The sequence below is a fragment of the Streptomyces sp. NPDC001450 genome, from assembly GCF_053597295.1.
The window spans coordinates 1-57,164 of the sequence record NZ_JBSFHY010000024.1 but is presented as its reverse complement, the minus strand read 5'-3'; the positions used below and the strand labels follow the sequence as shown (position 1 = coordinate 57,164).

The window sequence follows — 57,164 nt, the reverse complement described above, 5'->3', positions numbered from 1 at the left end:
GTGTATCTGTGCCTGGTCCACCGCTCGGTGTCCTCCCCTTCTGCCGTGTCGACGACGAGCCGGGAAGTGCCGTGATGCGGGTAAGGACCTGGCCCCTTCCCGGCTGCCGCCTCATGATCGTCCGAGGGGTACCCTGGCGGGATAGGGCCGAACAGCCCCGGGCCGGCCGCCGGATGGGGTCCAACGGCCCCTCTTCCCGTCGCGCGGCGGGAGCCGACGTGGATCAGGATGCCCCGGGGCGGACGAGCACGTCGTCGCCGGAGCGACCGGCGAAGTAGTCCTCGATGTTGGCCACGGTGGTCTCCGCGATCTGGCCGACGGCGTCCCTGGTGAAGTACGCCTCATGCGAGGTGACCAGGACGTTGCTGAAGGTCATCAGCCGCGCGAGGCGTTCGTCGGTCATCACCTCCAGAGACTTGTCCAGGAAGAACACGCCGGCCTCCTCCTCGTACACGTCGAGACCGACACCGCTCAGCCGCCCCGCGCGCAGCGTCTCCAGCAGCGCGTCGGTGTCCACCAGGCCGCCACGGCTGGAGTTGACCAGGATCGCGTCGTCCTTCATCAGCGCCAGGGCCTCGGCGTCGACGAGGTGATGGGTCTGCGGCAGCAGCGGCACGTGCAGGCTGACCAGGTCCGCCTCGGCGAACAGGCGGTCGCGCGGGACGTACTCCATGCCGAGGGCGAGGCATTCGGGACTCTCGGCGACGTCCCAGCCCAGCAGCCGCATCCCGAACCCGTGGGCGATCCGGGCGAACGCCGCGCCGATCTTCCCGGTGCCCACCACGCCGGCCGTCCGGCCGCGCAGGTCGCGCCCCATCAGCCCGTCGAGCCGGAAATCGAACTCCCGGGTGCGGTGCGCGGCGCGGACGATCCGGCGGTTGACCGCCAGTGCCAGGGTCCAGGCGAACTCGGCGACCGAGTACGGCGAGTAGTACGAGACCCGGGCGACCGTGAGCCCGAGTTCTTCGGCGGCGGCCAGGTCGATGTTGTTGTAGCCGGTGGACCGCTGGGCGATCAGCCGGGTGCCGCCCTTGGCCAGTGAGCGCAGAACGTCGGCGTCCAGGGTGTCGTTGACGCTGCTGAGCACGACCTCGTGGCCCGCGGCGGTCGGGACGGTGTCCCCGTCCAGGAACAGCCCCAGACACCGCAGCTCGTGCAAGCCCGCGAACGCCTTGTCGAAAGCTTCCCTCAGCAGCGGCTCCTCATCCGCGAGGACGCCGTACGCGACGATCTCCACCTGCTCTCCTCCCGTCGGTCGGTGATCACCTCCACCGTAGGCCGGGATCGCGGGAGGGAAGAGGGCCGATCGGCTCCGGGGGCGGGCCCCGTCGTCCCGGGCACCGGGCCGCCGCGCGGACTGCCGGGAGGCCTCCTCTCCCACCGGAGGCTGGGGCGAGCCCAGGGACGCGCGACACCCGAGAGCCGGCCCCGAGGAGGCGAGCCGCGCTCCGGTACCGGGGGACGCCGACCGCCGGGCCGGACGCGACCGTCACCGGCTGTCGCTGGTCTCGGTGTCCGTGAGGGCTGCTCGTCCCGCCTCCAGCCGGGCTGCCGGGATACGGAAGGACGAGCAGGAGACGTAGTCGAGGCCGGCCCGGTGGAAGAAGTGGATGGACTCCGGGTCGCCGCCATGCTCGCCGCACACCCCGGTCTCCAGGCCGGGGTTGACGGCGCGGCCCGCCCCGACGGCCAGCTCCACCAGCCTGCCGACACCCTCCTGGTCGATCGTCTCGAAGGGGGACACGCTGAAGATGCTCTTCTCCAGGTACAGCGGGAAGAAGGAGGCCTCGGCGTCGTCGCGGGACAGGCCCCAGGTGGTCTGGGTGAGGTCGTTGGTGCCGAAGGAGAAGAAGTCGGCGGCTTCCGCGATGTGACCGGCGGTGAGGGCCGCGCGGGGCAGTTCGATCATTGTGCCGATCGGGAGGTGCAGCGGCATCCCTGTCTCGGCCGTGACTTCGGCGAGCACGCGCTCCGCCTCCGTCCGGGCCAGCCGCAGTTCCTCGACCGCTCCGACGAGCGGGATCATGATCTCGGCGTGCGGTCGGCCGCCCTCGCGCAGCCGGTGGACGACGGCCTCGGCGATCGCGCGGACCTGCATGGCCAGGAGACCGGGGACGGCCAGCCCGAGCCGGACGCCGCGCAGGCCCAGCATCGGGTTCTGCTCGTGCAGGCGCTCGACGGCATCGAGCAGTTCGCGATCGTGGACGTCCGGATCGGTGGTGCTCGCCAGGCGGACGGCCAGTTCCGTGCGGTCGGGCAGGAACTCGTGCAGCGGCGGGTCGATGAGCCGGATGGTCACCGGCAACCCGTCCATGGCCTTGAAGATGCCGCTGAAGTCCTCGCGCTGGAGCGGCAGCAGCGCCGCGAGAGCCTCCTCGCGAGCCATGTCGTCGCGGGCCAGGATCATCGCCTCGACCAGCGTCCTGCGCTCGCCGAGGAACATGTGCTCGGTGCGGCACAGGCCGATGCCCTGGGCGCCGAGGGCGCGGGCGCGTGCGGCGTCCTCGGGAGTGTCGGCGTTGGCCCGTACGTCCAGGCGGCGGACGGAGTCCGCGTGGGCGAGGGCTGCCAGGACCGCCTGGGTCAGCGGGCCGGTGCTCTCGCCGGTCTCCAGCGCGCGCCCGACGTCGGACGAGGTAAGCGGCAGGGCGCCGAGGTGCACGGTGCCCGCGGTGCCGTCGACGGAGACGGTGTCGCCCTCGTGTACGACGACTCCTGTGTCCGTGGTGAGCCGACGGGCGACCGGGTCGACGGTGAGCGACTCGGCGCCGCACACGCACACCTTGCCCATGCCGCGTGCGACGACGGCGGCGTGGCTGGTCTTGCCGCCCCGGCTGGTGAGGACGGCCAGAGCCGCGATCATTCCGGGCAGGTCGTCGGGGGTCGTTTCGCGTCGCACGAGGATGGTGTCCTGACCGGCAGCGGCTCGGCGCTGGGCCTCGGCGGAATCGAAGACGACGACGCCGACCGCCGCGCCCGGTGAGGCGGGCACACCGTGGGCGAGGGGGACGTCGGCGGGGGTGGTGTCGAAGCGGGGGAACATCAGCCGGGTCAACGCGGCGCCGTCCACACGGGCCAGCGCCTCGTCCGCGCCGATCGTCTTCTCCTCGCGCAGATCGTGGGCGATACGGAAGGCCGCCTCGGCGGTGCGCTTGCCGATCCGTGTCTGGAGGATCCACAGCCGGCCGCGCTCGACGGTGAACTCGACGTCGCACAGGTCCCGGTAGTGCTTCTCAAGCGTGCGCAGGTGGTCGCCGAGTTCGACGTACGAGCGGGGATCGAGGGTCTTCAGCTCGCTCAGGGGTACGGCGTCACGGACGCCGGAGACGACGTCCTCGCCCTGCGCGTCGGACAGGTAGTCGCCGTACATGCCGCGGGCGCCGGTGGCCGGATCTCGGGTGAAGGCGACGCCGGTGCCGGAGTCGGGGCCGAGGTTGCCGAACACCATCGCCTGGACGTTGACGGCGGTGCCGAGGTCGTCGGGGATGTGCTCACGTCGGCGGTAGACGCGAGCGCGTTCACCGTTCCAGGAGTCGAACACCGCACGGATGGCACGCTGGAGCTGCTCGACCGGTTCCTGGGGGAAGTCCTCCCCCGTCTCACGGCGGATGATCGCCTTGAACTCCTTGGTGAGGAGGGCGAGTTCCTCGGCGTCGAGGTCGTGGTCGTCGCGCGTCCCGCGCTGTGCCTTGTGCGTGGCGATGGCCTGTTCGAACAGGTCGCCGTCCACGCCCATCACCGTGCGGCCGAACATCTGCACAAGCCGCCGGTAGGAGTCCCAGGCGAACCGCTGCTGTCCGGAGGCCTTGGCGAGGCCGGCGACCGACTCGTCGTTGAGGCCGATGTCGAGGATGGTCTCCATCATGCCGGGCATCGAGAAGCGGGCGCCGGAGCGTACCGACACCAGGAGCGGATCGCCGGGCGCGCCGAGCGTGCGGCCCATGGCCCGCTCCAGGCCAGCCAGGGCGCGGGCCTCATCGATGCCGAGTTCGGGCGGCTCCTGGCCGGTCGCGAGGTAGACCTTGCAGGCTTCGGTGGTGACGGTGAAGCCCGGCGGCACCGGCAGCCCCAGCCGTGTCATCTCGGCCAGGCCGGCTCCCTTGCCGCCGAGCAGCTCGGCCATCTCCCGGCTGCCCTCGGCAAAGGCGTACACGTACTTCGTCGGTGTGCTCATCGCGCTCTGCGGCCTCTCACTCGTGGGGCACGACGGCAAGCGGGCAGCCGACGTGGTGGACTGCGGCATGGGTGACGGGGCCGATGCGCGCAAGCGTCGGCCGTTCGGACAGGCGGCGGCCGACGACGAGGAGGCTCGCCGCGGAGGCGGCCCGGACCAGCGCGGTGGAGGCCTTGCCCTCCACAACGGTCTCCAGGACCTCGGTCTCGGGGTACTTGTCGCGCCACACCTTCAGCACGGCGGACAAGAACCCCTGCCACTCCTCGGCTTGCGTGGGATCGTTGACCAGACCGATGTCGCCGGGGCCGAGGCTGATCGCGGAAGGCGGTTGCCAGGCGTACACGACACGCAGGCGGGCCTGCCGGAGCCGGGCTTCCTCGAACGCGAACTCGATCACCTCGTCGCAGGCGTCGGCGAGGTCGATGCCGAGAACCACATCGAGGTATCCGGTGTGGATGGACGGGCTGCCGTCGTCCGCCGGGAAGTGCTCGTCCTCGGCTTCCTCCCCCGTCCGTACGAGGACAACGGGACGGGTGGCCTTCGCGACCACCCCTTGGGCGACGGAGCCGACGAGGAGTCCGGTGAAGCCCGACAGGCCGCGCGAGCCCAGGACCAGCAGGTGGGCCTGTTCGGCGGCCTTCAGCAGGGCTGCGGTCGCCGGGCCTTCGACCTGCTCGTCGGTGAGGACCACGCCGGGTACGGCCCCGCGGATGTGCTCCTCCGCCTGGCGCAGGACGCGGCGCGCCAGATGCCGCTGCGCAGCGTTCACGGGCTCGCCTTCCACGTGACGTGGATGCCAGTTCCAGGCGTGTACCAGTCGCAGCGGTCGGTCACGACGAACCGCCTCGCGGGCGGCCCACTGGGCGGCGGCGAGGCTCTCGGCCGATCCGTCCACTCCGGCGATGACGGGCGACAGCATGGTGCGCACCTCCTGCGCTCGGTCTGCTTGTTACTGCCAGCGTCTTCCCGGGGTGACCCGGCCGGGTATGGGCCGCAAGGGCTCCCCCAGGTCCGTTCGGCCCCTGCGCCGGTCCTGGGGTGGTCGGCACGGTAGGAGGCGTGAGAGCGGGGCAACCGTGTGCCGCGGGGAGGCGGACCGTCGTGAGTCGAGTCATCATTGCCTGCGCCGACGGGCCAGGCCGTAGTCGCGTGGCCGTGGAGTGGGCGACCCACGAGGCGTCACTGCGCGGGCTGCCGCTCGAGGTGCGGTTCGGCTCACCGCCGAACGACCTGAGTACCGCTGCGATGCTCGTGCTCGGCCTGCCCGCGACGGAGGACGACACCACCGGCCCGGCAACGAGCCCGCCCGCGCTCGCCCTTACGGCCGGCTCCGCCTGCCCGGTGGTACTCGTACCGGACGCCCTCGTCCACGTGGCGGCCCTGGCAGGCCGCCCCTCACAGGTCACCCTCGGGATGGACGCCCGTCACCCGGCGGAGCAGGCCGTCGACTTCGCCTTCGGCTCCGCCCAGGTCCGGGGTTCACGGCTGCACGCCGTACACGCTTGGGAGCTTCCCTCCTGTGCCGCCGAGTTGCCCTTCGGCGTTCCCGAGGAGGACCGCGCCACTTGGGAGGACCACGAAGTGCAACTGCTGGCCGACGCGCTGCGGCCGTGGCGGGTGAAGTATCCACGGGTTCCGGTGCTCGAGGACGTCGTACTGCTCAACCCCGTCAATGCCTTGATCCACCATGCCGAGGGCGCCGCGCTCCTGGTCGTGGGACGCGGCCGCGGCGGGGACCCGGGTTTCGTGCAAGCCCTGTTGCGCGAAGCCCGGTGTCCGGTCGCCGTCGTGCCGTGAGACACGGGCGGGCCGAGGCGAGGAAGTAATGACCTAAGCAGCCGTCAGTTCCTCTGCCATCCGCTCCGTCCAGGCCTCGATCGCGGGGAAGCAGCGGAAGTCGCCGCCCTTGCCGCTGCGGAGGATCATCCGTGCGACTCTGCCCCTCGCGCCCTCCTGCAGGCAGCCGCCGAAGGTGATGTGCTCCCTGACGCCGAGTTGCTCCATGGCGCGCCTCACACCGGACACGGGCGGGATGTCCCGGTCCGAGGCCGAGGCGTCCAGCGGCCCGCTGCTGAAGAACCACAGGGGGCGTTCGGCCAGGGCCCGGCGGTGGCGGCGGATGAAGCGGCGTGCGTCCTTGTGCCAGCGCCCGGCGTACAGTGCGCCCCCGACGACCACGGCATCGTACGTCTCGATGCTCGCCACCGACGGTGCAGGCCGTGCCTCGGCCGTCAGCCCCTCCTTGCGCAGGACCTGGGCGACGGCCTCGGCTATCTGCGCGGTCGATCCGTTCCTCGTCCCGTACGCGACCAGGACCTTGCCGGTCATGGCTGTCCGCCTCCCCTCACAGCCTGCGCAGCCAGTCGTCCGCCACGCCGTGCAGGGCCGGCTGGTCGGGCCGGACGTGGCTGTCGTCCAGGCGGTGGTCGAGGTTGTCGACCACCGCGACCACGCCGTCGATCTGCCTGGTCATGGAGACGGCGATCTCCGTCTCACTCTTGCGCTCCATCTGGCCGGTGAGCGTGACCACACCCTCCACCACGGAGACGTCGACGCTCCGCGGCGGCAGCCACAGCGCGCGGACGAGGACTTCCTCGACCACCTCGTCGCGGATCTCCGGGTCCGGCCGAAGGAAGACCTGGAGCAGGTCCCGGCGGGTGACGATGCCGACGAGCCGATCCTCCTCGTCCACGACCGGCAGCCGCTCCACGCGCCGCTGGGCCATGGTCCGCGCGGCCTCGACGATGGTGTCCTCGGCGCGCACGGTGACGGGCGGTTCGGTCATCAGCCGGCCGGCGGTGCGGGCCGCCGCCTTGACGGCCCTTTGCCTGCCGCCGCGCGTCAACGCCACGATCCGCGAGCGACGCTTCGGCGCGTACGGGTCAGGCGTCTCGGCCTGGCGGGCCATCAAGTCGGTCTCGGAGACGACGCCGATGACCTTCTCGTCCTCGTCGACCACCGGCAGGCCGCTGATCCTGTGGCGAGCGAGCAGTCGTGCCACCTCCTTGAAGGGGGTGCCGTACGAGGCGCGGACTACGTCCGTGGTCATCACGGAGCCGACCTTGTTGTGCTTCATCTCTGGTTCCTCCTCAGCGGAGTCGGCGCAGATAGGGGTCCTGGGGCCTGCGCGGCACCAGCCGCACCCGTGCGTCGAGCACGGAGACATCGGCCGTGGTCGCGAGCACGGGGTTGAAGTCGACCTCGGCGAGCTGCGGCAGGTCGGCGGCCATGCGGGACAGGCGCAGGAGCAGCTGCTCCAGGCCTTCGAGATCGGCCGGCCCGCTGCCGCGGGCTCCGAACAGCAGCGGGGCGCAGCGCGGCGCGGTGATCAGGTCGTGGACGTCGTGGTCGGTGAGCGGGGCGAGACGGGCGGTGTGGTCGGCGAGGATTTCGGTGGCGGTGCCGCCGAGCCCGAACAGCACGAGCGGGCCGAAGACCTCGTCCTGGACGACGCCGGCGAACAGTTCGGTGCCGCGCGCCGCGAGCGGCTGCACGACCACACCGGTGAGCAGCCCCGCGAACCGGGTCTCGAAGTCCCTGAAGGCGGCCCGGACCTGGGCATCGCCTTGAAGGTCGAGATGCACGGCACGCTGCTCGCTCTTGTGCACCAGTCCCGGCCAGTGGGCCTTCATCACCACCCGGCCGTCCGGGCCGCGCAGCCGCCGGGCCGCGAGGACGGCCTCGTCCTCGGTCTCCGCCCACGACCACGGGATCTGCGGGATGCCGTAGCAGGCCAGGAGGTCGGCACACATGCGCGGGTCGAGCCAGCCGCCGTCCGGATGCGCGGCCAGGAAGGTCTCGGTGATCTCCTGGGCGCGGGTCGTGTCGATGCCGTCCAGGTCCGGAACGGTGCCCACGGGCCGGGCGAGCCAGGCCGCGCGGCGGGCGGCGTGGGCCAGAGCCCGTGCCGCCGCCTGGGGTTCGGCATACGAGGGGATCGTGCCGCCGTCGGCGGCGGGCAGCAGCTTGACCGGCAGGTCCTGTTCGAGACGGACGGCGGCCACTGGCTTGCCCCGGTGCGCGGGGGCGTCGGTGAGCGCCCGGACGAGGTCGTCGCCGGTCGCCGCGGCGACCGCCGTGGGCACGAGGGCCACCAGAACCGCGTCGACGCCGGGATGGCGCGTCAGCCGGTCCAGGCAGTCCGCGAGCTGGTCCTCGGTGACGGCGGCGGTGGCGTCGACGGGGTTGCCGACCGCGGCGCCCTGCGGGAGCACGGCGAGCAGGTCGTCGATCGCGTCCGCAGGGAGCGGCGGCAGGGCGAGTCCCGCCTCTGTGCAGGCGTCGGCGGCGAGGACTCCGGCACCGCCCGCGTTGGTGACGACCGCGACGCGGGTGCCCGCGGGGAGCGGCTGGGAGTGCATCAGGGCAGCGGTTTCCAGGAGTTCGCCGACCGAGCGGGTGGCGGTGATGCCCGCCTGGGTGAACAGTGCCTGCCGGGTCATGGTGCGGGTGGCGGCGGCCGCGGTGTGGGAGGCGGCGGCACGGCGGCCCGCCTCGGTGCGGCCCGCGTCCACGGTGAGCACCGGCATCCGGCGCGTGACACGGCGGGCCGTGCGGGAGAACGCCCGCGGGCTGCCGAAGGACTCCAGGTGCAGCAGGGCGAGTTCGGTGCGGCCGTCGCTCTCCCACCACTGGAGCATGTCGTTGCCACTGACGTCGTACTTGTCACCGAGCGACGCGAAGGACGAGACGCCGATGCCCAGCCGGGACAACCCGTCGAGGAGAGCGATACCCACCCCGCCGGACTGCACGGCGACGCCCGCGGTGCCGGGACGCGGGTGGTCGGCGGCGAACGTGGCGTCCAGGCGCAGGTCCGGATCGGTGTTGGAGATGCCGAGACAGTTGGGTCCGACCAGGCGTATGCCGTAGGTGCGGCAGGTGGCCAGCAGCGCCTGCGCCTGGTCGGTGTCGAGGCCGGCTGTGACGACGAGCAGCGCCCGGACGCCGGCCTTGCCGCACTCCTCGGCGGTGGCCGGGACCGCCGCGGCGGGGACGGCCACGACTGCCAGGTCGGGGGTCTTGGGCAGCACGCTGACGGACGGGTACGACGGCACGCCGAGGATGTGCGGAACGCTCGGGTTCACGGCGAACAGGCGGCGGGTGCAGCCGCCCGCCTTCAGGTGGTGCAGGATCGCCCGGCCCACGGAACCGGGTTTGCGTCCGGCACCGACGACGGCGACCACGTTCGGGCGCAGCAACGGCGCCAGGCTTGCGACATCGGCGGCACGGCCCCGGGCCTCCACAGCCGACAGGTAGGTGTCGTCCTCGTCCAGCCGTATGGTGCAGCGCACCTCGGGCCCTTCGAACCGGCGGGCCGTGCGCAGGCCGAGGTCGGCGAAGAGCCGGAGGATCTCGCGGTTCTCGCTGAGCGCGTCGGCGGTGAAGGTGGTGATGCCATCGGCGCGGGCGGCGGAGACCAGGTGCTCGACGAGCAGGGTGCCCACTCCGCGGTGGTGCAGGCCGTCGCAGACGGCGATGGAGATCTCGGCCTCGTCCTTCTCCCCCGCCGTGTCGTACTCGGCGAGCCCGATCACCTGACCGTGCGTCTCGGCCAGCAGGGCCCGGTAGCCGGGGTGCGCCGGAGCGCATGCCCGGTCGGCGGCGAGGGCGGCGGACCGAGGGCTCGCCGAGAAGAACCGGAGACGGAGATTCTCCGGGGACATCTCCTCATAGAGCCCCTGCAGCTGGTCGTGGTCGGCCGGCGTCACGGGCCGGATGCACACGGTGGTGCCGTCCGCGAGCAGGGCGTGAACCGGGGGTCGGTTGAGCACGGCGTCCGACATCAGGGATCTCCTCCAAGCCTCTCGATGGTTCGAGCATCCAGCGGATCGAAGGGCGTCCCCATGGGCTGTCCGGGGCCGGGCTCGGGGCCGGTCGGCCCTAACCTGCTGCGTTCACGGCGAGTTCGGCCGGCGAGACAGTGGCAGCCGGGCGCCGAGGGAGGCACGCGGACAGCGGTGCCGCTCCTTCGCCTCCCGTGGGCGACGTACGAGCGCCCCTGTGCCCGTACCACTCGGGACACAGGGGCGCTGTCGCCCTCGGCCGCGTTCTCAATCGTCGGCGACCAACGCGATGAGGTCGAGAAGCCGGTTCGTGTAGCCCCATTCGTTGTCGTACCAGCCGAAGACCTTGGCGAGGGTGCCGCCTGCCTGGGTGAGCGCGGCGTCGAGGACGCAGGAGGCCGGGTCGCCGATGACGTCGCGGGAGACGATGGGCGCCGTCGAGACGCGCAGGATGCCGTTCAGCGGGCCCTCGGCCGCCGCGGCGAAGGCGGCGTTGATCTCCTCGGCCGTGGCCTCGCGGTTCAGCACCACCGTGAGGTCGGTGAGCGAGCCGTCCTCCACGGGCACCCGGACGGCGATCCCGTCCAGCGCCCCGGCCAGCTCCGGCAGTACGAGGCCGACAGCGCGGGCAGCACCGGTGCTGGTCGGAATGATGCTCAGGGCCGCCGAGCGGGCGCGGCGCAGGTCCTTGTGCGGGCCGTCCAGCAGGGATTGGTCGTTGGTGTAGCCGTGGACGGTGGTCAGCAGGCCGCGGTCGATGCCGAAGTTCTCGTCGAGCACCTTGACCATCGGCGCGAGGCAGTTGGTGGTGCAGGAGGCGGCCGAGATGATCCGGTCACGGTGCCGGTCGTAGGTGTCGTCGTTGACGCCCATCACGATGGTGGCGTCCACGCCCTTGCCGGGCGCCGAGATCAGCACTGTGTGGGCGCCCGCCTTCAGGTGAAGGGCCGCGGAGTCGCGGTCGCGGAAGCGGCCGGTGGACTCGACGACGATGCCGGCTCCGTGGTCGGACCAGTGCAAGGCGGCCGGATCGCGCTCGGCGGTGACGGCGATACGCCGGCCGTCGACGGTGATCGAGCTGTCGTCGTGCGTGACCTCGCGCCCGATGTGCCCGAACGTCGAGTCGTACTCCAGGAGATGGGCGAGGGTGGCGGGCGGGGCGATGTCGTTGATCGCGACGACGTGGACGTCCTGGGTGCCCGCCTCCGCGCGGTCGAGGGCCGCGCGGAGAAGAGTGCGGCCGATGCGGCCGAAGCCGTTGATGCCGACACGTACGGTCATGACGTGAGCTCCTTTGCGGTCAGGGGCGCCGGGCCTGGTGCGGACGCGGGTACCGGCCGTCCCGTGGTCCTTGGCGGTGGCGCACCGTTCGTCGTTGGAAAGTACGGTGGTGTCCTGGCGCTCGAGCCTGGGCGTGAGTGACGTCGTGAGTCGTCGGACGGTGGAGGCGGCATGGCCGGTAAGAAGGCGGCGCAGCTGCCGCGCGAGGTGTACGAGAAGGAACTGCTGCGCCTGCAGACCGAGTTGGTGAAGGCGCAGGAGTGGGTGCGGGCGGAGGGTGCCCGGCTGGTCGTGATCTTCGAGGGGCGGGACGCGGCGGGCAAGGGCGGCACCATCAAGCGGGTCGCCGAGTACCTGAACCCGCGGGTGGCTCGGATCGCGGCGCTGCCGAAGCCGACCGAGCGCGAGCGCACGCAGTGGTACTTCCAGCGGTATGTGGAGCATCTGCCTGCCGCCGGGGAGATCGTGCTGTTCGACCGCTCCTGGTACAACCGGGCCGGGGTCGAGCACGTGATGGGCTTCTGTACGAAGGAGGAGCACCAGCTCTTCCTGCGGCAGTGCCCGATCTTCGAGCGGATGCTGGTGGAAGACGGGATCCTGCTGCGCAAGTACTGGTTCTCGGTGAGCGACACCGAGCAGCAGGAGCGGTTCCGGCGCCGTCTGGAGGATCCGCTGCGCCGCTGGAAGCTGACGCCCATGGACCTGGAGTCCATCACCCGCTGGGAGGCCTACTCCCGGGCCAAGGACGTGATGCTGGTCCACACCGACATCAGCGAGGCGCCCTGGTACATCGTGGAGAGCGACGACAAGCGGCGGGCGCGGCTCAACATGATCGCCCACCTGCTGGGCTCGGTGCCGTACCGCGAGGTGCAGCCACCGGTCCTGGAGCTTCCGCAGCGGCCGCCGTCGACCGGTTACGAGCGGCCGCCGCGCGATCTGCAGGTCTACGTCCCGGATCACGCGGCCGGCCTCTGAGCCAACCGGTCACCTGCTCACTCCCGCTGGGGTACGACCGCGACCGGGCAGGCGGAGTGATGGAGCACCGCGTGGGCGACGCGGCCGAGCTGGAGGCCGAAGTGGCCCTCGCGGCGCCGGGCTCCGACGACGAGCAGGTCGGCGTCGGCCGCGGCGCCGAGCAGCACCTGGTGGGCGTGGCCCTCGACGGTACGCCGGTGCACCTCGACGTCGTCCGGGATCTCCCGCAGAGCCGCTTCCAGTTCCTGCGCGGCCCGCTCCTCGTGCAGCCGGGCCGGTTCGCCGGCCGGCAGGGAGTGGCCGTGCGGCTCGTGCGCGGGGCAGCGCCAGGCTCGTACGGCCTCCAGTGGCACACCGCGGCGGCGCGCCTCCTCGGCGGCGAAGCGCACCGCGGCTGCGTCGGCCCGGTTCTCGCCGACGCCCAGGACGATGCGGCCGTGCCTGCCGGGTGTGGCCCGGTTGTCGTGGCTGCCGCGCAGCACGATGACCGGGCAGTGCGCGTGGCCGGCCACCGTCACACTGACGGAGCCGAGGAGCGCCTCGGCCAGGCTGCTCCGACCGCGCGAGCCGAGGACCACGGCGGAGGCGGTGCGGCTTTCCCGTACCAGCACGTACTCGGGTTCCTCGGGCAGCAGGTCGGTGGTGACCTTCACCTCGGGCCGGCGGCTGCGCGCCCTGCGCGCGGCGGCGTCGACCATGTCCTCGGCCATCACCTGTTCGGAGGGCTTGCCGAGATCCTGGGCGAGCGAAGTGCCCTCGTACCGTTCCCACAGCGAGGCGTACACCACGCGCAGCGGGAGTCCGCGCAGGGCGGCCTCGTCGGCCGCCCAGTCGACGGCGCGCAGGCTCGGCTCGGAACCGTCGACACCGACGACCAGGGGCGGTTCCATCGTCCTCACCTTCCCGCGCCCAGGTCGAAGACGATCCGGGCCTTGATCTCGCCGCGCAGCACCGCGTCGATGGACTCGTTCACGGAGGCGAGCGTTCGGGTCTCGTACATGACCTTCGTGCGGCCGGCCGCGTGCAGCTGGAAGACCTCGGCGAGGTCCTGCCGCGTACCGACGATCGAGCCGATCACCGAGGTGCCGTTCAGGACGGTGTCGAAGATCGGCACCTGGATCGTGCCGTGGGCGGGCAGCGCCACCATGACGAGCTTTCCGCCGCGCCGCAGACCGGAGTTGACGGCCTCGAAGGCGGCCGGGTTCACGGCGAGGGCGATCGCCGCGTGGGCGCCGCCGTGCTTCTTCAGCTCCTCGCCGACATCCTGCTTGCGAGCGTCGATGACGAGGTCGGCGCCGAGTTCCACGGCGAGTTCGAGCTTGTCGTCGGTGACGTCGATCGCGGCCACCGTCGCACCGGCGATCTTCGCGTACTGCACGGCGAGATGGCCGAGGCCGCCGATCCCGGAGACGGCGACCAGCTGGGTGGGCCGGACGTCCGCCACCTTGAGGGCCTTGTACGTGGTGACGCCCGCGCAGGTCAGCGGGGCGGCCTCGAAAGCGGAGACCCCGTCGGGCACCGGTTGGGCGAAGTCGGCCCAGGCCAGCATCTTCTCGGCGTATGCGCCGTCACAGCCGTAGCCGGTGTTGACCTGCTGCTCGCACAGCGTCTCCCAGCCGGACCGGCAGTGCTCGCACCGCCCGCACGCCTTGCCGAGCCACGGCACCGCGACCCGCTGCCCGACGGAAAGGTGGGTGACGCCCTCGCCGAGCTTCTCGACCAGGCCGACGCCCTCGTGCCCGGGCACGAACGGCAGGTCGGGCTTGACCGGCCAGTCGCCGTGGGCGGCATGGATGTCGGTGTGGCACAGCCCGGAGGCCTCCAGACGGATGCGGACCTGGCCGGGGCCGGGCTCGGGGTCGGGGCGTTCCTCGATGACCAGGGGCTCGCCGAAGGCTCGTACGACCGCTGCCTTCATGATCTGTTCTCTCCTCTGGAGGGTGTGTCAGTCGTGCGCGACGACGGCGACGGGGGCGGTGGAGTGGTGCAGGACGGCATGGGTGGCGGTGCCGATGTGGGCGCCGACGGAGGAGCGGCGGACGCGGCGGCCGACGACGACCAGGGAGGCCTCGCGGGAGGCGTCGATCAGGAGCAGCGAGGGGCTGCCGAACTGCGACTGCTCGACGACCTCGACGTCGGGGTACTTCTGCCGCCAAGGGCGCAGCACCTCGCTCAGGATGAGGACGTCGCCCTTCGCCATCTCCCGCTCGACCGCCGGTTCCAGGGCCATCCCGTAGGCGTAATAGGGCGGTGGGTTCCAGGCGTGGACGACTCGCAGGGGCACCGAGCGGCGCGCGGCGGCCTCGAAGGCGAACCCGAGCAGCGCCGCGTCGGGGCTGGCGACGTCGAGTCCGAGGACGACGGGACGGAACGCCGTGGCCGCGGAGGGGATGCCGGCCTCGTCCATCTCGTGCTCGTCCGCGGCCTGCTCGCCGGCGCGGACCAGGACGACGGGCCGCTCGGTGTGCGCCACGACCGCGAGCCCGACCGAGCCGACCAGGAAGCCGCCGATCCCGCTGAGGCCGCGTGAACCGAGGACGAGCATTTCGGCGTCCTTGGCCGCGTTGACCAGGGATTCGGCGGGTCGGCCGGTGAGTTGCTCGGTGGTCACCTCGACGCCCGGGTGACGCAGCCGCAGACCCTCGGCGGACTCTCGGGGGATCCTCTCGGTCCAGTGCTGGTGCGTTTCGGCACCGAGGAGCGGGGCTTGGGCCATGGGCTCCGGTACCGGCTCCCAGACGTGGACGAGCTTCACCGGCAGTCCGCGCAGTTGCGCCTCGCGGGCGGCCCATTCCGCGGCGGCGCGGCTTTCGGGCGAGCCGTCGAGACCCACGGTGATGGTGCGGGGCATGTTCTCCACCTCCTGAATCGGGGACCCGAGGGGACCCGATTCCAGCGTCGTGTTCGAGGGGTTGTGCGGGGCAGGGGCCGCTGGTCCTTCGGCGGGGACGATGGGCCCCGTACACGGGTCGGCGGGACGGCCCCGGGGCGAGGTTCGTCCCGCCGCGTGCGGGTCAGCGCAGCCAGGTGTGGTCGCGGACGATCGGCAGCCGTGCCCACAGCCGGCCCAGACCCCAGGTGGCGCCCGCGCCCGCTGCCGCTGCGGCGATCAGCGCGACCGCGTAGATCACGTGGTAGTCGGCGAACGGGTTCGTCGACATGCTCGGCGAGCCGTCCGAAAGGTGCTTGGCCGGCGGCCACTCGGCAATCCACATCAGCGCCATCATCGCCGTGCCCGCCACCGCGGCCGGCCGCAGCGCCACTCCGGTCATGACGGCCAGGCCGATGCCGAGCAGGCCCAGCATGAACAGCCAGTCCGCCCACGTGTCGCCGGCCCAGGAGTGGAAGGTCGACTCCATCGGCCCGGCGGCGACGGAACTGAGGAAGCCCTTCGTCGGCGACCCGCCGTCGATCCAGCCCTTGCCGGAGGCGGTCGCGTAACCCAGGCCGAAGGTCTTGTCCAGGAACGCCCAGAGGAAGACGAACCCGGTCAGGATGCGCAGGGAAGCGAGGGCGTAAGCCTGCGCGGTGTGCGTGCCGAGACGTGCCGACACGGCGGACTCGGGGCCGGACCCGGTCCGGTGCCGACGGAAGGCGGCCGACAGGTGGAAGCCTGGGCTCCGGTGAGGGTGCTCGTGCACGGCCATGATGGTGATCCCTTCGGGGATGTCTGAGTCGTCTTCTCCTTGACGTGTCTCACTCTCGTCCGATGCCCGACGTCACGCCGGATGCCGAAGGTCTCCGTCCGTTGGGCTGAACGTCCCTGCGTCCGAGGCCCGTTGGGTTGGCGGTTGACGAACCGGGCACGTGGAACACCGGGCGGGTGTCGCGGGTGATCGCGTGGCCATGGATGCTGGGCCCAGGCAGAGAGGGGCGGCACATGGCTGAGGACTCGGGCGAACGTTCTGTGCGGTGGCGTCGGCTGGTGCCGGGCCTCGGCGCCCTGGTCGGTTACCGGGGTTCGTGGCTGAAGGGCGACCTGCTGGCCGGCGTGACGGTGGCGGCGTACCTCGTGCCGCAGGTGATGGCGTACGCGGGTGTGGCCGGTCTGCCACCGGTCGCCGGGCTGTGGGCGATCCTGCCCGCCGTCGCCCTGTACGCGCTGTTCGGTTCCTCCCGGCTGCTGTCGGTGGGGCCCGAGTCGACGACCGCTCTGATGACGGCCACCGTGGTGGGCCCGCTCGCCGGCGGGGACGCGGGGCGCTACGCATCGTCGGCCGCGGCCCTCGCCGTTACGGTCGGCCTGCTGTGCCTGGTCGCGCGGGTGGTGCGGCTGGGCTTCCTCGCGGACCTGCTCTCCCGCCCCGTGCTGATCGGCTACCTGGCCGGGGTGGCCCTGATCATGATGGTGGACCAGCTGCCCAGGCTCACCGGCGTGCGGACCACCGGTTCGGAGTTCTTCCCCCAACTGCGGTCCTTCGCCGCACAGTTGCCTGGCGCCGATGTGAACACGGTCATCTTCTCGGCGGTCGCGCTGGTGTTCCTGTTCGTGGTGAAGCGGTACCTGCCGACGCTGCCGGGACCGCTGCTCGCGGTGGTTCTCGGCACGGCGGCCGTCACCGTCTTCGACCTCGACCACCGGCACGGCGTCAAAGTGATCGGTGAGGTCCCGTCGGGGCTGCCCTCACTCGCGCTGCCGGACCTGGGCGAGCTGCCGCACCTGGTGCTGCCGGCCCTGGGTGTCCTGATCGTCGCGTACACCGACTTCATCCTCACCGCGCGAGCCTTCTCCGGGCGAACGGACGACGAGCCCGGTCTGGACGCCAACCAGGAGTTCCTGGCGCTGGGGGCAGCGAACCTGGGCGCGGGCGCCCTGCACGGCTTCCCGGTCAGCAGCAGCGCCAGCCGCACCGCGCTCGCCGCCTCGACGGGCGCACGCAGCCCTGGCTACTCGCTGGTGGCCGGCGCGGCGGTCCTCGCCGTACTGCTGTTCCTGAGCCCCTTGCTGGGCCGGACGCCGTCGGCGGTGCTGGGGGCGCTCGTCGTGTACGCCGCCGTCCGCATGATCGACCTGGCCGGGTTCCGCCGCCTGGCGTCCTTCCGCCGCCGCGAACTGTTCCTCGCTCTGGGCTGCCTGGCCGGTGTGCTCGCTCTGGACATCCTGTACGGGGTGATCGTGGCGGTCGGTCTGTCGGTGGCCGAGCTGCTGACGCGGGTGGCGCGCCCGCACGACGCGGTCGAAGGGCTGGTGCCCGGCGTCGCGGGCATGCACGACGTGGACGACTACCCGCAGGCACGCACCATCCCCGGCCTGCTGGTCTACCGCTACGACTCGCCCCTGTTCTTCGCCAACGCGGAGAACTTCCGGCACCGGGCCATAGCCGCCGTCGACGAACAGACCGGCCCGGTGCGCTGGTTCGTGCTGAACACCGAGGCGAACGTCGAGGTCGACATCACGGCCCTCGACGCGGTCGACGAGCTGCGCCGCGAACTCGCCCACCGCGGCATCGTGTTCGCACTCGCCCGGGTCAAGCAGGACCTCCTGGACGCCCTGAAGGCCTACGGCCTGGTGGACTCTGTGGGCTCGGACCTCATCTTCCCCACGCTGCCCACCGCGGTGGCCGCCTACCGCGCGTGGTGCGGCGAGCGGTGGGGGCCGGTCCGGGAGGTGTGACGCGGAGTGGGGCCGACCCGCTGTCACCCGACCGTGAGGTCCGGTCGGATCAGCGTGCCCGACCTGCCGTGGACGATGTCGTAGGCCGCGTCCAGGGCGCCGATCGCGGCCAGAGCACCGGTGTGCTCGACGAACCGGGCGGCCGCCTCGGTCTTGGGGCCCATCGAGCCGGCCGGGAAACCGCCGTGCCGCAGTTCCCGGGGGGTGGCGTCGAGCAGAGGGTGCTGGTCGGGGGTGCCGTAGCCCTCGTAGACGTAGGGGACGTCGGTGAGTATGAGCAGGAAGTCCGCCTTGAGGTCCTCGGCGAGCAGAGCCGCAGTGAGGTCCTTGTCGATGACGGCCTCCACCCCGGACAGTGCGCCGGTGTCGTGGTCGGCGGTGACGGGGATCCCGCCCCCGCCGGCGCAGATCACCAGGGTCCCGCTGTTCAGCAGTTCGTGGATGGTGTCGGTCTCCAGGATGCGTTCGGGTGCGGGTGAGGCGACGACGCGCCGCCAGCCGGTGGTGTCCTGGGCGATGCGCCAGCCGCGTGTGCGGGCCAGCTTCTCGGCCAGCTGGCGGGAGTACACCTGGCCGACGAACTTCGTGGGCCGGGCGAGGGCCGGATCGTTGCCCCGCACGAGGGTGTGCGTGACAAGGGCGGCGATCCGGTGCCCGGGCAGAGCGTCGTGCATGGCACGGGCGAGCAGGGAGCCGATCATGCCCTCGGTCTCGGCCCCGAGCAGGTCCAACGGGTAGGGGGCGCTGAGCGCGGGGTCGGCCTCGCTCTCCATGGCGAGCAGGCCGATCTGCGGGCCGTTGCCATGGGTGATGACCAGCTCGTGCTCGTGGGCGAGGGCGGCCAGAGCGGTGGCGACCCGGTCGATGTTGGCCTGCTGGACGGCGGCGTCGGGGCGTTCGCCGCGGTGCAGCAGGGCGTTGCCGCCGAGGGCGACGACGATGCGCATGGTTCAGTCCTCCAGGGTGGCGACGAGCACGGCCTTGATGGTGTGCAGCCGGTTCTCGGCCTGGTCGAAGACGATCGAGGCGGGCGAGGAGAAGACCTCGTCCGTGACTTCCAGGCCGTTCAGGCCGTAGGCCTCGAACAGCTCCTGGCCCAGCCGGGTGCGGTGGTCGTGGAGGGACGGCAGGCAGTGCATGAACTTCACGTCCGGATTGCCGGTGAAAGCGAGCGTCTTGTCGTTGACCTGGTACGGAAGCAGCAGCTCGATCCGTTCCCGCCAGGTCTCGGCCGGTTCGCCCATGGAGACCCAGACGTCCGTGTGCAGGAAGTCGGCACCGCGCACGGCGGTCTCGACGTCCTCGGTGAGGGTGATGCGCGCCGCGCTTCGGTCGGCCACTTCACGGCACGTGGCGACCAGTGCGGGGTCCGGCCACAGAGCCTGGGGCGCGGCGATACGCACGTCCATGCCGAGCAGCGCGCCCATCGAGAGCAGCGAGTTGCCCATGTTGTTGCGGGCGTCGCCCAGGTAGCAGTAGCTGACGTCCGCGAGCGGCTTGGCGCTGTGCTCCCGCATGGTGAGCATGTCGCACAGGCTCTGGGTGGGGTGGGCGGTGTCGGTCAGTCCGTTGTAGACGGGGACGTGGGCGTGGGCGGCGAGTTCGGTGACGATCGACTGGGCGGAGCCCCGGTATTCGATGGCGTCGAACATGCGGCCGAGGACGCGGGCGGTGTCGGTGATGGACTCCTTGTGGCCGACGTGGGTGTCTCCGGGGCCGAGGTAGGTGGTGCGGGCGCCCTGGTCGGCGGCGGCGACCTCGAAGGCGCAGCGGGTGCGGGTGGAGGTCTTCTCGAAGATCAGGGCGATGTTCTTTCCGGTCAGCCGTGGCCGTTCGGTGCCGGCACGCTTGGACGCCTTCAGGTCGCCGGCGAGACTCAGCAGGTGGTGGATCTCGGTGGCGGTGAAGTCGAGTTCGCTCAGGTAGGAGCGGCCTCGCAGGTCGACGGTCATGATGGGGTCCTTTCGAGGGTCAGGCGGCCGGGTCGCGTTCGATGGGGCAGCTCATGCAGCGGGGTCCGCCCCGGCCGCGGCCGAGTTCGGCGCCGGCGATGGTGACGACCTCGATGCCCTGCTTGCGCAGGTAGGTGTTGGTGGTGACGTTGCGCTCGTAGCCGACGACGACGCCGGGGGCGAGGGCGAGGAAGTTGCTTCCGTCGTCCCACTGCTCGCGCTCGGCGTTGCGCATGTCCTGGGGTGCCGACAGCATCCGGACCTTGTCCAGGTCGAGGGCCTCGGCGAGCGCCGTCGCGAGATCGGAGTTCGCGGTGACGTCGAACCGGGTCTCGCGACCGTCGCTGGGCCGCAGCGTCCACGAGCGCAGGGAATCCGCGAGGCCGGGGTAGATGACGAACGCGTCGCGGTCGACCATGGTCAGCACGGTGTCCAGGTGCATGTACGCACGGACCGCGGGCAGTTGCACGGCGATCAGCTTGCTCGCCGTGCCGGCTGCGAAGAGCCGTGCGGCCAGGTTCTCCACGGCCTGGGGGGTGGTGCGCTCCCCCATGCCGACCATGACGGCGCCGTTGCCCAGCACGTGGACGTCCCCGCCTTCGAGGGTGCCGACGGGGCCGTCGAGCAGGGGTGCGGGTGCGACGCCCGCGAACATCGGGTGGAACCGGTAGACGGCCTCGGCGTGCAGGCTCTCGCGCCGCCGCGCGGGCTTGGCCATCGGGTTGACCGACACCTGGTCGTACACCCAGCAGGAGTTGTCGCGCGGGAAGAGGTGGTTGGGCAGCGGGGCGAGGGCGAAGTCGTCGGCGCCGAGCGCGTTCCACACCAGGCTGTGCGGGGTGGCGAGCGGCAGGTCGCTCTTGAGGAAGCCGCCGACGAGGTAGCCGGCGAGCGTCTCCCCGTCGAGGTCGGCGCACAGTTCGCGTACCGGGTCGACGAGGGCCGGGCCCACGGTGCCGGGAGTGACGACCCGGTCCAGCAGCCAGTCACGCGCCTTGGGGACTTCCAGTGTCTGCGCCAACAGGTCGGCGAAGTAGTGGACGCGGGCACCGTGGTCGCGCAGGACCTGGGCGAAGGCGTCGTGCTCCTCGCGGGCGCGCTTGGCCCACAGGATGTCGTCGAAGAGCAGCGCGTCGACGTTGCGCGGGGTGAGGCGGGACAACTCGAGGCCGGGGCGGTGCAGGATCACCTGGCGCAGCGGGCCGGCCTCGGAGTCGACGTGGAAGGTGTTCATCGCGGAGGTTCCTCTGTGCTTGGGGCGGTCAGTCGTGGTGGCGGAGGTCGTTCCGCTTCCGGGGTCCGCCGATGCGGCCGGTACGGAGCCCTCGGGAGAGCCGCTGGACCGGCGGGGGCGTCTCGGCCGGCCGTCCCGACCGGTCCACGGTCGCCGCACTCCTCGGCGCCGTGGCCTCGCCGAAGGTGTCCTGTCCCCGCTTCAGCCAGACGTAGACGGGGACCCCGAGCAGCAGGACGAACAGGCCGTAGTAGACGGTCTGGTAGCCGCTGCCCTGGATCGACCAGTACGAGAAGGCGAGGGCGAGCCCGGCGACGGTGACGTCACGGGCGAGCCTGCGGGGGCTGAGGCTGTCCCGTCCGCGGACCAACAGCCAGTACAGCTGGGCGGCAGCGGAGAAGAGGTAGGGGATCACGGCGGTCAGCACGCTGAGCAGCACGATCTTGGTGAAGACGTCGTCGAAGCGCGTGTAGCTGAACACGGTGATCAGCGAGGCCAGCACCGTCGAGGCGACGATACCGAAGGCCGGAACACCGCCCTCGCCGCGCAGCCGGGCGAAGGACTGCGGGAAGAGACCGTCGCGTGCGGCCGCGTACGGCATCTCCGCGCACAGCATGGTCCAGCCGTTCAGAGCGCCGATGCCCGAGATGATCGCGGCGACGGCGACGATGTCACCGGCCCAGCTGCCGCCGAAGATGCTGTTCGCCGCGTCGGTGAAGGGCGCCGTGGATCCGCCCAGCTTGCCGTGAGCGACGGTGCCGAAGACGGCGAGGGTGCCCAGGATGTAGATGACGGCGCAGACGAGCGTGCCGTAGACGGTGGCGCGGGGGACGTTGCGCTCCGGCTCGCGGACCCGGCCGGCGACGACGGAGGCCGCTTCCAGGCCCAGGTAGCTGAACAGGGCGATGGCGCCCGCGGCCGAGATCGCGCCCAGCGCCGACTGACCGCTGGCGTTGAACGGGCCGAAGTTGTGCGAGTCGACGAACAGCAGCCCGACAGTGGCCATGAAGATCAGCGGGACGAACTTCAGCACGGTCGTGATCACCTGGAACGCGCCCATGTTGCGGACGCCGGTGAGGTTGATCGCGGCCGGAATCCACAGCCCGACCAGCGCGAGAAGCACCGAGACCCACTTGTCGTGACCGGTGTTCACGAACACCTCGACGTAGCCGACCCAGGCCACGACGATGGCGGCGTTGCCGGCCCAGGCCGTGATCCAGTACGACCACGCGTTGAGGAACCCGGCGAACTCCCCGAAGGCCTCGCGAGCGTAGACGTACGGCCCGCCGCTCGCCGGAACGCGCTTCGACAGCGCACCGAAGGTCAGCGCCAGCGCGAGCGCGCCGAAGGTGACGGCGATGAACGCGACCAGGGCGATCGGCCCGTACGGGGCGAGGGCGGACGGCAGCGCGAAGACTCCGGTGCCGATGATGCTGCCGATGACGAGAGCGGAGGCGGCGGGAAGGCCGAGCGCCGCCGTGGGCGCCGTCCCCCTTGCGTCTCCTTTGGTTCTTGGCATGGCTGGGCTCCTTGTACAGGTCAATGGGGTGACTCGATCCGCGACTGATCCTTCTGCGCCTCGGTCGGCCGCGGTCAGCGGCCGCACGGCCCGCGGGCCACGCCGATGGTCCCGGTGCGCCAGGCCCGGCCGGCCCAACTCGCCCGCCCCGCACGGCCACTGACTCCAGGACAGGGGCCGTACGGCCCACGACATGGTCCGCTCAGCCCCATCGCCGGCACCGCCCCGGGCTCGACAATCGAAGGCAGGAGCCGCGACCGGGCCGTCAGGACTCGGTGTCAACCGGTCGCGGTACCACGTCCTTACGGCTCGTCCGAGATGGGGCGGTCTCCCACAAGCCCCCGGGAGCCGGGAGGACATCCGCGCGAGTCTCGTGTTGGGGAGGCACGATCCTCGCGCCACGGCCGTCGCCCTGTCGGCTCAGGGGCGGCGGCCGTCTTCGTCGCCGTTCCGCTCAGGGCCGGTTGGCCCCGCTCCGGACCGGACGGCCCCTCGCCTCGGCACGAGCCGACGCCACACCCTGAAGGCACCGGTTCACACCCCCGACCCGGAGGCAGGCATGAACACCCCGAGCATGCTGCGCACGCTGCCCACCGAGCATCGAGAGCGCCTCATGCGTCTTCCCCGGGAGGTGTCCTTCCCGCAGGGGACGCGCGTCTTCGACGAAGGTGCGCGCGCGGACCGGTTCTGGATCGTCCGTACCGGCTCGATCGAGCTGGACACGCACGTGCCCGGCCGGCGCCCCGTCACCATCGAGACGCTCGGCCACAACGAGCTCCTCGGCGTGAGCTGGCTGTTCGCGCCGCGTCTGTGGCATCTGGGCGCCACGGCCGCGACACCGGTGCGAGCCTACGAGTTCGACGCCACGGCCGTCCGTTCCCTGTGCCAGGACGACTCGGCCCTCGGCCAGGCGGTCACCCAGTGGGTCGGCGAGGTGCTCGCCCACCGCCTGCGCTCCACCAGGACCCGGCTGTTGGACCTCTACGCCCCGTACGGCGCCGCCGACGTCGCCTGAGCGGGCCGAGGCCAGGAAGGAGAAGTCACCGTGCACAGCACCCCGCACCTCGTCAGCGACGTCATGTCCCACACGGTCGCCGCCGTAGGCCGACGGGCCGCCTTCAAGGAGATCGTGCAGCTCATGCAGGACTGGAAGGTCAGTGCCCTGCCCGTCCTCGAGGGCGAGGGCCGCGTCGTCGGCGTCGTCTCCGAGGCCGACCTCCTGCCGAAGGAGGAGTTCCGCGACAGCGACCCCGACCGGGCCACACAGCTGCGCCGTCTCGGCGACCTGGCCAAGGCCGGCGGCCTCACCGCGGAGGACCTCATGACCTCCCCCGCCCTCACCGTCCACGGGAACGCGACACTCGCCCAGGCCGCCCGCACCATGGCGCACGCCAGGGTCAAGCGACTCCCCGTCGTCGACGAAGTGGGCATGCTGCAGGGCATCGTCAGCCGCGCTGACCTGCTGAAGGTCTTCCTGCGGGACGACGAGGAGATCGCCGAGGAGGTCCGGCGGGAGGTCGTGGCGCATCTCTTCCCTGCGCCGGTGTCAGCCGTGCGCGCGGAAGTACGGAACGGCGTCGTGAAGCTCATCGGCCACACCCGGGACACATCCCTGGTCCCGGTGGCCGCGCGCCTGGTCCGGGCCGTCGAGGGCGTCGTCGACGTGGAGTTCGAGCTGACGCGCTCCGAAGGCACGAGGGAGTCGACCGCTGCCCCCGCGAACGGCGGAGAAAACCTGTCTCCGGCCTGAGGGCAACTCCCTGCAGCCCAGCCGGGATCCTCGCCGGGCCGTACTAACCCTGTGCCACGGGCGCCCACCATGTCAGCGTGGTACCGCCGCCCGCCGGGCTGGTCCACTCCAGCCTTCCGCCCAGTTGCTCCGCTCGCTCAGCCATGTTGCGCAGGCCGCTGCGGCGACCGTCGGGCGGAATGCCCACGCCGTTGTCGGTGACCGTCAGCCGCACCTCCCGCCCGTCGGTCACGAGCCCGACTTCGGCACGGTCGGCGTGCGCGTGACGGGCGATGTTAGTCAGGGACTCGGACAGGACGGCCACCGCATGGTCGGCGATCTCCTTCGGTACCTCGGTGTCCAGCAGGCCCTCCATGCGCACACTCGGTGCGAAGCCCAGCACCGGGGCGGCCTCGCCGACCGCCCGTACCACACGCGCCCGCAGGCCGGCCCCGGCGGCGCCGTCGTCGCGCGACCGCAGACCGAAGATCGCCGACCTGATGATCTTGATGGTCTCGTCCAGGTCGTCCACCGCCCGCAGCACGCGCTCGGATGCCTCCGGGTGCTCTATGAAGCGGCCCGCGCTCTGCAGGGTCATGCCGGTGGCGAACAGCCGCTGAATGGCGAGGTCGTGCAGGTCCCTGGCGATCCGGTCACGGTCCTGGAGCACCGCGATCTGCTCGGCGTCCTTGCGGCGCTCCGCCAGCTCCATGGCCACCGCGGCCTGGGCCGCGAAACCCAGCAACGGCTCGGTCTCCTTCTCGGAGAACACGGTCTGGCCCACCGCACGGACCAGCAGCACGACGCCTCGTACGCCATCACCTGAGCCGATGGGAACGGCCACGGCCGGCCCGAGCCCGGTGAAGTGCGACGCGGCGTCCGAGACGTCCCCGGGGTCCTCGGACGGCAGGACCCCTGCCTTGCCGCGGGACACATCCGGGTCCATGACCGGCGAGGCGCTGGAGAAGGCCTTTCCTATCAGCGTGTCGTCCGCGGGCAGCACCAGCCCGCGGTGCGCCTCCGCCTCGTGTCCCAGGGCGAGTTCCACCGTGAGCGCGTCGGTGCCCGCCATCGGTACCGCGACCACCGCCAGTGCCGCAGAGGTGATCTCCCTTGCGCGGTCGGCGATCAGCCCGAGGACGTCGCCGCGGTCGCTGCCGGACATGAGGCTGTGGGTGATCTCCGCGCTCGCGCGCAGCCAGCGTTCCCGCAGCCGGGACTCCTCGTACAGGCGGGCGTTGTCAATGGCCACACCTGCCGCCACGGCCAGCGTCGACAGGACCGACTCGTCCTCCTCGTCGAACTGCGCCCCACCGCGCTTCTCTGTCAGATAGAGGTTGCCGAAGACCTGGTCACGCACCCGTATCGGGACGCCGAGGAAGGTGTTCATCGGCGGGTGGTGGGGCGGGAAGCTGTACGAAGCGGAATGCTCGGAGAGCTTGGCCAGGCGCAGGGGCTCAGGGTGCGAGATCAGCTCTCCAAGGATGCCGTGACCCTCCGGGTAGGGCCCGATCTGCGCGATCTGCGCCTCGCTGACGCCAACCGTGAGGAACTCCGACAGCCTCTTGCCGTCGGGGCCGATCACGCCCAGGGCCGCGTACTGGGCCTCCACCAGGACCGCCGCGGCCTCCACTATGCTGCGCAGCGCCTGTTCCAGATCCAGCTCCCGGCCGACCGAGAGCACCGCCTCCAGCAGGCTGTGCACCCGGTCGCGGGTGCCGCGGGCCGCGTCCAGCCGGGCCTGGAGCTCTTCCAGCAACTCGTCCAGCCGCAGCTGCGGCATCCGTACACGGGCGCCCTCCGAGCCTCCCACCAGTGATTCCTCCATGCCCCTCAGCCCACCGACGACCAGCCGTCCTTGTCCAGGCCACGCTATCGGCCGATGACGGGAAACGGTACGGGATCAGGCTCACTGGCCGGGGGCAGCAGGGCACCGGAGGACGTCGACAGCTCAAGCCGAAGGCCTGAGGCCCCGGGGTCTCAGTGCCCTTCCTGCCGCTGCCGGTCCTGGACCTGGGTGGCGATGACGGCGGCCTGGATACGGCGCTCCACCCCGAGCTTGGCCAGCAGGCGGGAGATGTGGTTCTTCACCGTCTTCTCGGCCAGGTAGAGGCGCTGGCCGATCTGCCGGTTGGTCAGCCCCTCGCCGATCAGGGCGAGGATCTCCCGCTCCCGCTCGGTCAGGCCCTGCAGTCCGTCCGGCTGCTGCTCCTCCTGCTGGCCGCCGCGAAGCCGGGCCATCAGCTTGGTGGTGGCACTGGCATCGAGCAGGGACTGGCCGCCGGCCACGGTGCGCACGGCGGACACCAGGTCCGAGCCCTGGATCTGCTTCAGGACGTACCCGGAGGCCCCCGCCATGATCGAGTCGAGCAGGGCCTCCTCGTCGTCGAAGGAGGTCAGCATGAGACAGGCCAACTCGGGCATGCGAGACCGGAGTTCCCGGCAGACGGTGACGCCGTCGCCGTCGGGCAGGCGGACGTCGAGCACCGCCACCTGCGGGCGCAGCGCCGGGACGCGCACCAGTGCCTGCTCCACCGTGCCGGCCTCGCCGATCACCTCGATGTCCGGTTCGTCGTTCAGCAGGTCGCGCACCCCGCGCCGTACCACCTCGTGGTCGTCCAGCAGGAAGACCCGGATCGGGTTGCCGGCGCCGGGCTGCTCGCTGTCGGCCATCAAACTGCTCCCTGGTTCCGTGTTCCGTACCGATGTCCGCTCGTGGGACGGAATCGGCCTTCCGTACCGAGATCCTTTCTCGTATCCGGGCCGAAGGGCCAGGGCCGATCGGCCCTGTTGTCCCCCCATAGTGTCCCGCGGCCATGAGCTGCCGCTGCCGCCGGGGTACGAAACGGCGCATCGGCCCCCTCAGCGGTCAGGCACCAAGGCCCTGACGCTCCGGGAAGCCGAACGGGCGCCGCACTGCCCGAACCGGATCACGCCGGGGTGAAGGTCCTATGGCCCCGCCGCTGGGGCCTGACAGCCCTGGGCCAGGACCGGTGCTCGCAGAAGTCTGGACCCGCTGCGAAACGATCTCAGAAGGAGCGGAGCACATGACTGCCAAGGACACCGGCACCCACGCCACCAGCACCGTCGCCGTAGAGGTGCGCGTGGAAGGCGATGTGGACGAGGAAGCCGTCGCCTACGTCCGGGAGAAGGTCGACGCGGTCCTCGGCCGGCCCGGGGTTCCAGCCGTGAGCGGTGCGGTGAAGGTCGCCAGGGCGGTGGCGCACCACGCCGAGCGGCCCTGGTCCGTCGGGGCCGAGCTCGTCGTCGGGAACACCCTCGTGGTCGTGCATGCCCAGGAGGCCACGGCACATGAACTGGCGGACCGGCTGCAGGACCGGCTGCGCAGCCAGGTGAACCGTGCCCTGCACCGCAAGGAGGAAGCTCGCAGGTCGGCCACTCCTCCTCCGTGGCGTGGCGGCCGTGCCGACGGCGGCCGGGACTGAGAACCCTTCAGGATCCTCCGCTGCCGGGCAGTCACTCCCCTTCGCCAACGTGTGATTTCCTGCGCCTCGGCGAGGGAACTGCCCGGCCGGGCCGGACCAGTGCCGGTCAGCAGCCGGCAGGGACCTTCGGCACCTGGGAGTGGGGACCAGGCAGGACGAGAGTGAAGGCGTGAGCGGCACCGATCCCCCGCGGTGCCGCTCCCGTCCGCACACCGTCGGCCACCGCCGACGGCTCTCATCAACGGAGGCGCTCCCCAATGACCCGTCATGAGGCCGGAATCCAGGCAACAGCAGCTGCCGACGCGCCGTCCGACATCACCATCGCCGTGGACCGGCTGGTCACGAACGGGCTCAAGGCGCTCGCCGACTACGACGCCCTCACCCAGGACCAGGTCGACCACATCGTCAAGAAGGCCTCGGTCGCCGCCCTGGACCAGCACACCGCGCTGGCCCGCCGTGCCGTGGAGGAGACCGGGCGCGGGGTCTTCGAGGACAAGGCCGCCAAGAACATGTTCGCGTGCGAGCACGTCACGCACAGCATGGGCCCGATGAAGACCGTCGGCGTCATCGCCCGCGACGACATAGAGGACATGATCGAGGTCGCCGAGCCGGTCGGCGTGGTCTGCGCGATCACACCGGTCACCAACCCGACCTCCACCACCGTCTTCAAGGCCCTGATGGCGCTGAAGACACGCAACCCGATTGTGTTCGCCTTCCACCCCTCGGCCCAGCGGTGCAGCACCGAGGCGGCCCGGATCGTACGGGACGCGGCCGTCGCCGCCGGCGCGCCGGAGAACTGCGTGCAGTGGATCGAGAACCCGTCCGTGGAAGCAACCGGCATCCTGATGCGCCACCCCGGCGTCTCGCTGATCCTCGCCACCGGCGGCAACGCCATGGTCAGGGCTGCCTACTCGGCGGGCAAGCCCGCCCTGGGAGTCGGCGCGGGCAACGTGCCGGCGTACGTGCACAAGAGCGCGAAGCTGCGCCGGGCCGTCAACGACCTGGTGTTGTCGAAGTCCTTCGACAACGGCATGATCTGCGCCTCGGAACAGGCCGTCATCCTGGACGACCAGATCCACGACGCGGCACTCGCCGAATTCCGCAGGCTGCACGCACACCTGGCGACCGCCGAGGAGAAGGCGAAGCTGGAAGCCTTCCTGTTCCCGGCCGGCGGGGCGAACGCGGGCTGCGAGCCGAAGGTCAACGCCAGGGCCGTCGGCCAGAGCCCGGCATGGATCGCCGAACAGGCCGGCTTCACCGTCCCGGACGACACCTCACTGATCCTGGTCGAGGCCGGCCGGGTGGGTCCGGACGAACCACTGACCCGTGAGAAGCTCTGCCCGGTGCTCGCCGTCCTGCGGGCCGGCTCCGAACAACAGGGCTTCGATCTCGCCGCCGACATGGTCGCCTTCCACGGCCAGGGCCACACCGCGGTCATCCACACCGAGGACCCGGCGCTCGCGGAGGCGTACGGCCGACGCATGAAGACCGTACGGATCATCGTCAACGCCCCGTCGTCGCAAGGCGCCATCGGCGGCATCTACAACAGCCTGCTGCCGTCGCTCACTCTGGGCTGCGGCTCGTGGGGCCACACCTCGGTGTCCAACAACGTCTCCGCCGCGCAGCTGCTGAACATCAAGCGGGTCAGCACGCGCCGCAACAACCTGCAGTGGTTCAAGGTCCCGCCGAAGATCTACTTCGAGCCGCAGTCCCTGCGCTACCTGGCCTCCATGCCGGACGTCCACCGGGTCACGATCGTCACCGACGCCACCATGACCCGCCTCGGCTTCGTCGACCGCGTCAGCCGCGTCCTGCAGCGGCGCCACGAGCCGGTCACCCTCCAGATCATCGACAACGTCGAGCCTGAGCCGAGCATCGACTCCGTCCAGCGCGGCGCCCAACTCATGCGCGACTTCCGGCCGGACACGATCATCGCGCTCGGCGGCGGCTCCCCGATGGACGCGGCCAAGGTGATGTGGCTGCTGTACGAGCACCCGGACATCGACTTCGCCGACATGCGGCAGAAGTTCTCCGACATCCGCAAGCGCGCCTTCCGCTTCCCTGTCCTCGGTGCCCGGGCCCGCCTGGTGTGCGTACCGACCACGTCCGGCACCGGCGCGGAGGTCACCCCCTTCGCGGTGATCTCGGACCCGGCCACCGGCAAGAAGTACCCGCTGGCCGACTACGCGCTGACCCCGAGCGTGGCCATCGTCGACCCGCTGCTCACCGCGGAGCTGCCCCCGGGCCTGGCCGCCGACAGCGGCTTCGACGCCCTCACCCACGCCATAGAGGCGTACGTGTCCGTCTACGCCAACGACTTCACCGACGGCCTGGCCCTGCACGCGATCCGGCTGATCTTCGAGAACATCGAGGCTGCGGTGAACGACCGTGCCGTGCGGTCGGACGCCCGGGAGAAGATGCACAACGCCGGCACGATCGCCGGCATGGCCTTCGGCAACGCCTTCCTCGGCATCGTCCACGCCATGTCGCACACGCTGGGCGCCACGTTCCACATCGCGCACGGCCGGACCAACGCCGTCCTGCTGCCGCACGTCATCCGGTACAACGGCACCGTCCCGGCGAAGCTCACGGGCTGGCCCAAGTACGAGAACTACCGTGCCCCGGAGCGCTTCCAGGACATCGCCCGCGTCCTCGGCCTGCCCGCCGCCACCCCGCAGGAGGGCGTGGAGTCGCTGGCCCGCGGGGTGGAACGGCTGCGCGACGCCGTGGGCATCGAGCCGTCGTTCCAGGCCCTCGGCATTGATGAGCGCACCTTCCTGGACGCCCTGCCGCAGCAGGCCCTGAACGCCTACGAGGACCAGTGCGCGCCGGCGAACCCGCGCATGCCGATGCTCGACGACATGCAGGAGATCATGCGCACGGCCTACTCCTGGGGTACGCGGGGCCGACCGGACACGGACAAGGGCCGAACGGCCCTGGCGTGAGGAGCTCCGGTGCCGTTCCAATGACCTGATCACGCCTGTCCGTGGCACCCAGCTGGGTGCCACGGACAGGCGACCAGCCACGTCTTGAAGGGACAACCGACATGCCGTACCGGCGCACCGGCCGGAACCACGGCGACCGGCCGTGCGGCCGCCTCGCCACCCCTGCCGAAGACACGCAGCAGTGAGCCACGAAACCGCACGGAAGCCCCCCATGACCATCGACACCGCTCAGTCCCTCCCCTCCGGGCCGCGCCGGAGCATCGAGATGGACAGCGACGAAGCCCTGCGACTGCTGGGCAGCGTGTCCTTCGGCAGGATCGTCTTCACTCGCCACGCGCTGCCGACCGTCCGCCCGGTCAACCACGTCCTGGACAACGGCGACATCGTCATCCGCACCCACGAGGGCGCGGCACTGACCGCGCGCGCCGGGCAGGCCGATGGCCAAGGCGTCGTGGTGGCGTACGAGGCCGACTCCATTGACCCCGACACGCATCTCGGCTGGAGCGTCGTGGTCACCGGGTACGCCCACCTGGTGACCGACCCGGAGGAACTGGCCCGCTATCAGGCGCTGCTCAGTCCCTGGGTGCACCGGGCCATGGACTACGCAGTGCGTATCCGCCCGGATCTGATAACCGGCGTCCGGCTCACCACCGACGACAGGTCCGACGGCGCCTGAATGATCTGGAGGCGACCTGTCAATCGTGCGGGACCACCGCGACCGGTGCGGTGGCGTGGTGCAGCACCGCGTGGGTGACTGGGCCGATCGCCGCGCCGATCCGCGTCCGGCGCCGACGGCGGCCGACCACGACCAGGGAAGCGTCGCGCGAGGCCTCCACGAGATGCGAGCCCGCCTTGCCGATCACGGCCTGTTCTGTCACCTCGACGCCGGGGAACTTGTCCCGCCAGGGCTCCAGCGCCTTGGACAGGGAACGGTGCATCTCTCCGGTGAGTTCGGCGTGCAGTTCGGCGTTGAGGTCGCCACCGTTGTCGTAGTAGGGCAGTTCCGGGCGCCAGCCGTGAACGACGCGCAGCCTCGCGGCGCGCTGAGAGGCGGCGACGAAGGCGAACCCCGTCACGGTGTCGTTCGGAGCGGCAGAGTCGAGGCCCAGAACGACATCGCGGAACGGTGTGGCCTCGGACCCCGAGGCGCCAGGCTGGTGTTCGTCCTCGGGGCGCAGGTCGCCCCGCACGAGGACGACAGGCCGTCGGCTGCCGGCCACGACCGCCTGGGCGACGGACCCGACCAGGAAGCCGGCCACGCCGCCCAGGCCGCGAGAGCCCAGCACCAACAGGTCGGCTTCCCCAGCCGCGCCGAGCAGGGCGTGCACGGGTTCTTCAGTGACAGGGTCGACGGTGATCCGCAGGCCCGGGTGACGCCGCGCGATCGTCGCTTCGGCCTCGCGAAGCATGCGGTCCGCCCAGCGACTCTGCGCGTCCGGGCTCAGGGACGGCTGGGGTTCCGCACCCGGGGCAGCGTACATGTACGGCTGCCGCCCAAGGGCATGGACCAGGCGCAGCGGGGCGTCGCGGAGCAGGGCTTCCCTGGCTGCCCAGCCGGCGGCGGTCAGGCTCTCCGGGGACCCGTCCAGGCCTGCGGTGATGGTGCGGGGCATCTCGACCTCCTTCAAAGTCACATTCAGTGTCGAGGCCGGGCACCTGGGACAGGAGAGGTCTCAGGTCCCTGTCCGGAGGCCGGGTGGCCCACACACGGGTGAACGCAGGACGGAGATCGTCCGGCTCACCACGCCTGCAGCCCGTGCTCCCGGAACTGCTCGCGCACGCGTTCCGTGAGCTCCGGACCGGGCACGGGCGTGTCGCGCAGTGGGAAGTCGATGCCGAGGGCGTCGTACTTGTGGGCACCGAGTTTGTGGAAGGGCAGGACGTCCACCCGGTCGACGTTGCCGAGCCCGGCCAGAAAGGCACCGAGGCCGGCAACGGCGGAGGGATCGTCGGTCCAGCCGGGGACGAGAACGTAGCGGATGTGCACGGGGACGCCCAGCCGGTCCAGACGGCCGGCGAAGCTGAGCGTGGGAGCCAGCCGGCCACCGGTGAGCTTGCGGTAGGTGGTGGCGTCGAAGGACTTGATGTCCAGCAGCACCAGGTCCGTGTCGGCGAGGAGCTCATCGGAGGCACGCGCGCCCAGGAAACCGGAGGTGTCCAGCGCCGTGTGCAGTCCGGCCTCCTTGCAGCGGTGCAGGAGGGAGCCGGTGAATGCCGGCTGGAGCAGCGGCTCCCCGCCGGTGACGGTCACCCCTCCCCCGGCCGTGGTCAGGAAGCCACGGTACTTCTCGATCTCCTCCATCACCTCGTCGACCGAGGTCTCCCGCCCGTCCCGCATGTGCCAGGTGTCCGGATTGGCGCAGTACAGGCAGCGCAGCGGGCAGCCGCTGACGAACAGGACGAACCGGGTCCCGGGACCGTCCACGCCGGTGGACAGGTCCCAGGAGTGCACCCGGCCCGTAAGCCGTCCCGCCGCCGGGACCGCCTGCCGTGCAGCTGGGATTGCCGCGCTGTTCACAGCGACCCGTGGAAGGTGCGGCTGATCACGTCGAGCTGCTGCTCGCGCGTGAGGCGGACGAAGTTGACGGCGTACCCGGAGACCCGGATCGTCAGCTCCGGGTACTTCTCAGGGTGCTCCATGGCGTCCTCGAGCGTCGCCCGGTTCAGCACGTTGACGTTCATGTGGAAACCACCGAAGGTCATGTACCCGTCGAGGATGCCGACCAGGTTGTCGGCACGCTCCGTGGGATTGTGGCCCAGTCCCTCGGGCGTGATGGTCGTGGTCAGCGAGATGCCGTCCCGGGCCTCCTCGTACGGCAGCTTCGCCACTGACAGGGCCGATGCGACGACCCCGTGCCGGTCCCGGCCGTTCATCGGGTTGGCGCCGGGTGCGAAGGGTTGCCCGGCCCGGCGGCCGTCGGGGGTGTTGCCGGTGTGCTTGCCGTAGACCACGTTCGAGGTGATCGTCAGGACCGACTGGGTGTGCTCGGCGTCCCGGTAGGTGGGGTGCTCGCGCACCTTGGCCATGAAGGATTCCACCAGGTCGACCGCAAGGCCGTCGGCGCGGTCGTCGTTGTTGCCGTACGCCGGGTACTCGCCCTCGACCTCGTAGTCCACGGCCAGCCCGGTGTCGTCCCGGATCACCCGCACGCGGGCGTACTTGACGGCTGACAGGCTGTCGACGGCCACGGAGAGCCCCGCGATGCCGCATGCCATGTAGCGGTGGACGGGGTGGTTGTGCAGGGCCATCTCGATGCGCTCGTAGGCGTACTTGTCGTGCATGTAGTGGATGACGTTGAGTGTGTCGACGTACGTCCCCGCCAGCCAGTCGAGCATCCGGTCGTACGCCGCCGACAGCTCCTCGTAGTCCAGGTACTCCCCGGTCAGCGCGCGCGCCTCGGGTGCGACCTGCTCACCGGTCATCTCGTCCCGGCCGCCGTTGATCGCGTACAGCAGCGCCTTGGCGAGGTTGACCCGCGCCCCGAAGAACTGCATCTGCCTGCCCACCGCCATCGCCGACACGCAGCAGGCGATCGCGGTGTCGTCGCCGGTGCGCGGGCGCATCAGGTCGTCGGACTCGTACTGGATGGAGCTCGTGTCGATCGAGACCTGGGCGCAGAACCGCTTGAAGCCCTCGGGCAGCTCCGGCGACCACAGCACCGTGAGGTTCGGCTCCGGCGCGGGCCCGAGGTTGTAGAGCGTCTGCAGGAAGCGGAAGGAGCTGCGGGTGACGAGGGTACGGCCGTCGGTGCCGATGCCGCCGATGGACTCCGTCACCCAGGTCGGGTCGCCGGAGAACAGCTGGTCGTACTCGGGTGTGCGCAGGAAGCGCACGATCCGCAGCTTGATGACGAAGTCGTCGATCAGCTCCTGCGCCCGGACCTCGTCGATACGGCCCTCGTCCAGGTCGCGCTGGAAGTAGACGTCCAGGAAGGTCGAGGTACGCCCCAGCGACATCGCGGCGCCGTTCTGCTCCTTCACCGCGGCCAGGAAGCCGAGGTAGAGCCACTGCACGGCCTCGTGGGCGGTGGACGCGGGGCGGGTGACGTCGCAGCCGTGGGCGGCGGCCATCCGCGCCAGCTCACCCAACGCCCTTATCTGCTCCGCGAGTTCCTCGCGGTCACGGATGACGTGCGGGGCGGAGGGCCGGCTGTCCAGCAGGGCCCGCTCGGCCTGCTTGGCCGCGATCAGCCGGTCGGTTCCGTACAGAGCGACGCGCCGGTAGTCGCCGATGATCCGGCCCCGGCCGTAGGCGTCCGGGAGCCCGGTGATGATGCCCGCCTTGCGGGCGGCCCGCATCTCGGGGGTGTAGGCGTCGAAGACGCCGTCGTTGTGGGTCTTGCGGTAGGTGCCGAAGACCTTGGTCACGAACGGGTCGGGCTCGTATCCGTACGCCCTCAGGCCGTTCTCGACCATCCGGAGTCCGCCGTTCGGCATGATCGCGCGCTTCAGCGGGGCGTCGGTCTGGAGTCCGACGATCAGCTCGCGGTCCCGATCGATGTAGCCGGGGGCGTGCGAGGTGATGGTGGAAGGGGTGGCGGCGTCCACGTCGAGGATGCCCTTGCGGCGCTCCTCGGGGAACAGGGCGCTGACCTTGTGCCAGACGGCGAGTGTGCGCTCGGTCGGGCCGGTCAGGAACTCGGGACCGCCTTCGTACGGCGTGTAGTTGGCCTGGATGAAGTCGCGTACGTCGATCCGGTCGCGCCAGCGCCGGCCGGCGAATCCACGCCAGGCCTCGGCGGGTGCGTCCACGTCCGGACGGGTTGCCACGGTCATCACTGCCTCCGCATGTTCGCGACACCGCACACGGACGGTTCCGTGGGCGGCTCCGCTGGCGATGCTCCTCGCGTGCCCCCTGCCCGGGGCAGGGCCGGCGGGAACCCGTCGCCGCGCCGTCCGGCCCCCGCACCGTTGGGCCGTTCGGGCCGGGTCGCGGGCGCACGTGCCCAGCGGTCAGGCGGAGAGGTGCAGGCCGTACATCGTGCGGCCCCCGACGAGTTCGCGCCCGGTGACCAGTTCCGGCTCGATACGCACGAAGACCTCCTCGGGTGAGGGAGCCCAGGAGTGCGGGCCGATCCGCTCCAGGCGTGCCGCCTCGGCCGGATCCGTCACGATCTCGGCCCGGCCGGTGACGACGACGCTCCAGCCGGAGTGTGTGTTCACGTCGACCGCGTCCGCCTCGAAGGCGACGACCGCGCCGTCGACCGCGCGGGCCAGTTCGGAGACCGCCGAGGTGCGCAGCAGCACCGCTCCGTCGGTGTCCAGGCCGAAGTTGACCGGCACGACGGCGGGCAGCGCCTGGCGCGTGTGGACGATCCGGCCGATGGGAGCCGTCGCCAGCAGGCGCAGGCACTCGTGACGACCGAGTTCGCGGAAACCATCGTTCGGGTACATGAGTCTGCCCGTCTTTCGCCCGGTGGAGGGGGTCACACTCCATGCTGAGCCCGGCGGCGGCCGCGGGTGAGGGCCACGTGTCCCGCCCTGACCGGAGAGCGGCCCGAGGAAACGCGGCGGCGAAAGGGGGCCGGACGGCCCTTCCGGCGCGCCCATCGGCCCGGATTTGCTCGGACCATGGTCGAAGCCCTCAGCAGGTCCGCGCCTCAGCACACCGAACGCGTCCTCGGCGCAGTGACCGTCGTGGAGCTGCGCGGTGAGATCGACATCCTCACGGCATCGCCCCTTGGGGCGCGCCTGGACGATCTGACGGCGGCCGTCCTGCCCGACCTCGTGGTGGACCTTCGTGCCGTGTCCTTCATCGACTGCGCCGGACTCGGGGTGCTGTGCCGGGCCCGGAACAGGGTCGTGGAACGGCACGGTCGGCTGCGTCTCGTCACTGACAGCAACCAACTCCTACGAGTACTGAGCGGCGCGGGACTGGATGGCGTGTTCGAGATCTACGACCGCCTGCCCGAAGCCTTGGCTGCCGTGCCCGGCGGGACCCTCACCGCGGCAGCGGGCTGACCGTAGGCGAGCAACCCGCAACCACACGAGGACGAAGATCACCACACCTGATCCGGTGCACGTCGCGGAGTGGCCGGACCCTCCGGACCGTACCCGAGGCGAATCAGCATCTGCGCATGCCCGGTGAGGTCCGGTACGGGGCTCAGGTCGCGGCGCAGGCCGGGCCACTCCATCGGCTGGTGCAGCAGGGAGGCACGCACACCGTGCGCCGTGGCCACCAGCAGCACGTGCTCCAGCGCCTGTCCGGCGCGCAGCCAGTCGCTGCGCCGGTCGTGCTCGGTGGTCAGCAGGGCTACCGCAGGATGGGGTTCGAAGGGCTGGGCGGGGAGCCGCTCAGGTTGCCGTTGGGCGGTGAAGTCACGCATGGGCAGCCGTTCGTGCGCGTCCTGCGGCCCCAGTGCCGCTCGGGGTATGCCGATGTCGGTGGAGTCGTACGGGGCCGGGTGCACCCATCGGCGGCTCTCCACCGCCCTGTCGGTGTCGGCGCGGTTGCGGTGCTCGGCCTGTGTGGCCACGCGCAGCAGCCGTGCCGTCTCGGCGGCACCGGGGAAGGTCAGTGAGGCACCTTCCGTTCGAGCGGCTTCGGCGAGTTCGGCTCGAACGTTCGGCGGAAGCGGCCTTGCGGAGAAGGGGAACCTGCTGCTGTGCCTGCGCCAGATCATCGGGTAGAGGTCGGAGCGGTGCCCCGCACAATGCCGCCGGCCTGTCCCGGACAGCCGAAGGCCGGCCAGCACGCTCGGGTCCTCGGGATCCGGCAGCAGACGTACGACGGGCGCCCAGCCGAAGTGGGCCGTCGCGACGCGGAGGTTGAAGACCGCGGCACCGACAGACAGATGCAACGCCCGTCCGACAGGATCCGCGTGGCGCAAGCCACGCTCGGGTACGGCGCACACCTCCAGCGCGGCGGTCTCCGGGTCGAGCCGGAAGCGCCACGGCTGGGTGTTGTGGATCGAGGGCGCGACCGCGGCGGCCGAGATGCAGGCTTCCAGTGCCGCGGCGTCGAGGGGCACGGTTCGCATGATGGCCTTCTCCCGTACGAAGTCGGACAGGTATCGGTGTCCTACGAGCGTGAGAGCACCACGGCTGAACGGTGAGGGGCCGTTGGTCCCCTTGTCGGGCCCGTTGAGGGCACGCCGACCGCTGCACACGGCACAGACCCACGGCGCGTCGGCAACCCGTGCGCATGCCGGGCCGAACGGGCCGGCGTCGGACCGGGGTTGGCCCGATCGGCCCTCCGCTTCCGCCTGACCGGCCCATGCCACGCCAGTGCTCGGGCTGTCACCTTCGTGTGTGACGACGAGGAGGTGCGGACAGATGAGCGAGGGCAAGCCCGCGAACAGGAAGCGCAGGCGAACGAGGGTGCCGCTGTGGCGGTGGCGGAGTAACCCGATCCGGCGGCGCGACGACGTCCTGGAGGCATGGCTCCTGCTGGCCATAGGGATACTCATCGCGGTGGGTGGCACGGCGGCCGGTGTGGTGACGGCCCGCGCAGCCGACCAGGTCTTCGACCAGCAACGGGCCGACCGGATCCCCGTTCGCGCCGTTCTCCTCAACGATGTCCCGCGTACCGAGACTTCGGGGATGGGCAGGGACCTGGCCTCGGCACGGGTCCGCTGGACGACCTCGGACGGCTCCGCGCACAAGGGCATGACGCTGGTGTCCACAGGGAAGAAGGCCGGATCCACGGTCAGGATCTGGATCGACGGCCAGGGGCGGGTGAGCACCCAGCCCCCGACCCCCACCAGGGCAGCCGTCGAGGCGGGACTGTTCGGAGCCTCGGCCGCCCTCGCCCTGAGCGGCGTGGTGTCCGGCGTCGGGAGCGTCGGCCGGAGGTACCTCGACCGGCGGCGCATCCAGCAGTGGGACAGGGAGTGGACCCTGGTCGGGCCGCAGTGGGGCCACAAGACCGGTTGACCCGGTCCCCAGGCCGTCAGCCTCAAGAACCGCCGTCGCTCCTGCCACCTTGGTTCGTTCCCTGTGGGCACAACGGTGAAGCGGTGTCCGATTCCGGGGGCGCCGCCGGGCCGGACCTTCCCATGCGGGCCCTCGTCGCACGAGGAGCTCCGGGACGCGCTGGTGGAGGTCGCCGACGGCGAGCACGACATCATGGTCGTCGGTGCCGGGCGGCGTGGACTGCTGCGCTGCGGCCTTCGGTGAGCCGGTACTGTCTCGCCCACGCCACGTGCCCCGTGCTCGCGGTGCCGCCCGGCGCCTGAGGCTCTCGGCGGCTCAGCCGCTCACATGGCGACCGCGGATTCGCGATCGGGGTGCTCCGGGCGCCGTTGGGCTGCCGTTGGCAGGGTGAGGACCATGGTGAGGCCGCCGCCGGGGGTGTCCTCGGCATTGAGGGTACCGCCGATGGCCTCCGCGAAGCCTCGGGCCACCGCGAGGCCGAGGCCGACGCCGGCGCCGCGCGGGGAGTCGCCGTAGCGCTGGAAGGGTTCGAAGATGCGGGACTTGGCCTCGTCCGGGACGCCGGGCCCGCGGTCCACGACCCTGACCTCCACCCGGTCGGCGATCGCGCTGGCCGAGACCAGGACGCGCTGCTGCGGCGGGCTGTACTTGACCGCGTTCTCCACCACGTTGGCGACCGAGCGTTCCAGCAGGCCGCGGTCCACGTCGACCATGGGAAGGGTCTCGGGGACGTCCAGTTCCACGCTGTCCTCGGGGACGCCGCCGAGCGCCATGGGGATCACCTCGTCGAGGTCGGTCTCGCGGATGATCGGCGTGACCGTGCCGGTCTGGAGGCGGGACATGTCGAGGAGGTTGCCCACGAGGTGGTCCAGGCGGTCGGCGCCCTCCTCGATGGACGCCAGGAGTTCCGCCTGGTCGGCCTCGGACCATTCCACGTCGTCCGAGCGCAGGGAGGTGACGGCGGCCTTGATGCCGGCGAGGGGGGTGCGCAGGTCGTGGCTGACGGCGGCCAGCAGGGCGGTGCGGATGCGGTTGCCCTCGGCCAGTGCCTTTGCCTCGTCCGCCTTCTGCTGCAGGCGCTGACGGTCCAGCACGACGGCGGCCTGTGCGGCGAAGGCGGCCAGTACGCGGCGGTCCTCGGCCGGCAGGACACGCCCGGAGAGAGCGAGTGACATGTGGTCGCCGACCGGGACCTCGACGTCGGCGTCGTCGGGCGTGGCGCAGGGGCGCGGGCCGGCGCTGCCGGCGCAGGTCCAGGGCGCTATGTCGTTCTCCCGTTCCAACAGGGCCGCCGACTCCATGCCGAAGGTCTCGCGGACCCGCTCGAGCAGTGCCTGCAGGGTGGTCTCACCCCGCAGGACATTGCCGGCGAGGAAAGAGAGGATTTCCGACTCGGCGCGCAGCCGCGCGGCCTGATGGGTGCGGCGGGCGGCCAGGTCGACGACGGAGGCCACCGACACGGCCACCGCCACGAAGATGGCCAAGGCAAGGATGTTCTTCGGGTCCGCGATGGTGATGCGGTGGACCGGTGGAGTGAAGTACCAGTTCAGCAGCATGGACCCGAAGGCCGCCGAGGCCAGCGCCGGGAGCAGGCCGCCCAACAGGGCCGCCGCCACTGTCAGCGTCAGGAACAACAGCATGTCGTTCGTGAGGCCGAGGTCGATGCTCATGTGCGTCAGCAGCAGCGTCAGCAGGACCGGGCCGCCGATGCCCGCGAACCAGCCCCACAGGATGCGCGAACGTCCCAGCCGCGCACCGCGCGCGATGGGCAGTCCGCGGCCCTTGCCCGCCTCGTCGTGCGTGATGAGGTGGACGTCGAGATCGGGGCCGGAGTCCCGGGCGACGGTGGCGCCGACGCCGGGTCCGAAGACGTATTGCCAGCTCCTGCGGCGGGAGACGCCGAGGACGATCTGGGTGGCGTTGACGCCGCGCGCGAAGTCCAGCAGCGCGGCGGGGATGTCGTCGCCGACGACGTGGTGGAAGGTGCCGCCCAGGTCCTCCACGAGGGTGCGCTGGACGGCCAGTTCCTTCGGGGAGGCCGACGTAAGGCCGTCGCTGCGGGAGATGTAGACGGCCAGCACCTCTCCGCCGGCGCCCTTCTCGGCGAGTCGGGTCGCGCGGCGGATGAGGGTGCTGCCCTCGGGACCGCCGGTCAGACCGACCACGATCCGCTCGCGCGAGCCCCAGATCTTCGAGACCCGGTGCTGGCTGCGGTACTCGGTCAGGTACTCGTCGACGCGGTCGGCGACCCACAGCAGCGCCAACTCGCGCAGGGCGGTGAGGTTTCCGGGTCGGAAGTAGTTGGACAGGGCCGCGTCGACCTTGTCCGGCTTGTAGATGTTGCCGTGCGCCATCCGGCGGCGCAGGGCCTGCGGGGACATGTCGACCAGCTCGATCTGGTCGGCCCGCCGTACGATCTCGTCGGGCACGGTCTCCTGCTGGCGGACGCCGGTGATCGACTCCACGATGTCGCCCAGAGATTCCAGGTGCTGGATGTTGACGGTCGAGATCACGTCGATCCCGGCGGCGAGCAGCTCCTCCACGTCCTGCCAGCGCTTGGCGTTGCGCGAACCGGGGATGTTGGTGTGCGGCAGCTCGTCCACCAGGGCCACCTGGGGACGGCGGGCGAGCACGGCATCCACATCCATCTCGGTGAAGTGGCTGCTCCGGTACTCCAGTTCCTTGCGCGGCACCTGCTCCAAGCCGTGCAGCATCACCTCCGTGCGCGAACGCCCGTGGTGTTCCACGAAGGCCACGACACAGTCGGTGCCCCGCTCGATACGGCGGTGTGCCTCCGACAGCATCGCGTAGGTCTTGCCGACGCCGGGTGCCGCGCCGAGGTAGATCCGGAGCTTGCCGCGTGCCATGTTCACCCTTCGAAGCGGTAGCCCATGCCGGGCTCGGTGATGAGATAGCGGGGATGGGAGGGGTCGGTTTCCAGCTTGCGCCGCAATTGGGCCATGTAGACGCGCAGGTAGTTCGTCTTGTTGCTCTGCGTGACGCCCCACACCTCCTGCAGCAGCTGCTTCTGGGTGATCAGCCGTCCAGGACTGGTGACCAGGATCTCCAGCAGATGCCACTCCGTCGGGGTCAGCCGGACGTCCCGCCCCTCCCGCACAGCCTTCTTCGCGAGCAGGTCGAGGGTGAAGTCCTCCGTCTCCACGAGCGTCGTCTCGGGAACGAGCGGGGTGTCCTCGGTACGCCGGACAGCAGCGCGCAGCCGGGCCAGCAACTCGTCCATGCTGAACGGCTTCGTGACGTAGTCGTCGGCACCGGCGTCGAGCGCGGCGACCTTCTCGTCGGACGCCTGCCGGGCGGACAGCACCATGATCGGCACGCGGGTCCAGCCCCGCAGCCCCTTGATGATGTCGACGCCGTCCATGTCAGGCAGGCCGAGGTCCAGCAGCACCACGTCGGGCTGACGCGCGGCGGCAAGCCGGAGGGCCGTGGCACCGTCGGGGGCCGCATCCACCCCGTAGTGACGTGCCTGCAAGTTGATGACGAGGGCCCGCACGAGCTGCGGGTCGTCCTCCACCACGAGCACCCTGGTCATGGGTGTGTGCCTCTCCTGTCATACGTCGGGCCGCACGCGCCGGAGGCAGGGCGACCGACGTCATGGCTGCGGGAGCCGGCGGACCCGGGTTGCGTCCCGGACCGCCGGCTCCCGTGTGGGTCGCGTAAGGCCGTCACTGCTTTGCTGCGAGGGCCTTGAGCGCGATGTTGAGCTCCAGCACGTTCACCTGCGGCTCGCCGATGAAACCGAGGGTGCGGCCGGTCGTGTGGTCCTTGACCAGCTTCTCGACCTGGGCGACGGTCAGTCCGTTCTTCGCGGCGACCCGGTGCACCTGGAGTCCGGCGTACTCCGGGGAGATGGCCGGGTCCAGCCCGGAGCCGGAGGAGGTGACGGCGTCGGCAGGGACGTCAGACACCTTCACCGTGTAGCCAGGCACCGAGTTGTCCTTCACCACGGCGCCCTTGGCGGCGAGCACCTGGGCGCAGAGCGTGCCGTCCTGCGTGGTGCACTTGCCCTTGCTGTCCGCGCCGTTGTCGGCGGAGAGGTTGGTGGCGCCGGACAGGATCAGCTTGTACTGCGTGTTGACGCTGTTGCTGCCGAGCCCGTTCGCCGGCCGGCCCTGGAACCACTTCAGGTCCGGTTCCGGGGTCTCCTGGCCCTTCTTCAGCGGCAGGTTGTACGACTGCCCGATCAGGGACGAGCCGACGACCTTGCCGTCCGCCTTGATCTCGGAGCCGTTCGCCTTGTTGCTGAACAGCCCCTGGGCGATGCCGGTCACGACCAGCGGGTAGATGACGCCCGTCACCAGGGTCAGCACGAGCAGGGCCCTGAGGCCCGCCCCCAGCAACCGGGCAGTGTTCGTTACGGAGTTGTTCATGGCGATCAGCCGATCCCAGGAATGAGGGAGATGAGCATGTCGATGATCTTGATGCCGACAAACGGGGCGATCAGGCCGCCGATGCCGTAGATCCCGAGGTTGCGGCGGAGCATCTTGTCGGCGCTGACCGGCCGGTACTGCACGCCCTTCAGGGACAGCGGCACCAGCGCGATGATGATCAGCGCGTTGAAGACGACGGCCGACAGGATCGCGGAGTCGGGCGAGGACAGGTGCATGATGTTCAGCTTGTCCAGGCCCGGGTAGACCGCCGCGAACAGCGCCGGGATGATCGCGAAGTACTTCGCGACGTCGTTGGCGATGGAGAACGTGGTCAGCGCACCACGAGTGATCAGCAGCTGCTTGCCGATCTCCACGATCTCGATGAGCTTGGTCGGGTTGGAGTCGAGGTCGACCATGTTGCCGGCCTCCTTGGCGGCCGACGTACCGGTGTTCATCGCCACGCCGACGTCCGCCTGCGCGAGCGCGGGCGCGTCGTTCGTACCGTCCCCGGTCATCGCGACCAGCTTGCCGCCGGCCTGCTCCCGCTTGATGAGGGCCATCTTGTCCTCGGGGGTGGCCTCGGCGAGGAAGTCGTCGACGCCCGCCTCCTCGGCGATGGCCTTCGCGGTCAGCGGGTTGTCACCCGTGATCATGACGGTCTTGATGCCCATGCGGCGCAGTTCCTCGAACCGCTCCCGCATGCCCTCCTTGACGACGTCCTTCAGGTGGATGACACCCAGCACACGGGCGCCCTTGTCGTCGTCGACGGCGACCAGCAGCGGCGTACCGCCCGCCTCGGAGATGCGGTTGGCTATGGCGTCCGCGTCCTCGGTGACCCTGCCGCCCTGCTCCTCTGCCCAGGCGATGACCGAGGCGGTGGCACCCTTGCGGATCTTGCGGCCGTCGACGTCCACGCCGGACATGCGGGTCTGGGCGGTGAACTCGATCCACTCGGCGCCCGCCAGCTCGCCCTGGTGCCGTTCGCGCAGCCCGTACTTCTCCTTGGCCAGGACGACGATCGAGCGGCCCTCGGGCGTCTCGTCGGCCAGCGATGAGAGCTGGGCGGCGTCGGCGACCTCCGCCTCGGTGGTGCCCTTGACCGGCACGAACTCGGCGGCTTGCCGGTTGCCGAGCGTGATGGTGCCGGTCTTGTCCAGCAGCAGCGTGGAGACGTCACCGGCGGCCTCGACCGCACGCCCCGACATCGCCAGGACATTGCGCTGCACCAGGCGGTCCATGCCCGCGATGCCGATCGCGGACAGCAGGGCGCCGATGGTGGTCGGGATCAGGCAGACCAGCAGGGCGACCAGCACGACCATGGTCAGGTGCGTATGGGCGAAGGTGGCGAACGGCGGCAGGGTCGCCACCGCCAGCAGGAAGACGACGGTCAGTGACGCCAGCAGGATGTTGAGCGCGATCTCGTTCGGCGTCTTCTGCCGGGCCGCGCCCTCGACCAGGTTGATCATCCGGTCGATGAAGGTCTCACCGGGCTTCGTCGTGATCTTGATGACGATCCGGTCGGACAGCACCTTCGTACCGCCGGTCACAGCAGAGCGGTCACCGCCGGACTCGCGGATGACCGGCGCGGACTCACCGGTGATCGCCGACTCGTCCACCGACGCGACGCCCTCGACGACATCACCGTCACCGGGGATGATGTCGCCGGCCTCGCAGACCACCAGGTCACCGATGGTCAGCGCGGTGCCCGGGACCTGCTCCTCGGAGCCGTCCGCCAGCAGTCGGCGGGCGACGGTGTCGGTCTTGGCCTTGCGCAGGGTGTCGGCCTGCGCCTTGCCGCGGCCCTCTGCGACCGCCTCTGCCAGGTTGGCGAAGATCACGGTGAGCCACAGCCAGACGCTGATGGTCCAGCCGAACCACTGGCCCGGGTGCTGGAAGGAGAAGACTGTGGTCAGGACGGAGCCGATCCACACCACGAACATCACGGGGGACTTGACCATCACCCGCGGGTCGAGCTTGCGGAAAGCGTCCGGCAGGGACTTGACCAGCGCCTTGGGGTCGAAGAGGCCCGCTCCGACACGGCCCTCGGCGGGCTTGTGCCCGGTGGGCACGTCGCTGTGCGGCGCCCGGGTGGGCGTGGCTGTGGACATGGAGTCCTCTGAGTTCTCTGTGCGGGTGGTCATGACGCCAGCCCCTCCGCCAGCGGGCCCAGCGCGAGGGCTGGGAAGTAGGTCAGACCGGTGATGATCAGGATCGCGCCGACCAGCAGGCCGGTGAACAGCGGCTTCTCGGTGCGCAAGGTGCCCGCGGTGACCGGGACCGGCTTCTGCTCGGCCAGCGAGCCGGCCAGCGCCAGTACGAACACCATCGGCAGGAAGCGGCCCAGCAGCATCGCGAGCCCCGTCATGGTGTTGAACCAGTCGGTGTTCGCGTTCAGACCGGCGAAGGCCGAACCGTTGTTGTTCGACGCCGACGTGAACGCGTACAGCACCTCGGAGAAGCCGTGCGCGCCGGAGTTGAGCATCGAGTGCGGCGGAGTCGGCAGCGCCAGCGAGGCGGCCGTGAACACCAGCACCAGGGCGGGGGTGATGAGGATGTAGCAGGCGGCGAGTTTCATCTCGCGGCCGCCGATCTTCTTGCCCAGGTACTCGGGTGTACGGCCGACCATCAGACCGGCGATGAACACCGCGATAACGGCCATGATCAGCATGCCGTACAGGCCGGAGCCGGTACCACCGGGCGCGATCTCGCCCAGCATCATGCCGAGCATGGTGATGCCGCCGCCGAGTCCGGTGAAGGAGGAGTGGAAGGAGTCCACCGCACCCGTCGAGGTGAGCGTGGTCGACACCGCGAAGATCGACGAGCCGCCGACCCCGAAGCGGACCTCCTTGCCCTCCATCGCGCCGCCGGCAGCCTGGAGCGCCGGGCCGTGGTGGGCGAACTCCGTCCACATCATCAGCGCGACGAAGCCCAGCCAGATCGTGAACATCGTGGCGAGGATCGCGTAACCCTGCTTCACCGAGCCGACCATCACACCGAAGGTGCGGGTCAGCGAGAACGGGATGACGAGGATCAGGAAGATCTCGAAGAGGTTGGTGAAGGGGGTGGGGTTCTCGAACGGGTGGGCGGAGTTGGCGTTGAAGTAGCCGGCGCCGTTGGTGCCCAGCTCCTTGATCGCCTCCTGCGAGGCGACGGCGCCGCCGTTCCACTGCTGCGAGCCCCCCATGAACTGCCCGACCTCGTGGATACCCGAGAAGTTCTGGATCGCACCGCAGGCGACCAGGATCACCGCAGCGATCACCGCACCCGGCACCAGGATCCGCAGCGTGCCGCGCACCAGGTCGGCCCAGAAGTTACCCAGCTCACCCGTGCGCGAGCGCGCGAAGCCACGCACCAGCGCCACAGCGACGGCGATACCGACCGCGGCGGAGACGAAGTTCTGCACGGCCAGACCGGCGGTCTGCACGACGTGACCCATGGTCTGCTCGCCGTAGTACGACTGCCAGTTCGTGTTGGTCACGAACGAGACGGCCGTGTTGAACGACTGCGCCGGGTTGACGGCGGAGAAGTGCGGCGAGCCGGGCAGCACGCCCTGCAGCCGCTGCAACAGGTACAGGAAGAGGACGCTGACGGCGGAGAAGGCCAGCACACCGCGCAGATACGCGGGCCAGGTCATCTCGGTGTCCGGGTTGGCACCGATGGCCTTGTAGACCCACTTCTCCACGCGCAGGTGCCCCCGCGAGGAGTAGACCTTGGCCATGTAGTTGCCGACGGGAACGTAGGCGAGCGCCAGTGCGCCGATGAGGGCGAGCAGTTGGAGCACGCCTGCCAGTACGGGACTCATGTCGCCCGCTGCGGAGGCAGCTGATGTCACAGTCAGAACCTCTCCGGGAAGATCAGGGCGAGGACGAGATAGCCCAGCAGGGCGACGGCCACGACCAGGCCGACGACGTTTTCGACGGTCACAGCTTCGTCACCCCCTTGGCGACAAGGGCCACCAGCGCGAAACCCGCGAGCACGGTGACGACGAAGGCCAGATCGGCCATCGCGAACTCCTGGAGTGAGGTTCGGTTGAATCGGACGCTTAGAGGAAAGCGCCTCTCTGGCCGGATCCGGTCGCCCGTTGACGACCCTCATACGGCCGTCACGGCACATTTGACGGGTCCCTTACGCCGCCCGACCCGTACCGGTCGGTAAGCAGGAGTGACAGCCAGTGACCTGTCTCACAGCCGGAAGCGAAGTCGGCAGATCACCGCGTCCGTCTCCCGCCGCACGGTATGCGCGACCACCGCGCCCCGCTGGTTCTGCAGCAGCCGCTGCCACAGCCGCTCCGGCTCCGCCTCCGGGATCAGCACGGTGACCCGGGTACCGGGCTCGTCGGCGGCCACCTCGCGGACGTACGCGGCGATGGGGCGGCCGAGGCTGCGCCGCTCGCACGTCAGCCGTACAAGCCGCACCCCCGGATCCCACTGCGCCCAGGCGCGCTCCAGGGTGTGCAGCTGGGCCCGGTCCTCGGAGTCCGGATAGCACACGGTCACCGCGCGGACCTCGTCGCCGAGGGAGGCGGCCGCGGTGAGGGCCTCCGACGTCAGCCGGGACAGGGTGGACACCGGGACGACCACCAGCGAGCGCTCGCGGTGCGGCACCTGCGGGATGCGGCCAAGCCCGAGCCGCTCGCCGATCCGGCCGTAGGCGCGGTGCACGGCGAGGAAGGCGATCACCAGCAAGGGCAGGGCAATCACGATCAGCCAGGCACCCTCGGTGAACTTGCTCGCCGTGACGACGACGGCGGCGACACCGGTGAGCACCGCGCCCAAGCCGTTCAGCAGCGCCTTCCCGCGCCAACCGGGGCCCCTGTCGAGCCGCCAGTGCCGGACCATGCCCACCTGGGCGATCGTGAAGCCGACGAAGACGCCGATGGCGAACATCGGCACCAGGGTGTTGGTGTCCCCGCCCGAGAAGACCAACAGCACGGCCGAGACGACAGCGAGCGCAAGGACGCCGTGCCGATGGACCTGACGGTCGGCCTTCAGGGCGAAGACGTGCGGGACGTAGTTGTCGCGGGCGAGCAGCTTCAGCAGCACCGGCAGCCCGCCGAAGGAGGTGTTCGCGGACAGCGCCAGCAGGATCATCGTGGCGAACTGGATGACGTAGAAAGCCCAGTTGTGGCCGAGTGAGGCGTCCGCGAGCTGAGCGAGGACCGTGACGCCCGCCACCGGCTGGAGGTGGAAGCGGCCGATCAGCACCGACAGGCCGATCAGCATGAGACCGAGCACGGCGCCGAGGGCGACCTCCGCCCGCTGGGCACGCCTGACACGCGGGACGCGAAAGGAGGGGACGGCGTTGGCGATGGCCTCGACGCCGGTGAGCGCGGCACACCCGGAAGCGAATGCTTTCAGCAGAAGAAGCGCGCCCACGCTGGTGGCGTTGTCCGCGACGACCGAGGCGTGCCCGGCCGCGGTCACCGTGGTCACGGGGTGGGAGCGGAACAGGCCGACAATGATCAGGACGAGGATGGAGCCGACGAAGACGACCGTCGGCACGATGAAGGCCTTCGCGGACTCCACGATCCCGCGCAGGTTGACGCCTGTTATCAGCACGAGCACGGCCAGGCACAGCCACAGCCGGTCGTCGTAGAGGGCGGGGAAGGCGGAGGTCAGAGCTGCCACGCCCGCCGTGACCGCGACGGCGACATTGAGCACGTAGTCCAGCACCAGCGAGGCGGCTGCCACCAGGCTCGTCCGCGCCCCCAGGTGGGCCTTCGCCACCGCGTAGGAGCCGCCGCCGTCCGGGAACGCCGCGATCACCTGCCGGTAGGACGCCACCAGCACGGCCAGCAGGGCGGCGATGGCCAGCGTCACCGGCATCGTGAAACCCAGCCCGCGCGCGCCGGCGGCCGCCAGGACGAGGACAATCGCCTCGGGGCCGTAGGCCACGGACGCCATCGCGTCCAGCGACAGGGCCGCGAGGCCCGTGACGGCGGTCAGCCGGTGGCGTTCGCCGGTATCGGGCGGCTCCTCGCCGGCGGGGACGGCATCCTGCTGCTCGGTCGTGAGGACGGACATGGGCGTGTACTCCTTACTTCTTTCCACCACGCGCGATGGCCGAGAGGTGCGCGGGTGCACCCAGGTTCTGACCGTTCACAGCGGCATCCGGCCCTTCCTTGCGGCATCTTCGCGCCCAGTCGGCCGACCTTGACGCGATCTTGACGGCCATCTCCGTCAGAGCCGTGTCAAGGTCCGTCACTCGAGCTCTCCCGGTGACTACCGTCTCCGCCATGGCACGCCCTGACGGGTCCGGCGAGGTGGCGAACGACCGCGACTGGAGGAGGCAGTTGTGGAGCGCCGTCCGCTGCGCCGGCGTTCTGCTCGCTCTGCTGCTCCTGGTCGACTGGGGCAGCGGCCGGATGGCCCTCTGGCGCACCGTGCTGTGGTTCGCCCTCTCCGGGCTGCTCTTCGTCGTACTGTTCCCCGCCCGCGTGTCCGCCGGCCGCAACTGGCTGGCCTCACGCCGACTGGTGCGCGAGCAGCGGGTGCGGACGGACTTGCTGGTGTCGGTCCGTTGCCTGGACGGCATCTCTCCGCAGCTCGTACTGCGGGACGCCCGGGGCGGGCGGGTTCGGATCGATCCCGAGGTCCTGGTCCGCAACCCGCAGCTGTGGTTCCGCCTGCACGAGGGCGCGGGCACGGCGGCGGCCGACGGCCTGCTGCTGTGCGGGCAGACTGCGTTGCGCCGCCTGTCGGCCCGCATGGACCGCGAGACGGCACGGGCCGTGTTCAAGGCGTCCGGGCTGGACTAGGGCTGCAGCGATGCTTGTTCCGTCTCGGCCCTCGGTGGCCTGAGGCGGTCCCCGCCTGCTCAAGCCTGACGCCGAGTTCGTTGTGCGACGGCCGCCACCGGTCCGACCCTGCAGCTCGATGTCGATGACCGGATGCTCGACGACCGCGAGGCGGTGCCGGCCGGACGCGGTCATGTTGACCTGGTCGTCGCGGTAGGTGAGGGCGAGCGCGGCGGCCCGCTCGACTCCGGCGGCCCGCAGGGTCCGCTCGTCAGGGCGCGCGGAGACGAGCAGCTCGACCGGGGAGCGGGGGTCGGCGTGCAGCGCGGCGATCTCGGCGCCGTACTCGTCGTCCCGGGACGGCACCACCACGGTGACGATCTCGCCGCACACCGCGTCGAGTTCGAGGGCGAGCCGGTGCGCGAGTCCGTCGTCACCGCAAATCGCCATGTGCTGCGAGCGTTCGCCAAGTTCCGGGCTCAGATGGAGAGTTGACGTCACAACGAAGAGGAACGACGGGAGACACGGCGCCGTTCCACCGGGTAGTGAGGCCACCTCGATCTCGCCCTCGGGCCAGCCGTCGGTGCGCGGGTTCCAGGTGCGGCGGCCCACCGTGACGCTGCCGTCGTTCCTAAGGCGTGGCGGCTGCCCCAGCAGGCTGCCGTACTCGAAACGGCAGGAGCGCAGGCCGAGCAGGTCCGTCAGCTCGCCACGGACATGGTCGACCACGGTGTCCGCCGAGTGGGCGGACTGCACGAGGTCGGCCGTGCGTGGATGCGCGCCAGGTGGGCCGCGTCCGTCACCGTCATGCCCTCCAGCCGACGGGCCCGAGCCGCGAGCTGGGAGACGACCACGCCGACGACCAGAAGCAGCACCGCCGTCTCGATGTCGGCCAAGGCGTTGATGTCGAAGGTCTGGTGTGCGAGACGCTCGTACGGAACGGGACGAGGACCAGGGCCACCAGGAACGGGGCGGCCGCACCGGTCGCCAGGGCGAGCCGGTCTCGCAGGGACCGAGTGTGGGCTGGAGCATGCGGGCGGTGCAGCCTCCAGGCGCCTGTCTTCGTGCTCATCACGCACCTCCTGCGCTCTGCTCGGTGGGTTCGGCTCCTACCCCATGCTTCGCGAACGGCAGCGACACGACCATCGTGAGTCCGCCGCCGGGGGTGTCCTCGGGGCTGAGGGTGCCGTTCATCGCCTCGGTCAGCCCCCGAGCGAGGGCGAGACCGAGGCCGAGTCCTGTGGTGTTGTCGGTGTCACCGAGCCGCTGGAACGGCTCGAAGAGCCGCTCCCGGCCGGCCTGTGGCAGTCCGGGGCCCTGATCGACCACGCGCAGCTCCACACGTCCCGCCAGCGCACTGGCATGGACCAGCACTTTCCGCCCCGGCGGGGTGTGCCGGGCGGCGTTGCCGGCGAGGTTGGCGATCACTCGCTCCAGCAGCGGTGGGTCGGCCAGCACCGCCGGGATGCGCTCCACGTCCGCCACCTCCACCTCCGGCACGTCCGCCAGCGCCATGGGCAGCACCTCGTCCAGCGCAGTCGGACGCAGGTCCAGGGTGAGGGCGCCCGCCTCCAGACGGCTGAGGTCGAGGAGGTTCTCCACCAGCCGGTTCAGCTTCGCCATGGACTCGTCGGCGGTGACGAGGAGTTCCTCCCGGTCCTCCGGGGTGAACTCGACGTCCCGGCTGCGCAGCGAGGTGACCGCGGCCCAGCCCGCCGCGAGCGGGGTGCGCAGGTCATGGCCGACCGCCCGCAGCAGCGCCGTACGCAGCCGGTCGGCCGCCTTCACCGGCTCCACCTCGGCCGCCGCCTGAGCGAGCCGGGCCCGCTCCACCGCGGAGCCCACGTGCGCGGCGAACGCGGCCAGCACCCGCCGCTCGGACGAGGAGAGGCTACGGCCGCGCAGCACCAGATACGCCCCCGGCCCGGCCGGCACCGACGTGACTCCGTCGGTATCCGGCGGCTCGTCCGCCAGCTCGGCCGACTCCATGCCGAAGGTCTCCCGCGTCCGCTCCAGCAGGGCCGGAATCGTCGCCTCCCCGCGCACGATCGTCCCGGCCAGGGACGACATCGTCTCCGCCTCGGCGGTGGCCCGCGCCGAGCGCCGGGACAGCCGCAGCGAGCGGTCGACGACGGCGGCCACGGTCGCGGCGACGACCGCGAAAACGGCGAGGGCCAGCAGCGCGTTGGTGTTGTTCAGGGTGAAGGAACCGATGGGCGGGATGAACCAGTAGTTGAGCAGCAGGGACGCCGTCACGGACGCGATCACCGCGGAGGCGACCCCGCCTATGCAGGCCACGCCCACCACGGCGAGCAGGAACAGCAGCGCCTCGCTGGTCAGGTCCAGCGTGCCGCGCACCTGGGCGAGCAGGGCCGTCAGCAGCACCGGCAGGACCAGCCCGGCGACCGGGCCGGCGATCAGCCGGACCGTGGACAGCGTGCGGCGCCGGGAGGGCAGGAGCGTGCCGCGCCCCGCCCGCTCGTGGGTGACGCGGTGGACGTCGATGTCCCCGGACAGCTCGGTGACGGTCTCTCCCGTGCCGGGCCCGGTCAAAAAGCGCTGCAGCCGGCCACGACGGCTGGTGCCCAGCACCAGCTGGGTGGCGTTCTCGGCGCGGGCGAACTCCACCAGGGTGGTGGACACGTCGTCACCGACGACCGAGTGGTAACTGCCCCCCAGGTCCTCGACGAGCCGGCGCTGCCGGGTCAGGGAGGCGGCCGAGACGCCCCCGGCCAGGCCGTCGCTGCGGGCCACGTGCACAGCCAGCAGATCACCGCCGGCGGATCGGGCGGCGATCCGTGCCGCGCGCCGGATCAGCGTGTCCCCTTCAGGACCGCCGGTCAGCGCGACGACGACCCGCTCGCGGGTCTCCCAGACCCCGCCGATGCCGTGCTGGGCGCGGTAGTCCTGGAGCGCCTCGTCGACCCGGTCGGCCACCCACAGCAGCGCCAGCTGCCGCAGCGCAGTCAGGTTGCCGGGCCTGAAGTAGTTGGCGAGGGCCGCGTCGACCTTCTCGGGGGCGTAGATGTTGCCGTGCGCCATCCGCCGGCGCAGCCCCTCCGGCGGCATGTCGACCAGCTCGATCTGCTGAGCCCGGCGCACGACCTCGTCGGGCACGGTCTCGTGCTGCGGAACGTTCGTGATCTTTTCGACCACGTCGTTGAGGGACTCCAGGTGCTGGATGTTCAGCGCGGTGATCACGTCGATGCCGGCGGCGAGGAGGGCCTCGATGTCCTGCCAGCGCTTGGGGTTGCGACCCTCACCCGGGACGTTGCTGTGGGCGAACTCGTCGACGATCGCCACCTGCGGGCGCCGGGCCAGCACCGCGGCCAGGTCCATCTCCTCGAACCGCCCACCGCGGTAGGCGCATCGGGCACGAGAGATGACGTCGAGGCCGTCCATCATCGCCTCCGTGTGCGGGCGCCCGTGGCACTCCACGAAGCCCACCACCACATCGGCGCCACGGGCGGCACGGCGCCGCCCCTCATCCAGCATCCGGTAGGTCTTGCCGACCCCCGGGGCCGCACCGAGGTAGACCTTCAGTCGTCCGGGCCGTACGTCACTCATCGCCGCCGACGCGCTCCGCTCACTGGATCAACTCCCCCGTCCGAAGGGAGGCTGCTCCTAAGAAAGCCTCTTCGGGGGCCGGCTGGGACGAGTGTTAGCGCTTCCTTGGCGCCCTTCCCGGGACTTTGACGCTGTCTTGATGTCACCTGGGCCGATAGGGTGAAACCGGTGTGCCGGGAAGTCTGGTCGGCAGGGGAGTCAGAGTGGCTCCCTTTGCAGCCCCAGGGGGACGGCATGCGGAGCGTCGGCACGGTTCTCGCGTTGGTCATTCTCGCCACCGTGGTGGCGACCTTCGCGCGCCGGTGGCGCATACCGGCCCCCTCTTTGCTGGTCGTCGCCGGTCTCGCGGTGGCGCTGGCACCGGGCACTCCGGAGATCGAGATCAGCCCCGAGATCATCGGGCTGGTCGTGCTGCCGCCGCTGCTGTACGCGAGCGCCGAGGACATGCCCTGGCGGGAGCTGCGGGCGGTGTGGAAGCCGGTCGGGATCCTCGCGATCGGGCTCGTGCTGGCCTCGGCGGCCGCCGTCGCTGCCGTGGCCACGCTGGTGACCCCCCTGTCGTGGCAGATGGCGTTCGTGCTGGGCGCGGTGCTGGCCAGCACCGACCCGGTGGCGGTGACCGCGCTCGGCCGCAGGCTGGCCCTGCCCCCGAAGGTGCAGGTTCTGGTCCAGGCCGAGAGCCTGTTCAACGACGCCACCTCGCTCGTGCTGGTGCGGGTGGCGGCGGGCATCGCGATCGCCTCGGCGGCGGCGAACTGGAGCGCTGCGGGCGGCGAGTTCCTCGTGCTGGCCGGTGGCGGCACCGTGATCGGTGCGGCGGTGGCCGGAGTGATCACGCTGATCCGACGGCGTACCGAGGACCCGGTGCTTGAGACGGTGATCGCACTGGTCACCCCGTACGCCGCCTACCTGCTCGCGGAGGCCGCGCACACCTCCGGCGTGACGTCCTGCGTGGTCGCCGGGGTGATCCTGGGCGGCCGGGGCGACCGGCTCACCAACGCCCGCATACGCCTCCAACTGCACGCCGTGAACGGCACGGTCGTCTTCCTTCTGGAGAGTGTCGTCTTCAGCCTGATAGGGCTGGCCCTCCCCGGCGAGGTGCGGGCCCTGGCCAACGGCGACCGGGCCTGGCCCCTGTACGCCCTGGCCGTCGCCGCCACCCTCGTGGCCGTACGCCTGCTGTGGCTGGCTCCGCTGTCGGCGGTCGTACAGCGCAAAGGCGGGATCAGCCGGCTGAACTGGCGGGTGCCGATGGTGCTGACCTGGGCCGGCACGCGCGGCGTGATGCCGCTGGCCGCCGCCCTGTCCATCCCGGAGGTCGCCGAGAACGGCACCCCGCTCGCCGACCGGCCGCTGGTCCTGGTCCTGACCACCTCGGTCGTGGTCGTCACGCTCGTCGGGCAGGGCTTCACCCTCGCCCCGGTCGTCCGTGCGTCCGGTATCGCCCTGGAGCCCGCTCACACTGAACGCGAGGAGACCGAGGCCCGCTCCCACCTGGCCCACGCCGGCCTCGCCCGCCTGGAGGAGCTGGCCGAGCTGGAGGCCGTCCCCGATATCGTCGTCGACCGGCTCCGTCGCGGCCTGATCGCCCGGCTGGACGACGCCCGCGACCGCCTCGCGGAGAGCAACGGCAGCGCCGTGGCCGCCGCGTCCGCCGACCGGGTCTACCGCCGGCTCCGCCGCGACCTGATCACCGTGGAGACGGAGGAGCTGCAGCGCCTGTACGACGCCCACCGCATCAGCGACACGACCCGGCGGCGTCTCCAGCGCTCCCTGGACCTGGAGGAAGCCCGGCTCGCGGACGTCTGACAAGGCCGGGCCGTGCACCTTCCGGATGCGGCTGGTTGCAGCTGCCGTACCTGGTACGCGACCGTCGAGGCTCGCCGACCGCTCAGCGGAACTCAGCCAGCCGGGGCCGCAGCCCGAGCGCGGTGAGTGCCATCGCCGCGAGCAGCAGTCCGCCCGCCCAGGGCAGCAGACCGCTCACCGCCGAGCGGCCGTCCCGTACCGACGACGCGAAGTGGGCGCGGTTGATGCCGGTGAGCTTGTCCAGGGCGGCCATCCACGCGCCGAAGTGGGCATTGGACATGCCGGGCTCCCAGCTGATGCAGAAGGACACGGCCTGCCGTTCCCTGCCCTGCGCGACGAGCGCGCGGACATGACGGTCGTCACGCTGGTAGACGGCGTACGTCTGCACCGTCTTCTCGGCCGCGGCGCGCTCACCGCTGAAGGTGATGTTGTCCAGCTCGCGCCGGAACTCCCCGGTGAAGCGGAGGTCGTGGTGGTCGGTCTGGTAGGCCCGCCAGGTGGTGGCCAGCCCGTCGTCGTACGTGTCGAGAGTCGCGCCCCGTATGCCGTACAGCTTCTGCGACTTGGCGAGGAACGTGTCGGCGTACTGGGAGCGGCGCTCGGGGTCGAGCAGGTAGCGGCTCTCGTCGGCATTGGCGTCGTAGGCCACCGCCCGCGCGCGGGAGAGCGCGACGACGGAGTCGAAGGCATCACGGCGAGCGCCGCGCAGATTCCCGGACGACGAGGTGAGCATCTGGGAACCGAGGAACACCGCGAACAGCGTGCACACGGTGGCGGCGAGGAGCGCCGGGTTCAGGATCCGGCGGAAGCGCCGGGCCAGGTACCACTGCAGAACGCCGAGGACGACCAGCAGGAGCACACCCAGCGCGGCGGTGGCCGCAAGCTGCGCGGAGAGGGTGGAGCGCGCGGCGCCGCACTCTCCGTCGAAGGCACGGTCGTTGGAGGACACCAGCGTGCGTGACTCGGGCAGGAGCCTGCCTTGCAGCAGGTCGGTGGCCTTGCGGTAGTCGGCCAGGGCGGACGGCTTGCCGCCGGTGTGCCCGTCATTCTCCAGGGCGCGTCCGATCAGCTCCTGGTACTCGGCGAAGTCGTCGGTCAGGTTCTCCACCGTCTTCTCGTCCGAACGGTCACCCTGAGCCGCAACGGAGAGGGTCCGCAGGTCGTGACCGATCTCGCGCCGGGCGTCGCCGTAGAAGCCGGCCGCTTTCTCGAACGGCGTCACCAGACGCCCTTTGCCCGCGTCCCCGTTGGACAGCAGGATGTTGGCGGCCTGGGCATCCATATCGTTGAGGGCGAGGTTGAGATCGGCGGCACTGGTGGTGCGCGGCGCATCCCGTTCGGCCACGCTGTCCCAGGTACCGTTCACGGCCAGCCCGGCGACCAGCAGGAGTATGGTCACGGCGGCAGCGAGCAGGAGCGTGGCCGCGCGCAGAAGACGCAGCCGCGCGGGCACGGTGGCCCAGAAGCGGCGACGCAGAGCGGCCCGCGCGGCCACCACCTGCCGCCCCAGGCGCAGCCCCGGACCCGGTCCGGCCGGCCGCGAACTCCCTCGTCTCCGCGGTCCGGAGCTGCTCCCAGGCGGGGCGAACTCCCCTCGTCGTGGCGCCTCGGCCCCCTCGGTTCGAGAACCCTGCGCTGATCCGGCCGTGACAGTCACGGTCCCTCCAACGTCCACGCCACGGACGGTCGCCCGTCCCCCGTTGTGGATCAGTCTGCGACCGGATTCGGCCATGAACGGTCTGCCTTGACGGCTCCCTGATGGGAAATCAGCTCTGATTGACGGATCTTTGACGGCCCGCCCGCCCTCGCCGTATGGGTGTCGCAAATGCCTGGCTCATGTGGGCGGTTGGGCCGACGAGCCACGCTAGATTCGATGGCGGCCGCCGCGGGGGCCACGTACGTCGGTGGCCCCTCACGACGGGCAGAGTCCCCATTCCGCAGTGACGCGAAGGCGGACCGGCGCGTGTCCGAGGGGGCACGCGTGTGCACACGACGCCCGTCGTCGTCCGATCGCCGGCGTCGATGCGCCACCGTGTCGGGGCCGGGCCTGGGACACATGGCTTACGACGATCTTCGCTCCCTGCTCAGGGCGCTGGAGCGCGAGGGAGACCTCAAGCGCATCAAGGCCGAGGTC

Annotated in this window: 46 protein-coding genes (1 of these 46 running past the window's edge); 13 read left to right on the top strand and 33 right to left on the bottom strand. The window is 70.9% G+C overall.

Going from position 1 to position 57,164, the window contains the following annotated elements:
• The 4 genes from ctaD to ACWC5O_RS25490 form a co-directional block, all read right to left on the bottom strand.
• Window positions 1-21: the 5' end (the start) of an aa3-type cytochrome oxidase subunit I gene (gene ctaD, locus ACWC5O_RS25505; RefSeq protein ID WP_450583572.1), read on the bottom strand. Its footprint begins 1,671 nt before the window's first position; only the first 21 of its 1,692 coding nucleotides appear in the window; it begins with the start codon at window positions 19-21; its stop codon lies beyond the left edge, outside the window.
• A 202-nt stretch (window positions 22-223) separates the two neighbouring features.
• Complete coding sequence (locus ACWC5O_RS25500; RefSeq protein WP_450583570.1) at window positions 224-1,237, bottom strand: 2-hydroxyacid dehydrogenase; 1,014 nt, start codon at window positions 1,235-1,237, stop codon at window positions 224-226.
• A 252-nt stretch (window positions 1,238-1,489) separates the two neighbouring features.
• Window positions 1,490-4,174, bottom strand: coding sequence for a pyruvate, phosphate dikinase (gene ppdK / locus ACWC5O_RS25495; RefSeq protein WP_450583568.1), 2,685 nt, complete (start codon window positions 4,172-4,174; stop codon window positions 1,490-1,492).
• 16 nt (window positions 4,175-4,190) lie between these two features.
• Entirely contained in the window at window positions 4,191-5,093 is a 903-nt protein-coding gene (locus tag ACWC5O_RS25490) for a universal stress protein (protein WP_450583566.1), read from the bottom strand.
• 182 nt (window positions 5,094-5,275) lie between these two features.
• On the opposite strand from ACWC5O_RS25490, the gene ACWC5O_RS25485 reads away from it, so the two are divergent.
• Window positions 5,276-5,971, top strand: coding sequence for a universal stress protein (locus ACWC5O_RS25485; protein ID WP_450583564.1), 696 nt, complete (start codon window positions 5,276-5,278; stop codon window positions 5,969-5,971).
• Between the two features lie 33 nt (window positions 5,972-6,004).
• Here ACWC5O_RS25485 and ACWC5O_RS25480 read toward each other — a convergent pair whose 3' ends face one another.
• From ACWC5O_RS25480 to gap, 4 genes are all read right to left on the bottom strand, one after another.
• Window positions 6,005-6,502, bottom strand: coding sequence for a flavodoxin domain-containing protein (locus tag ACWC5O_RS25480; RefSeq protein WP_450583563.1), 498 nt, complete (start codon window positions 6,500-6,502; stop codon window positions 6,005-6,007).
• Window positions 6,503-6,518: 16 nt separating this feature from the next.
• The gene (locus tag ACWC5O_RS25475; RefSeq protein WP_450583561.1) at window positions 6,519-7,250 is read right to left on the bottom strand and encodes a CBS domain-containing protein; all 732 of its coding nucleotides are present in this window, start codon (window positions 7,248-7,250) and stop codon (window positions 6,519-6,521) included.
• 13 nt (window positions 7,251-7,263) lie between these two features.
• Entirely contained in the window at window positions 7,264-9,957 is a 2,694-nt protein-coding gene (locus ACWC5O_RS25470; RefSeq protein WP_450583559.1) for a bifunctional acetate--CoA ligase family protein/GNAT family N-acetyltransferase, read from the bottom strand.
• Window positions 9,958-10,224: 267 nt separating this feature from the next.
• Entirely contained in the window at window positions 10,225-11,238 is a 1,014-nt protein-coding gene (gene gap, locus ACWC5O_RS25465) for a type I glyceraldehyde-3-phosphate dehydrogenase (RefSeq protein ID WP_450583558.1), read from the bottom strand.
• A gap of 171 nt (window positions 11,239-11,409) precedes the next feature.
• Here gap and ppk2 point away from each other — a divergent pair, with 171 nt between their 5' ends.
• The gene (gene ppk2, locus ACWC5O_RS25460; protein WP_450583556.1) at window positions 11,410-12,213 is read left to right on the top strand and encodes a polyphosphate kinase 2; all 804 of its coding nucleotides are present in this window, start codon (window positions 11,410-11,412) and stop codon (window positions 12,211-12,213) included.
• Window positions 12,214-12,230: 17 nt separating this feature from the next.
• Here ppk2 and ACWC5O_RS25455 read toward each other — a convergent pair whose 3' ends face one another.
• The 4 genes from ACWC5O_RS25455 to ACWC5O_RS25440 form a co-directional block, all read right to left on the bottom strand.
• Window positions 12,231-13,103, bottom strand: a complete 873-nt coding sequence (locus ACWC5O_RS25455) for a universal stress protein (RefSeq protein ID WP_450583554.1) — start codon at window positions 13,101-13,103, stop codon at window positions 12,231-12,233.
• A gap of 5 nt (window positions 13,104-13,108) precedes the next feature.
• Window positions 13,109-14,131 carry a zinc-dependent alcohol dehydrogenase gene (locus tag ACWC5O_RS25450; RefSeq protein WP_450583552.1) on the bottom strand — a complete coding sequence of 341 codons (1,023 nt, stop codon included), beginning with the start codon at window positions 14,129-14,131 and terminating at the stop codon, window positions 13,109-13,111.
• 27 nt (window positions 14,132-14,158) lie between these two features.
• Window positions 14,159-15,064, bottom strand: coding sequence for a universal stress protein (locus ACWC5O_RS25445; protein ID WP_450583550.1), 906 nt, complete (start codon window positions 15,062-15,064; stop codon window positions 14,159-14,161).
• A gap of 163 nt (window positions 15,065-15,227) precedes the next feature.
• Complete coding sequence (locus ACWC5O_RS25440) at window positions 15,228-15,860, bottom strand: hypothetical protein (protein WP_450583548.1); 633 nt, start codon at window positions 15,858-15,860, stop codon at window positions 15,228-15,230.
• Window positions 15,861-16,093: 233 nt separating this feature from the next.
• Between ACWC5O_RS25440 and ACWC5O_RS25435 the strand changes: the two genes are divergently transcribed.
• On the top strand, window positions 16,094-17,827 hold the full coding sequence (locus tag ACWC5O_RS25435; RefSeq protein ID WP_450583546.1) for a SulP family inorganic anion transporter: 1,734 nt from the start codon (window positions 16,094-16,096) through the stop codon (window positions 17,825-17,827).
• Window positions 17,828-17,850: 23 nt separating this feature from the next.
• Here the strand turns inward: ACWC5O_RS25435 and ACWC5O_RS25430 are convergent, their stop codons facing one another.
• The 4 genes from ACWC5O_RS25430 to ACWC5O_RS25415 are packed head-to-tail and all read right to left on the bottom strand — an operon-like array spanning window position 17,851 to window position 22,532.
• Entirely contained in the window at window positions 17,851-18,774 is a 924-nt protein-coding gene (locus tag ACWC5O_RS25430; protein WP_450583544.1) for a carbamate kinase, read from the bottom strand.
• Window positions 18,775-18,777: 3 nt separating this feature from the next.
• On the bottom strand, window positions 18,778-19,779 hold the full coding sequence (gene argF / locus ACWC5O_RS25425) for an ornithine carbamoyltransferase (protein ID WP_450583542.1): 1,002 nt from the start codon (window positions 19,777-19,779) through the stop codon (window positions 18,778-18,780).
• 19 nt (window positions 19,780-19,798) lie between these two features.
• Window positions 19,799-21,013 (bottom strand): arginine deiminase, encoded by a 1,215-nt coding sequence (locus ACWC5O_RS25420; RefSeq protein WP_450583540.1) that lies wholly within the window; start codon window positions 21,011-21,013, stop codon window positions 19,799-19,801.
• Between the two features lie 28 nt (window positions 21,014-21,041).
• Window positions 21,042-22,532, bottom strand: a complete 1,491-nt coding sequence (locus ACWC5O_RS25415; RefSeq protein WP_450583538.1) for an APC family permease — start codon at window positions 22,530-22,532, stop codon at window positions 21,042-21,044.
• Between the two features lie 559 nt (window positions 22,533-23,091).
• Between ACWC5O_RS25415 and ACWC5O_RS25410 the strand changes: the two genes are divergently transcribed.
• Complete coding sequence (locus ACWC5O_RS25410; RefSeq protein ID WP_450583536.1) at window positions 23,092-23,547, top strand: Crp/Fnr family transcriptional regulator; 456 nt, start codon at window positions 23,092-23,094, stop codon at window positions 23,545-23,547.
• A 30-nt stretch (window positions 23,548-23,577) separates the two neighbouring features.
• Window positions 23,578-24,282: a CBS domain-containing protein gene (locus ACWC5O_RS25405; RefSeq protein WP_450583534.1), complete on the top strand. Its 705-nt coding sequence runs from the start codon at window positions 23,578-23,580 to the stop codon at window positions 24,280-24,282.
• Window positions 24,283-24,325: 43 nt separating this feature from the next.
• On the opposite strand, the gene ACWC5O_RS25400 is transcribed toward ACWC5O_RS25405, so the two are convergent.
• Window positions 24,326-26,089 (bottom strand): GAF domain-containing protein, encoded by a 1,764-nt coding sequence (locus ACWC5O_RS25400; protein ID WP_450583533.1) that lies wholly within the window; start codon window positions 26,087-26,089, stop codon window positions 24,326-24,328.
• A gap of 152 nt (window positions 26,090-26,241) precedes the next feature.
• Window positions 26,242-26,934, bottom strand: coding sequence for a response regulator (locus ACWC5O_RS25395; protein ID WP_450583531.1), 693 nt, complete (start codon window positions 26,932-26,934; stop codon window positions 26,242-26,244).
• Window positions 26,935-27,308: 374 nt separating this feature from the next.
• Here ACWC5O_RS25395 and ACWC5O_RS25390 point away from each other — a divergent pair, with 374 nt between their 5' ends.
• From ACWC5O_RS25390 to ACWC5O_RS25380, 3 genes are all read left to right on the top strand, one after another.
• On the top strand, window positions 27,309-27,707 hold the full coding sequence (locus ACWC5O_RS25390; protein ID WP_450583529.1) for a hypothetical protein: 399 nt from the start codon (window positions 27,309-27,311) through the stop codon (window positions 27,705-27,707).
• A 257-nt stretch (window positions 27,708-27,964) separates the two neighbouring features.
• A complete protein-coding gene (gene adhE / locus ACWC5O_RS25385; RefSeq protein ID WP_450583527.1) occupies window positions 27,965-30,652 on the top strand; it encodes a bifunctional acetaldehyde-CoA/alcohol dehydrogenase in 2,688 nt (895 codons plus the stop codon).
• A gap of 211 nt (window positions 30,653-30,863) precedes the next feature.
• The gene (locus ACWC5O_RS25380; protein WP_450583525.1) at window positions 30,864-31,328 is read left to right on the top strand and encodes a pyridoxamine 5'-phosphate oxidase family protein; all 465 of its coding nucleotides are present in this window, start codon (window positions 30,864-30,866) and stop codon (window positions 31,326-31,328) included.
• A gap of 19 nt (window positions 31,329-31,347) precedes the next feature.
• Here the strand turns inward: ACWC5O_RS25380 and ACWC5O_RS25375 are convergent, their stop codons facing one another.
• The 4 genes from ACWC5O_RS25375 to ACWC5O_RS25360 form a co-directional block, all read right to left on the bottom strand.
• Window positions 31,348-32,265 carry a universal stress protein gene (locus tag ACWC5O_RS25375; RefSeq protein ID WP_450583524.1) on the bottom strand — a complete coding sequence of 306 codons (918 nt, stop codon included), beginning with the start codon at window positions 32,263-32,265 and terminating at the stop codon, window positions 31,348-31,350.
• 125 nt (window positions 32,266-32,390) lie between these two features.
• Window positions 32,391-33,104 (bottom strand): pyruvate formate-lyase-activating protein, encoded by a 714-nt coding sequence (gene pflA / locus ACWC5O_RS25370; RefSeq protein WP_450583522.1) that lies wholly within the window; start codon window positions 33,102-33,104, stop codon window positions 32,391-32,393.
• 62 nt (window positions 33,105-33,166) lie between these two features.
• On the bottom strand, window positions 33,167-35,428 hold the full coding sequence (gene pflB / locus ACWC5O_RS25365) for a formate C-acetyltransferase (RefSeq protein WP_450583521.1): 2,262 nt from the start codon (window positions 35,426-35,428) through the stop codon (window positions 33,167-33,169).
• Window positions 35,429-35,605: 177 nt separating this feature from the next.
• Window positions 35,606-36,046 (bottom strand): pyridoxamine 5'-phosphate oxidase family protein, encoded by a 441-nt coding sequence (locus ACWC5O_RS25360; RefSeq protein WP_450583519.1) that lies wholly within the window; start codon window positions 36,044-36,046, stop codon window positions 35,606-35,608.
• Window positions 36,047-36,223: 177 nt separating this feature from the next.
• Here ACWC5O_RS25360 and ACWC5O_RS25355 point away from each other — a divergent pair, with 177 nt between their 5' ends.
• Window positions 36,224-36,613 (top strand): STAS domain-containing protein, encoded by a 390-nt coding sequence (locus ACWC5O_RS25355; protein ID WP_450583517.1) that lies wholly within the window; start codon window positions 36,224-36,226, stop codon window positions 36,611-36,613.
• 38 nt (window positions 36,614-36,651) lie between these two features.
• On the opposite strand, the gene ACWC5O_RS25350 is transcribed toward ACWC5O_RS25355, so the two are convergent.
• Entirely contained in the window at window positions 36,652-37,632 is a 981-nt protein-coding gene (locus ACWC5O_RS25350) for an Acg family FMN-binding oxidoreductase (RefSeq protein WP_450583515.1), read from the bottom strand.
• A 295-nt stretch (window positions 37,633-37,927) separates the two neighbouring features.
• Between ACWC5O_RS25350 and ACWC5O_RS25345 the strand changes: the two genes are divergently transcribed.
• A complete protein-coding gene (locus tag ACWC5O_RS25345; protein ID WP_450583513.1) occupies window positions 37,928-38,527 on the top strand; it encodes an Rv1733c family protein in 600 nt (199 codons plus the stop codon).
• A 323-nt stretch (window positions 38,528-38,850) separates the two neighbouring features.
• Here the strand turns inward: ACWC5O_RS25345 and ACWC5O_RS25340 are convergent, their stop codons facing one another.
• The 7 genes from ACWC5O_RS25340 to ACWC5O_RS25310 form a co-directional block, all read right to left on the bottom strand.
• Complete coding sequence (locus tag ACWC5O_RS25340; protein WP_450583511.1) at window positions 38,851-41,394, bottom strand: ATP-binding protein; 2,544 nt, start codon at window positions 41,392-41,394, stop codon at window positions 38,851-38,853.
• 2 nt (window positions 41,395-41,396) lie between these two features.
• Complete coding sequence (locus ACWC5O_RS25335) at window positions 41,397-42,080, bottom strand: response regulator (RefSeq protein ID WP_450583509.1); 684 nt, start codon at window positions 42,078-42,080, stop codon at window positions 41,397-41,399.
• 133 nt (window positions 42,081-42,213) lie between these two features.
• Complete coding sequence (locus ACWC5O_RS25330; RefSeq protein ID WP_450583508.1) at window positions 42,214-42,918, bottom strand: potassium-transporting ATPase subunit C; 705 nt, start codon at window positions 42,916-42,918, stop codon at window positions 42,214-42,216.
• A gap of 5 nt (window positions 42,919-42,923) precedes the next feature.
• Window positions 42,924-45,059, bottom strand: a complete 2,136-nt coding sequence (gene kdpB / locus ACWC5O_RS25325; protein ID WP_450583507.1) for a potassium-transporting ATPase subunit KdpB — start codon at window positions 45,057-45,059, stop codon at window positions 42,924-42,926.
• Entirely contained in the window at window positions 45,056-46,720 is a 1,665-nt protein-coding gene (gene kdpA / locus ACWC5O_RS25320; protein ID WP_450583506.1) for a potassium-transporting ATPase subunit KdpA, read from the bottom strand. Before kdpA ends, kdpB begins: the two co-directional genes overlap by 4 nt.
• Before the next feature lie 32 nt (window positions 46,721-46,752).
• On the bottom strand, window positions 46,753-46,842 hold the full coding sequence (gene kdpF, locus ACWC5O_RS25315) for a K(+)-transporting ATPase subunit F (protein ID WP_037770757.1): 90 nt from the start codon (window positions 46,840-46,842) through the stop codon (window positions 46,753-46,755).
• Window positions 46,843-47,099: 257 nt separating this feature from the next.
• Window positions 47,100-48,941, bottom strand: coding sequence for an APC family permease (locus ACWC5O_RS25310; protein WP_450583504.1), 1,842 nt, complete (start codon window positions 48,939-48,941; stop codon window positions 47,100-47,102).
• A gap of 212 nt (window positions 48,942-49,153) precedes the next feature.
• Here ACWC5O_RS25310 and ACWC5O_RS25305 point away from each other — a divergent pair, with 212 nt between their 5' ends.
• A complete protein-coding gene (locus ACWC5O_RS25305) occupies window positions 49,154-49,675 on the top strand; it encodes a hypothetical protein (protein ID WP_450583503.1) in 522 nt (173 codons plus the stop codon).
• A gap of 132 nt (window positions 49,676-49,807) precedes the next feature.
• Window positions 49,808-50,149 carry a hypothetical protein gene (locus tag ACWC5O_RS25300; protein ID WP_450583501.1) on the top strand — a complete coding sequence of 114 codons (342 nt, stop codon included), beginning with the start codon at window positions 49,808-49,810 and terminating at the stop codon, window positions 50,147-50,149.
• 206 nt (window positions 50,150-50,355) lie between these two features.
• Here the strand turns inward: ACWC5O_RS25300 and ACWC5O_RS25295 are convergent, their stop codons facing one another.
• A complete protein-coding gene (locus ACWC5O_RS25295) occupies window positions 50,356-50,550 on the bottom strand; it encodes a hypothetical protein (RefSeq protein WP_450583499.1) in 195 nt (64 codons plus the stop codon).
• 175 nt (window positions 50,551-50,725) lie between these two features.
• Window positions 50,726-53,221 carry an ATP-binding protein gene (locus tag ACWC5O_RS25290; protein ID WP_450583498.1) on the bottom strand — a complete coding sequence of 832 codons (2,496 nt, stop codon included), beginning with the start codon at window positions 53,219-53,221 and terminating at the stop codon, window positions 50,726-50,728.
• 234 nt (window positions 53,222-53,455) lie between these two features.
• On the opposite strand from ACWC5O_RS25290, the gene ACWC5O_RS25285 reads away from it, so the two are divergent.
• A complete protein-coding gene (locus ACWC5O_RS25285) occupies window positions 53,456-55,030 on the top strand; it encodes a Na+/H+ antiporter (protein WP_450583497.1) in 1,575 nt (524 codons plus the stop codon).
• An 82-nt stretch (window positions 55,031-55,112) separates the two neighbouring features.
• Here the strand turns inward: ACWC5O_RS25285 and ACWC5O_RS25280 are convergent, their stop codons facing one another.
• On the bottom strand, window positions 55,113-56,525 hold the full coding sequence (locus tag ACWC5O_RS25280) for a hypothetical protein (protein ID WP_450583496.1): 1,413 nt from the start codon (window positions 56,523-56,525) through the stop codon (window positions 55,113-55,115).
• Window positions 56,526-57,164 lie beyond the last annotated feature (639 nt).

Bases quoted from the DNA above. Each gene is read 5' to 3' on its own strand.
- ppdK (WP_450583568.1), bottom strand. From the start codon at position 4,174: ATGAGCACACCGACGAAGTACGTGTACGCCTTTGCCGAGGGCAGCCGG.
- ACWC5O_RS25490 (WP_450583566.1), bottom strand. From the start codon at position 5,093: ATGCTGTCGCCCGTCATCGCCGGAGTGGACGGATCGGCCGAGAGCCTC.
- ACWC5O_RS25480 (WP_450583563.1), bottom strand. From the start codon at position 6,502: ATGACCGGCAAGGTCCTGGTCGCGTACGGGACGAGGAACGGATCGACC.
- ACWC5O_RS25475 (WP_450583561.1), bottom strand. From the start codon at position 7,250: ATGAAGCACAACAAGGTCGGCTCCGTGATGACCACGGACGTAGTCCGC.
- ACWC5O_RS25470 (WP_450583559.1), bottom strand. From the start codon at position 9,957: ATGTCGGACGCCGTGCTCAACCGACCCCCGGTTCACGCCCTGCTCGCG.
- gap (WP_450583558.1), bottom strand. From the start codon at position 11,238: ATGACCGTACGTGTCGGCATCAACGGCTTCGGCCGCATCGGCCGCACT.
- ppk2 (WP_450583556.1), top strand. From the start codon at position 11,410: ATGGCCGGTAAGAAGGCGGCGCAGCTGCCGCGCGAGGTGTACGAGAAG.
- ACWC5O_RS25455 (WP_450583554.1), bottom strand. From the start codon at position 13,103: ATGGAACCGCCCCTGGTCGTCGGTGTCGACGGTTCCGAGCCGAGCCTG.
- ACWC5O_RS25450 (WP_450583552.1), bottom strand. From the start codon at position 14,131: ATGAAGGCAGCGGTCGTACGAGCCTTCGGCGAGCCCCTGGTCATCGAG.
- ACWC5O_RS25445 (WP_450583550.1), bottom strand. From the start codon at position 15,064: ATGCCCCGCACCATCACCGTGGGTCTCGACGGCTCGCCCGAAAGCCGC.
- ACWC5O_RS25440 (WP_450583548.1), bottom strand. From the start codon at position 15,860: ATGGCCGTGCACGAGCACCCTCACCGGAGCCCAGGCTTCCACCTGTCG.
- ACWC5O_RS25435 (WP_450583546.1), top strand. From the start codon at position 16,094: ATGGCTGAGGACTCGGGCGAACGTTCTGTGCGGTGGCGTCGGCTGGTG.
- ACWC5O_RS25430 (WP_450583544.1), bottom strand. From the start codon at position 18,774: ATGCGCATCGTCGTCGCCCTCGGCGGCAACGCCCTGCTGCACCGCGGC.
- argF (WP_450583542.1), bottom strand. From the start codon at position 19,779: ATGACCGTCGACCTGCGAGGCCGCTCCTACCTGAGCGAACTCGACTTC.
- ACWC5O_RS25420 (WP_450583540.1), bottom strand. From the start codon at position 21,013: ATGAACACCTTCCACGTCGACTCCGAGGCCGGCCCGCTGCGCCAGGTG.
- ACWC5O_RS25415 (WP_450583538.1), bottom strand. From the start codon at position 22,532: ATGCCAAGAACCAAAGGAGACGCAAGGGGGACGGCGCCCACGGCGGCG.
- ACWC5O_RS25410 (WP_450583536.1), top strand. From the start codon at position 23,092: ATGAACACCCCGAGCATGCTGCGCACGCTGCCCACCGAGCATCGAGAG.
- ACWC5O_RS25400 (WP_450583533.1), bottom strand. From the start codon at position 26,089: ATGGAGGAATCACTGGTGGGAGGCTCGGAGGGCGCCCGTGTACGGATG.
- ACWC5O_RS25395 (WP_450583531.1), bottom strand. From the start codon at position 26,934: ATGGCCGACAGCGAGCAGCCCGGCGCCGGCAACCCGATCCGGGTCTTC.
- ACWC5O_RS25390 (WP_450583529.1), top strand. From the start codon at position 27,309: ATGACTGCCAAGGACACCGGCACCCACGCCACCAGCACCGTCGCCGTA.
- adhE (WP_450583527.1), top strand. From the start codon at position 27,965: ATGACCCGTCATGAGGCCGGAATCCAGGCAACAGCAGCTGCCGACGCG.
- ACWC5O_RS25380 (WP_450583525.1), top strand. From the start codon at position 30,864: ATGACCATCGACACCGCTCAGTCCCTCCCCTCCGGGCCGCGCCGGAGC.
- ACWC5O_RS25375 (WP_450583524.1), bottom strand. From the start codon at position 32,265: ATGCCCCGCACCATCACCGCAGGCCTGGACGGGTCCCCGGAGAGCCTG.
- pflB (WP_450583521.1), bottom strand. From the start codon at position 35,428: ATGACCGTGGCAACCCGTCCGGACGTGGACGCACCCGCCGAGGCCTGG.
- ACWC5O_RS25360 (WP_450583519.1), bottom strand. From the start codon at position 36,046: ATGTACCCGAACGATGGTTTCCGCGAACTCGGTCGTCACGAGTGCCTG.
- ACWC5O_RS25355 (WP_450583517.1), top strand. From the start codon at position 36,224: ATGGTCGAAGCCCTCAGCAGGTCCGCGCCTCAGCACACCGAACGCGTC.
- ACWC5O_RS25350 (WP_450583515.1), bottom strand. From the start codon at position 37,632: ATGCGAACCGTGCCCCTCGACGCCGCGGCACTGGAAGCCTGCATCTCG.
- ACWC5O_RS25345 (WP_450583513.1), top strand. From the start codon at position 37,928: ATGAGCGAGGGCAAGCCCGCGAACAGGAAGCGCAGGCGAACGAGGGTG.
- ACWC5O_RS25340 (WP_450583511.1), bottom strand. From the start codon at position 41,394: ATGGCACGCGGCAAGCTCCGGATCTACCTCGGCGCGGCACCCGGCGTC.
- ACWC5O_RS25335 (WP_450583509.1), bottom strand. From the start codon at position 42,080: ATGACCAGGGTGCTCGTGGTGGAGGACGACCCGCAGCTCGTGCGGGCC.
- ACWC5O_RS25330 (WP_450583508.1), bottom strand. From the start codon at position 42,918: ATGAACAACTCCGTAACGAACACTGCCCGGTTGCTGGGGGCGGGCCTC.
- kdpB (WP_450583507.1), bottom strand. From the start codon at position 45,059: ATGACCACCCGCACAGAGAACTCAGAGGACTCCATGTCCACAGCCACG.
- kdpA (WP_450583506.1), bottom strand. From the start codon at position 46,720: ATGAGTCCCGTACTGGCAGGCGTGCTCCAACTGCTCGCCCTCATCGGC.
- ACWC5O_RS25310 (WP_450583504.1), bottom strand. From the start codon at position 48,941: ATGTCCGTCCTCACGACCGAGCAGCAGGATGCCGTCCCCGCCGGCGAG.
- ACWC5O_RS25305 (WP_450583503.1), top strand. From the start codon at position 49,154: ATGGCACGCCCTGACGGGTCCGGCGAGGTGGCGAACGACCGCGACTGG.
- ACWC5O_RS25300 (WP_450583501.1), top strand. From the start codon at position 49,808: ATGCTCGACGACCGCGAGGCGGTGCCGGCCGGACGCGGTCATGTTGAC.
- ACWC5O_RS25290 (WP_450583498.1), bottom strand. From the start codon at position 53,221: ATGAGTGACGTACGGCCCGGACGACTGAAGGTCTACCTCGGTGCGGCC.
- ACWC5O_RS25285 (WP_450583497.1), top strand. From the start codon at position 53,456: ATGCGGAGCGTCGGCACGGTTCTCGCGTTGGTCATTCTCGCCACCGTG.